Below are 53,097 nucleotides of genomic sequence, written 5' to 3'. Positions count from 1 at the left end.
GGAGCGGGCTCGATCCGTGTCCGGGGTCGGATCGGGCATTTCAAACCAAAGGGTCGAAAGCCGAAAACCGAGCCGAGGGCTCGGCGGGTCCGCGTCAGGCGGGCTTGGCGCCGGCCTCGACGAGCTGGTCACCGACGGCGCGCAGCGCCTCCAGATCGGCCACCTCGAAGGGCAGCGCGGTGACGGCCACGATGGGCACACTCGGGTGAGCGCCCGTGAACCGGTGCAGCAGATGCTGTTCCCGCTTGGCGGTGGCGGCCCGATGGGCGTGGATGCGCAGCACCGCGGCCGCGAGCGCCTCCGGCGTCTCCACCTCGGGTTCCGGCGTCGCGCCGTTCTCGGATTCCGGGACCAGGCGATCCGCCGCGACCTGCGCCTGCTCGGCGGACAGCGAGCTCAGGACCGGGTGGGTGCGGTTGAGCACCAGTCCGGCCATCGGCATCTTGTCGGTCGAGAGCCGGTCCACGAAGAAGCTGGCCTCGCGCAGCGCGTCCGGTTCGGCCGCCGCTACCACCAGGAAGTGGGTGCCCGGCCGGGACAGCATCGCGTAGGTGCGGTCGGCCCGATCCTGGAAGCCGCCGAACATGGATTCCAGTGACTGCAAGAAGACACTGGCGTCTTTGAGCAGCTGGCCGCCGACGATGGTCGAGACGCCGCGCAGGGCGAGGCTCATCGCGCCCGCGACGAACTTCCCGACACCGCGGCCCGGGGCCATGATGACCCGGATCATCTTGCCGTTCAGGAAGTTGCCCAGCCGCTTCGGCGCGTCCAGGAAGTCCAGGGCGTTCCGCGAGGGCGGGGTGTCGACCACGATCAGGTCCCACTCCCGCTTGGCGGCGAGCTGCCCGAGCTTCTCCATGGCCATGTACTCCTGCGTGCCACCGAAGGAGGACGCCACGGTCTGGTAGATCGGGTTGGCGAAGATCTGCTCGGCCTTGTCCGGAGTGGTGTGCTCGAGCACCATGTCGTCGAAGGTGCGGCGCATGTTCAGCATCATGGCGAACAGTTCGCCCTTGGCCTCCGGCCCCAGCTCGACCTTCTGCGGCACATTGCCCAGATCGCTGACGCCCAGTGACTGGGCCAGGCGACGGGCCGGGTCGATGGTCAGCACCACGACCTTGCGGCCGACCTCGGCCGCGCGCAGCGCGATGGCTGCGGCCGTGGTGGTCTTGCCGACGCCGCCGGAACCGCAGCACACCACGATCCGCGCCGACGGGTCGGCGATGATCTTCGAGATATCCAGGGGCACAGTGCCTGCCGGAACGACCATGACTAGCGAACCCCCTGCGCGCTCAAGACTTCGGCCAGCTCGTAGAGCCCGCCCAGATCCATGCCGTCGGTGAGCGACGGCAGGTACAGCCGCGAGATGTCGAGCTGGGCCAGCTCGGCGGCGCTCTCGTCCTGGGCGGCCAGGCGTGCGGAGTGCTCGACGGTCTCGGTGATCAGACCCTGGAAGTCGGCCTCGGACAAGGCGACTCCGGCTTCGGCGAGCCCAGCCTTCAGGGCGTCGACGTCGACCTCGCCGAGGGCGGCCCGTTCGCGCACGGTGCGCGGCAGGTAGCCCTCGCTGGCCCGGTTCACGATGACCGTGCCGATGTTCAGGTCGTTGGCGGTGAGTTCGGCGACCGCGTCGGCGGTCTCCTGCACCGGCAGCGCCTCCAGCAGCGTGACCAGGTGGATCATGGTCTGCTCGGAGTGCAGCAGCTTGGACACGCCTTCGGCCTGCGAGGCGATCGGCCCGCCGCCGGCGATGTCGGCCATGGCCTGGGTGACGTCCAGGAAGCCGGCGATCCGGCCGGTCGGGGGCGCGTCGATGACGATCTCGTCGTAGGCGGGCTTGCCGGACTTGTCGGCCCGCACCGCGCATTCCTTGATCTTGCCGGTGAGGATGACATCCCGCAGGCCCGGCGCGATGGTGGTGACGAACTCGATGGCCCCGACCCGGCGCATGGCCCGGCCGGCGAAGCCGAGGTTGTAGAACATGTCGAGGTATTCCAGGAAGGCGTGCTCGACGTCGAGGGCCAGCGCCATCACCTCGCCGCCGCCGTCCGCGGTGGCGATGCGAGTCTCGGTGGGCGGCAAGGGCGGCAGATCGAACAGCTGCGCGATGGACTGTCTGCCCTCGACCTCGACCAACAGCACCCGGCGCCCCCCGGCGGCCAGTGCCAGCGCGAGCGCCGCGGCGACCGTCGACTTCCCGGTGCCCCCCTTCCCGGATACGTAATGCAGGCGGGCCTTGTCCGCCCGCTCCGGCCAACCTGCTTCGACCCCCGGCTCAACCGAAACGGGCACTGCTATCGGTACTCCCACGCTCGCGAGCCTATAACTCGTTCCGTATTCCTGCCCACAGGCGCGACAAACTGTCTGATACACCACTTCTGGTTCGCGGCCCGCCTCGGCATGGACTGCGCTCCGCCGCCCCGCGCTCGGAGCGAAACGGGCGCGAAGCGGAGGAGCGGAGGAGGGAAGGCCGAGGTTACGAGGGCCGCGAACAGCCGTAGCGAAGCGGAGGCAGATGGGGTGCGGCACTGGGAGAACCCCGCCGGGGCTACTCTCAGCGCATGAGTGAAGTGACCGTGTGGGAGTACGCGACGGTGCCCCTGTTGACCCATGCCACCAAGGCCATCCTCGACCAGTGGGGTTCTGACGGCTGGGAACTCGTCACCGTGCTGCCCGGACCGACCGGTGAACAGCACGTCGCCTACCTGAAGCGGGCGAAGAGCTGATGACCTGGGCCGAGAACCTGAAGGAGCTCGGACTCGAACTGCCGGTCGCGCCGAAGCCGGTCGCGGTGTACGTGCCGGGCGTCCGGACCGGCAACTACGTCTACACCTCCGGCCAGCTGCCGTTCGTCAACGGCGAACTGCCGCTGACCGGCAAGCTCGGCGACGAGATCACCATCGAGCAGGGCGCGGAGATGGCCAAGCTGGCCGCGCTCAACGCGCTCGCGGTGGTGCACGACCTGGTCGGCCTCGACAATGTCGTGCGCATCGTCAAGGTGGTCGGCTTCGTGGCCTCGGCGGCGGGTTTCAACAGTCAGCCGCTGGTCATCAACGGCGCGTCCGAGCTGCTGGGCGCGGTCCTCGGCGAGGCCGGGGTACACGCCCGCTCCGCGGTCGGAGTCAACGAGCTGCCGCTCGACACCCCGGTCGAGGTGGAGCTCATCGCCGAGGTGCGATAACCCCGAAATGCTTGGGGCACAATCGAAAGCGTGATGCGTCCAACACTGGACGCATCACGCGCGGTGCATTAGGACGGAAAAGTATGACGCTCACCCACCCCGCGTACGAACAAATGCGGCAAGTGACTCCGTCCGCCGCCGTCGTCCTGGCCGACAACCCCAGCGGAATGACATTGCAGGGCACCAACACCTGGCTGCTCCGCGCCCCCGGCGCCACGGAATATGTTGTGGTGGACCCGGGTCCGAAGGATCGCAAGCACACCGAGGCGCTGGTCCGCGCGACCGGCGGCGAGATCGTGCTGACGCTGATCACCCATGAGCACGCGGATCACACGGGCGGCATCGACCACCTGGTGAAGGCCACCGGAACCCCGGTGCGCGCCAAGGGCTCCGACTTCCTGCGCGGCTCGGGCACGGTCCTGGCCGACGGCGAGGTCATCGAGGCGGCCGGTGTGCGCATCACCGTGCTCGCCACCCCCGGTCACACCGGGGATTCCCTGAGTTTTCTGGTCGACGGCCCGGACGGCGAGCGAGTCCTGCTCACCGGTGACACCGTCCTGGGGAGTGGGACAACGGTCCTCGAATCCTCCGACGGCGCGCTGGCCGCGTACCTGGATTCGCTGAATCGCCTGGTGTCGGTGGCTCCCGGCCGCACCCTGCTCCCGGCGCACGGCCCGGACCATCCGGATGCCGAACCGGTCATCCGCTACTACATCGCGCACCGCGAGGAGCGCCTGAACCAGGTGCGCGCGGCGCTGGAGAAGCTGGGCCACAACGCCAAATCCCTGCAGATCGTCGCCGAGGTCTACGCCGATGTCGACAAGCGGCTCTGGCCCGCCGCGCGCAGTTCGGTGAAAGCCCAGCTGGCCTACCTGCGTTCGCAGGGCTAGACGCACGGTTCGCACGGAAACGCGAAAGGATCGGGCACCGCTACGGAGGTGATGCCCGATCCTTCGACGTATTCGTCTGTCCGTCTCGCGTCAGCGAGCGCGGCGCGCCAGCCGCTCCGAGTCGGAGATCAGCACGCTCTTGCCCTCGAGCCGCAGCCAGCCGCGGTGCGCGAAGTCGGCCAGGGCCTTGTTCACGGTTTCGCGGGAGGCGCCGACCAGCTGGGCGATCTCTTCCTGGGTCAGGTCGTGGGTCACCCGCAGGGCGCCCGCTTCCTGGGTGCCGAAGCGCTGGGCGAGCTGCAGCAGCGCCTTGGCGACACGACCTGGCACGTCGGTGAAGATCAGGTCGGCCAGGTTGTTGTTGGTGCGCCGCAGGCGGCGGGCGAGCACCCGCAGCAGCTGCTCGGCGATCTCCGGACGCTGGTCGATCCATGCCTTGAGCGCGTCCCGGTCCATGGTGACGGCTCTGACCTCGGTGACGGTGGTGGCCGTCGAGGTCCGCGGGCCCGGGTCGAAGATCGAGAGCTCGCCGAACATGTCGGACGGGCCCATGATCGTCAGCAGGTTCTCCCGGCCGTCGGGGGAGCGGCGGCCGATCTTCACCTTGCCCGAGGTGATGATGTACAGCCGGTCGCCGGGCTCACCCTCGTTGAAGATGACATGGCCGCGCGGAAAATCAACGGGCTGTAGTTGTTTGGCGAGAGCGGCCACCGCGGTGGGCTCGACGCCTTGGAAGATGCCTGCTCTGGCGAGGGCCTCGTCCACGAATGTGCTCCTTATGGGAAATGGCTCTGTCCTGGACCGAAACGACTCGGCCGACAGTGCAGTCTACTTTGCATTACCGCCGGGTAGTGATAGACACCACGCGCCGAGCTGATACTCGGATACGCGGAGCCCCAGTACGCGACACACAACGCAACTTGCGACACGCTTCACACGAATCTACGACACGCCGTGAGACCGGCGTCATGAAGATCGTAAAAAGTGGTCCGGGGCTCGAAGCCACCGGACCACCCGACCGCCGACCCGCCCGGGTCAGCTGGCCTGCGCGACGTCCATTCCCTTGGCCGCGGGCCGGGCCCGCCGGGGCCGTGCGGCGGCGGCCGGCAATCCCAGCTTGGTCAGATCGCTGACCTCGGCATTCGTGGCTCGATCGAGGTACTGCTGGACCTCCGGGTCGGGCTCGAGCAACTTGCGCAGTCGATTCTCGACCCGTTCCATCACCAACGCGAACAGCATCAGCGCTATCGGAAACAGCACCACAGCGAGTCCTTGCATAGGCAGCAGTAAACACGCCGAAGGTCTCAGATGGAACACGGGAGGCCCGCTGGCCGGTTGTGACGGAGTGCGCGTTCCGTAAGGTGGACGCGTGCGTGTCACTGAATCCAACGCGGCCCTGAGCGGGGCAGACCCGGATAATTCGGGCCTCGCGACAGCGAAATCGGACGCTGCCACGGTTCCTGCCGAGGCCGCGGTCATTGTCGCGGATGCGCCATCGTTCCCGCGCCCGGCCAAAGCGCGCAAGCGCGACAAAGAGACTCGGACCGGCCTGGTCAGGCGCGCGCGGCGGATGTATCGGGAAATGACACGGGAGTTCCCGGACGCGCACTGTGAGCTTGATTTCACTACGCCGCTCGAATTGGCGGTCGCCACAATTCTTTCCGCGCAGTGCACCGATGTGCGGGTGAACCAGACCACACCGGCATTGTTCGTGAAGTACCGCAGCGCACGCGATTACGCCGAGGCCAATCGCGCCGAGTTGGAGGAGTACATCCGGCCGACCGGCTTCTATCGGAACAAGACCAATTCGCTGATCGGGCTCGGCCAGGAACTGGTCGAGCGATTCGACGGAGAACTGCCCAGTACCCTGGACGAGCTGGTCACCCTGCCCGGGATCGGGCGCAAGACCGCGAATGTCGTTCTCGGCAATGCCTTCGGGATCCCCGGCATCACCGTCGACACCCACTTCGGGCGGCTGGTGCGGCGCTGGGGCTGGACCGCCGAGGAGGATCCGGTCAAGGTCGAGCACGCCGTCGGCGCGCTGATCGAGCGCCGGGACTGGACCATGCTCTCGCACCGGGTGATCTTCCACGGCCGCCGCGTCTGCCATGCCCGCAAACCCGCGTGCGGCGCCTGCCTGCTGGCCCACGACTGCCCGTCCTTCGGGACCGGGCCGACCGATCCGGCCGAGGCCGCCAAACTCGTGAAGGGCCCGGAGGCCGAGCACCTTCTCGAACTGGTCGGCCTGTGAGCGCCGAGGCGACGCGGGGCAACACCTGGTGGCGCTGGGTCCTGGTGGCGGTGATCGTCGCCGTGGCGGCCGTCGTCGCGCTGTGGCCGCAGCTCACCCGCACCGATGACAAGAGCACCGCCACCGGGTCGACCACCGCCCCCGCCGAACCGGCGGTCGCCGAGGCCGATCGGGCCGCGGCCGCGCTGGCGTACTGCCCCTTACCCACCGGCGCGCCCGTCGGCGACACCCCGCTGCGCGGCATCACCCTGGACTGTCTGGCCGACGGCAAGCCCGTGGACCTGGTCGCGGCGCTGGCGGGCAAGCCCGCCCTGATCAACCTGTGGGCCTACTGGTGCGGCCCGTGCGCGGAGGAACTGCCCCTGCTGCAACAGTTCTCGCAGCAGGCGGGGACCGCGCTCACCGTGCTGACCGTGCACAGCGATCCCGGCACCGGCAAGGCGCTGTCGCGGCTGAGCGGGCTGGGTATCCACCTGCCGGGCGTCGTGGATCCGAACTCCAAGGTCCGCGCCGCCGTCGGAGCGCCTGCCGTGCTGCCGATCTCGGTGCTGTTGCGCGCGGACGGCACCGTTGCCACAGTCGTGGTGCGCCCGTTCCGCAGCGTCGAGGACATATCCGATACCGTCGCGGCCGAATTGGGAGTCCGGGCGTGAGCGCGGCCGGTCCGCGGTTTTCGGTGAGGGTGTGGTGATGAGACTCGAGGCGTCCAGCAATGGGATTCCGGCCTGGCTACGCGGGGTGGCCGAGCACGATCCGGCCGACCCCACCGGCGTGAACCCGGTCCTGCGCCGCAGTGCCATGCGGCGCTTCGCCGCCGCCGCGACCCGGCCCCGGGACGCGGCCGTGCTGGTGCTGTTCGGCGGTTCCCCGGAGGCGGATCCCGATACGCCGGGCGGTCTTCCGGCCGACGCCGACGTGCTGCTCACCCAGCGTGCCGCCACCCTGCGCCAGCACAGCGGCCAGGTGGCGTTCCCCGGGGGCGGGGTGGAGCCGCAGGACGACGGCCCGATCAGCACCGCCCTGCGCGAGGCCAACGAGGAGACCGGCCTGGATCCGGCGAGCGTGGAGCCGCTCGCGGTGCTGCCCAAGATCTTCGTGCCGCCGTCGCGGTTCGATGTGACGCCGGTGGTCGCCTATTGGCGCACGCCCGGCGCGGTAGGCGTGGTGAGCGAGACCGAGGCGGCCCGGGTGGCGCGGGTGCCGGTGCCGGAGCTCATCGATCCGGCCAATCGTTTCGTGGTGCGGCATCCGCTGGGTTATATGGGCCCGGCGTTCACCGTGGACGGAATGCTGGTGTGGGGGTTCACCGCCGGCGTGCTCGCCGGACTGCTGGCGGTATCCGGGTGGGAACACGAATGGGACCATCACGATGTACGTGATCTGCAGGCCTCGCTGGCCGCGGTAGGGATGACATTATGAGCGCCTCTGGCTGGCTCGACCTCGGCATCATCATTCTGGCGTTGCTCGCGGCCACCTCCGGGTGGCGGCAGGGCGCGGTCGCCTCGGCGCTCGCCTTCCTGGGCGTCATCCTGGGCGCGGTGGCCGGAATCCTGATCGCGCCGCACATTCTGAAGCACCTCAGCGAGGGCCGGACGCGGGTGCTGGTGGGCGTGCTGCTCATCGTGGCGCTGGTGATCATCGGCGAGGTCGCGGGCATGGTGCTCGGGCGGGCCGCGCGCGGCGGCATGCGGGATCCGTTCACCCGCAGCGTGGACAGTGTGGTGGGCGCGGGCCTGCAGGCGGTGGCGGTGCTGGCCACCGCGTGGCTGCTGGCGCTGCCGCTGACCAACTCCTCGCAGCCGGGCATCGCGGCCGCGGTCACCAACTCCCAGGTGCTGCGCAATGTCGACCATGTCGCGCCGGACTGGCTGCGGCGGGTGCCGACCGACTTCTCCAACCTGCTCAACACCTCCGGGCTGCCGGACGTCATCGGCCCGTTCGGGCACGTCCCGATCACCGCGGTGGAGCCGCCCGACGCCAGTGTGCTGCAGTTGCCCATCGCCCAGCAGCTGCAGGGCAGCGTGCTGCGCATCCGCGGCATCGCGCCCAGTTGCCAACGGCAGCTGGAGGGTTCGGGGTTCGTGGTGGCCCCGGAGCGGGTCATGACCAACGCGCACGTGGTGGCGGGAACCAACAGCGTCAGCGTGGACACCGCGCGCGGCCCGCTGCCGGCGACCGTGGTGCTCTTCGATTCGCAGAAGGACGTCGCGATCCTCGCGGTGCCGGGCCTCAATGCCCAGCCGCTGGCGCTGGCCCCGAAGGACGCCGGCACGGGCGAGAGCTCCATCGTGCTCGGCTACCCCGGCGGCGGGCGCTACACGGCCAGCGCGGCCCGGGTGCGCGAGACGCTGAACCTCAAGGGCCCCAACATCTACCGCGACGCCGACGTCAAGCGTGAGGTGTACACCATCCGCGGTCAGGTCCGGGCCGGTAACTCGGGCGGTCCGCTGGTGGACACCGACGGCCGGATCCTGGGCGTGGTGTTCGGCGCGGCCGTCACCGACGACGACACCGGGTACGTGCTGACCCTCGACGAGGTGAAGCCGGAACTGGATGCGGCGTCGAACCAGTCGACGGCCGTCGGCACCGGCAGCTGCGTGCTGAGCTGATCGAGACCGAAAGCGGCCCCCGGCGACCTGATTCGCCGGGGACCGCTGTCGGTGGTGGGCCGGTCAGGCCAGCAGTTTCGCGATCTCCGCGGTCACCGGTTCCGGATTCTCCTGGTGCGCATAGTGACCCGCGCCGGGAATCTCGACCAGCCGCCGCTCCGGCGACAGCTGCCGTCCCCGGTGGATGGTGCCGGGCAGGATGTAGGGGTCGCGGTCGCCGTACATCGCCAGGGTCGGCACCCGCACGGGCTCGCTCATGGCGGACATGAATCGCCGTCCGTCGGGCCGCCATTGGCTGCGGAAGGCCCAGCGCTGGTATTCCAGCGCGCAGTGCGCGGCGCCGGGGATCCGGATGGCGGTGCGCATGCGGCGGGCGGTGTCGGCGAATTCCTCGGTGGCGGAGAACCGTTCGCTGACCCGGTCGCGCAGCTGGAGTTCGATCTCGATGCCGTCGTCGCGGGTGAGCCGGTGCTCGGGCAGACGCGGCAGCTGGTAGCGCAGGAAGCCGGGCAGCCAGGCCGAGCGTTGCGCGTCGTCGCGCAGCACGGCTCTTTTCAGCGCCGCCGGGTGCGGGGAGCTGATCAGGGCGATGGACCGCACCACCCGGGGGTGCAGGACCGCGGTGGCCCAGCACACCAGCCCGCCCTCGGCGTGCCCGATCAGGGTGGCCTCGGTGTGCCCGAGGGCTCGGACCAGTCCGGCCACGTCACCGGCGAGGGTCCAGCCGTCGTAGCCGCGCGGCGGCTTGTCGGTGTCGCCATAGCCGCGCAGGTCCACCGCGACGGTGCGGTAGCCGCGTGCGGCCAGCCCGGTCAGCTGATGCCGCCACGACCACCAGAAATCGCCGAAACCGTGCAGCAGCAGCACCAGCGGCGTGCTGGTTCCGGGCTGGGCGGGTTCGGGCGCGGCCTCGACGACGTGGAAGCGAATGCCGTTGGCGCGCACGTCGCGATGGGTCCACGGCCCGTCATAGCGGACTGCGGACGGATCCGGCTGCGATTTCGACGACACGCCGAAGGAGCGTAATCGAAGGTCTAGGTCCGGGGCTCGCCGACTGCCGTGGCGTCCACCGCGTGCTCGTCGGAGTGGCTGAAGCTGCTCGACAGCAGCGTCTGGGTCTCCTTCAGCGAGCCGATGGTCTTCTCCGGCGCGCGCAGTTTGCGCACCTTGAGGTAGCCGAGCAGCGCGAAGGCCGCGACCGCCGCGATCATCAGCAGGAACACCACCAGGAACGCGGCCCAGCGGTACAGCCACACGTCGAGCAGTTCGGCGAGGAAGAAGAAAAAGAAGAAGGAGCTGAACAGCAGGATGGTCAGCGCCAGGATGAAGAAGACGCTGCCCTGCAGGCCCTTCTTGATCTCGCCGGTGACCTCGGTCTTGGCGAGCTCCACCTCGGCGCGCACCAGGGTCGACATCTGCTCGGTGGCGTCGCGGACCAGACTGCCGATGGTGGCCGACTGATGGGCGTCGATATCGGACAACGGAATCGAGGTGACGGTGCGGGTGCGGTTCCCGTCGTAGCCGTTACCGCCCTGTGTGAAGCTCAATTGCTCGACCCTTCTCCATGTCCCGGTAGTACGTTCCGGTGTCACTCTTGACTTTGCAGTGCGCGCTCGTCACGTCGTGCCTGGTGAGCACGGCCACGACGCAACAGTAGCGCCGAACCAGCCAGGGAAGCCGCCAAAGACGTGAGCAACACAGCCGCTTTCGCGAGTTCTGCCGCCGACCCGTCGCCGACGTCTTCCAAGGCCAGTTCTGCCACCAAGAGGCTAACGGTGAAGCCGATCGCGCCCAGTACCGACAGGGCGAACATGTCCCGATACCCGAGATCCCCCGGTCGTTCGGCGATCCTCAACCGCACGGCGAGCCAACTGAATCCGAAGATACCGACTGTCTTGCCGACCAGCAGACCCAGGATGATGGCCAGCGCCATCCGGTTGGTGAACAGCTGCGACAGCACGGCCGAATCCAGCGGGACGCCGGAGGCGAACAGCGCGAACAGCGGCACGCACAGCGCCGCGGAGATGGGCTGGAAGAAGTGCTCGAGCCGGGCGGCGGGCACGCAGTGCTCGTCCTCGCCGGGATCCGGGCGCACCCGGGTGAGCAGGCCGCACGCGACGCCCGCCAGGGTGGCGTGAATGCCGGCCTCGTGCAGGGCGTACCAGGAGAGCAGGCCCAGCGGCACATAGAGGAACGGGGTGCCGATCCGGAACCGCTGGCCCAGCGCCCAGCCCGCGAAGCACAGGACGGCGATCAGCAGCCACAGCATCTTCAGGGTGGTGGTGAACAGCACCGCGATCAGGATGATGGCGATCAGGTCGTCCACCACGGCGAGGCTGAGCAGGAACACCCGGGCGCCGGCCGGGATCCGCGACCCGGTCATGGCCAGCACGGCCAGCGCGAAGGCGATGTCGGTGGCGACCGGGATGGCCCAGCCGCGATCCATGCCCTCCACGCCGTGCCCGACCACCATGGCGATGATCGCGGGCAGGATCACGCCGCCGACGGCGGCCACGATGGGCAGGGTGGCGCGTTTGCGATCGGCCAGCTCGCCGACCACCAGCTCGCGTTTGAGCTCCAGACCGGCGACGAAGAAGAAGATGGCGAGCAGGCCGTCCTTGGTCCAGTCGGCCAGCGTGAGGTCCAGGTGGAGAGCCGGAATCGCGAGCTTGGTGTCGACCATGGTGGTGTAGCTCGCGCCCCACGGCGAGTTGACCCAGATGAGCGCGCTCGCGGCGGCGATGAGAAGGAGTGCGCCACCGAAGGTTTCGGTTCTCAGATAGCGCGTGAGCTCCGATCGGACCTGAGCGATCACCGGGTGCACCTTTCAGCCGTGCGTTCGACAGAACAGCGGCGTGCACACCACTGACGGGATCAACGGCACAACCGCATGCCGACCAGACTTCCCGGCACACCTTTTGCGCAATTCTAACGGTTTGCCCGGAACTTCTTGACCATCCCACAGCGGCGAGGCCCCCCCATCAGCGATCGGAGGGCCTCGCGCGGGGTGCTTCCGGTTACGCCTTGCCGGCCCGGATGGCCTCGAAGACGTTGGGGTCCACCAGGGTTGAGGTGTCGCCCAGCTCGCGGCCCTCGGCCACGTCGCGCAGCAGGCGGCGCATGATCTTGCCCGAGCGGGTCTTGGGCAGCTCCGGCACCACGTGGATCTCCCGCGGGCGCGCGATGGGGGAGATCTCGCGGGAGACCTCGGCCTTGAGCTCGGTGATCAGATCCGCGCCGGTGTCCTTGGCCTCGGCGGTCAGGATCACGAACGCCACGATGCCCTGGCCGGTGGTGTCGTCGGACGCGCCGACCACCGCCGCCTCGGCCACGCCCGAGTGCCCGACCAGCGCGGACTCCACCTCGGCGGTCGAGATGCGGTGGCCCGACACGTTCATCACGTCGTCGACGCGGCCGAGCACCCACAGGTCCCCGTCCGTGTCGAGCTTCGCGCCGTCGCCGGCGAAGTACCAGCCCTTCTCGGCGTAGCGGGACCAGTAGGTGTCCACGTAGCGCTCGTTGTCGCCCCAGATGCCGCGCAGCATGGACGGCCACGGCTCGTCGAGCACCAGGTACCCGTTGGCCTCGGTCTCGCCCAGCTGGACCGGATTGCCCTCCTCGTCAACGACTTTCGCGGAGATGCCGGGCAGCGGGGTCATGGCCGCGCCCGGCTTGGCCGCGGTGACGCCGGGCAGCGGGGAGATCATGATGGCGCCGGTCTCGGTCTGCCACCAGGTGTCCACGATGGGAGTCTTGTTGCCGCCCACCACATCCCGGTACCAGCGCCAGGCCTCGGGGTTGATCGGCTCGCCGACCGAGCCCAGCAGCCGCAGGCTCGACAGGTCGTGGGCGTCGGGGATCTCGCGACCCCACTTCATGAAGGTGCGGACCAGGGTCGGCGCCGTGTAATAGATGCTGACGCCGTACTTCTCGATGAGCTGCCAGTGCCGGTGCTCGTCCGGGAAGTTCGGGGTGCCCTCGTAGACGATCTCGGTGGCGCGGTTGGCCAGCGGGCCGTACACGATGTAGCTGTGCCCGGTCACCCAGCCGATGTCGGCGGTGCACCAGTACACGTCCTGGCCCGGCTTGTGGTCGAACACCTGGTGGTGGGTGTACGCCGCCTGGGTCAGGTAGCCGCCGGAGGTGTGCAGGATGCCCTTCGGCTTCCCGGTGGTGCCGGAGGTGTAGAGGATGAACAGCGGGTGCTCGGCGTCGAAGGCCTGCGCCTCGTGCTCGGGGGAGGACAGCGCGACCGTCTCGTCCCACCACAGGTCGCGGCCCTCGGTCATCTCGGTGTCGAGGCCGGTGCGGCGCACCACGAGCACGTGCTCGACGGTCGACTCGCCCTCGGCGAGCGCCTCGTCCACGGCCGCCTTGAGCGGGGCCGCGGCGCCGCGCCGCCACTGGCCGTCGGTGGTGATGACCAGCTTGGCCGCGGCGTCGTCGACGCGCTGGCGCAGGGCGCTGGGCGAGAAGCCCGCGAACACCACCGAATGGGTCAGGCCCAGGCGGGCGCACGCCAGCATCGACACGATGGCCTCGGGGACCATCGGCATGTAGATGGCGACCCGGTCGCCGGCGACCAGGCCCAGGCCGGTCAGGTAGTTGGCGGCCTTCGACACCTCGGCCAGCAGGTCGGCGTAGGTGAGGTCGCGCGAATCGCCCGGCTCGCCCTCCCAGCGGATGGCGACCTGATCGCCGTGCCCGTCGAGCACGTGCCGGTCCACACAGTTGTAGGCGACGTTCAGCTTGCCGTCGGCGAACCACTTGGCGAAGGGGGCGTCGGTCCAGTCCAGCACCTGGGTGAACGGCTGATGCCAGTGCAGGCGCCGCGCCTGCTCGGCCCAGAAGCCCTCCCGGCCGGACTGGGATCGAGCATAAAGAGAGGCGTCGCCATTGGCGGCGGCCGCGAACTCAGCGCTGGGCGGATAGGCATCCAGGTGGTCTGCGGATGTCTCGGTCATCTCGTCTCTTCTTCTCTCGCGTGCAAGCCGCGTGGGTGACGACGGCCACGTCCGACCCTAACCGACTGTGACCTGGGCCGGGCTGCGCTGTCTCGATCGGTGGGGCGGCCCCCGGGACACACGGTGGGGCGATCCCCTGACAAGGGCGGTGCCGGTCACTACTGTCCCTGTCACCGACAGCGGCTCGAGGCGGGAGAACGCGTTGAGAATCAGAGGGATCGCCGTGCTGGCCGCCGTACTCGCGCTGATCGCGGGCGCGAGCCTGACCGGATGCGCCGTCACCCCGGCCTACGGCGACATGATCGCCGTCAACGGCAGCGAACCGCAGAATCCGCTGATCCCGTCCAATACCAACGAGAACGGCGGCGGGCGCATCGTCGACCGGCTGTTCGCGGGACTGCGCTACATCGACCAGCGCGGCGCGCTGCACGACGAGGTGGCCGAATCCATCGACACCGCCGACCAGCAGCACTACCGGATCACCCTGAAGCCCGGGTGGACCTTCAGTGACGGGACACCGGTCACCGCACACTCTTTCGTGGACGCCTGGAACTACGGGGCGCTGGTCACCAACGCACAACTGCAGAGCTACACCTACGGGCCGATAGCGGGATTCGCGGACGTGCAGGCGGATCCGCCACGCGCGCAGACCATGTCGGGGCTGAAAGTGGTCGACGACCTGCACTTCACCGTCGACCTGGTCGCGCCCACCATCGACTTCCGGACCCGGCTGGCCTACGCGCCGTTCTATCCGCTGCCCACCGCCGCCTTCAAGGACATGAAGGCCTTCGGGGAGCACCCGATCGGCAACGGCCCCTACCGATTCGCCGACGGCAATGCCTGGCAGCACGATGTCCAGCTCACCGTGGTGCCCAACGAGAGCTACCGGGGCGGGCGGCCGTCGCGCAACAAGGGCCTCACCTTCGTGTTCTACTCCAACTTCGACGCCGCCTACTCGGATCTGCTGGCCGACAACCTCGACGTGCTCGACACCATCCCCGACAGCGCCATCGCCGTCTACGAACACGATCTCGGCGACCGCGCGATCGAGGCCCCGACCGCGCAGAACCAGTGGCTCGGATTCCAGCCCAACATGGCGCATTTCGGCGGCGAGGAGGGACGGCTGCGACAACAGGCGCTCTCGATGGCCATCGACCGCGCGCAGATCGGGCGGAAGATCTTCCACGGCACCCGCATTCCCGCCCGCGACTTCACGTCCGCGGTGCTGCCCGGCTACAACCCGGACCTGCCCGGCTCGAACGTCCTCGACTACAACCCGGCCGAGGCGGCCCGGCTGTGGAGCCAGGCCGACGCCATCGCGCCCTGGAGCGGGCGCTTCGAGATCGCCTACAACGCCGACGGCGGCCACCAGGCCTGGATCGACGCCCTGGCCAACAGCATTCGCAACACGCTGCACATCGACGCGGTCGGCGCGCCCTACCCGACCTTCAAGCAACTGCGCGACCAGATCGTGCACCGCACCATCGGCAAGGCCTTCCGTTACGGCTGGCAGGGCGACTACCCGACCATGCTGCAATTCCTCGAACCCGGCTTCGTGACCGGCTCGGAGACCAACGACGTCGACTACAGCAACCCGGAATTCGACCGGCTGCTCACCGCCGCCGAAGCCGCGCCCACCGAACAGGAATCGTGGAAGCTGGTGGGGCAGGCCCAATCCGTGCTGCTGCACGACCTGCCCACCATCCCGGTCTTCGATTACATCAACTCCGCCGGCTACTCCAAACGCGTCCGCAATGTGGTCATGACCTGGAACGGCCTGGCCGACTTCGAGAACATCGAGCTGAGGTGACCTGATGGCCTGGTACATAGCGCGGCGGCTGCTGCAGATGATCCCGGTGTTCTTCGGCGCGACGCTGCTCATCTACTTCCTGATCTGGAAGGTCACCGGCGGGTCGGTCACGGCGCTGGCCGGGCAGCGCACGCTGACACCGGCACTGGAAGCACAGCTGAAAGCGCAATACGGTCTGGACAAACCGTTCTGGTGGCAATACCTGCACTACCTGAAGGGCATCGTCACCCTCGACTTCGGCACCTCGTACTCGGGACGGCCGGTGCGTGAAGTGCTCGCCCGAGCCTTCCCGATCACCTTCCGGCTGGCGCTGCTCGCGGTGTTCTTCGAGGCCGTGTTCGGCATCGCGTTCGGCGTGATCGCCGGACTGCGCAAGGGCGGCTGGTTCGACTCCACCATGCTGGTGCTCAGCCTGCTCGTGATCGCCATGCCCATCTTCGTGATCGGATTCCTGGCCCAGTTCCTGTTCGGCGTCACCTGGCATCTCGCGCCCGTCACCGTCGGCTCCGACGTGAGCATCCCGCGGCTCGTCCTGCCCGCGCTGGTCCTCGCCTCGCTGTCCTTCGCCTACGTGCTGCGGCTGACCCGGAACTCGGTGGCGGAGAACAAGGACGCCGACTTCGTGCGCACCGCCACCGCCAAGGGCCTGCCGCGGCGGCGGGTGGTCGTGGTGCACATCCTGCGCAACTCGCTGATCCCGGTGGTCACCTTCGTCGGCGCCGACCTGGGCGCGCTCATGGGAGGGGCCATCGTCACCGAGGGCATCTTCAATATCCCCGGCGTCGGCGGCACCCTCTACCAGGCCGTGGTGCGCGGCGAGGCGCCGACCGTGGTGTCCTTCGTGACCGCGCTCATCGTCATCTTCCTGCTCTCCAATCTGATCGTGGACCTGCTCTACGCCGTGCTCGACCCGCGGATCCGCTATGCCTGACGGGAGCGCCGACATGCCCGAAACCGCACCGCCCCGTGATCCGCGACCCGGCCAGGAACGCTGGGTGGCGCCGCCCGACGCCGTCGAAGTGGTCGCCACCGACCGGGTCGACGTGCACGGCGCGCCCGCCGGATTCTGGGGCTCGGCCTGGCGGCAGTTGCGCCGCAAGCCGCTGTTCCTGGTCTCGATGGCCATCATCGTGCTGGTGCTGCTGGTCGCCGTCTTCCCGGGGCTGTTCACCGGACAGGATCCGCGGCACTGCGTGGTGGATTTCAGTCTCGCGCCGCCGAATCGGGACCACTGGTTCGGCTACGACCTGCAAGGCTGCGACATCTACGCCCGCACCATCTACGGCGCGCGGGCCTCCGTGCTCACCGGCGTCGGGGCCACCCTGCTGTTCCTGCTCGTCGGCGGCAGCCTCGGCGCGCTCGCGGGATTCTATGGGGGACCGCTGGATTCGATCATCTCCCGGATCGCCGAGATCGTGTACGCCATCCCGCTCATGCTGGCCGCCATCGTTCTCATGCAGCTGGCCGGGCACCGCACCATCTGGGTCGTGATCGCCATCCTCGCGGCGTTCACCTGGCCGCAGGTCGCGCGCATCGCCCGCGGCTCCGTGCTCGCCGCCAAGGGCAGCGACTACGTGCTCGCGGCCGAGGCACTCGGGGTGTCGCGATTCCGGATCCTGGTGCGGCACATCATCCCCAACGCGCTCGGACCGGTCATCGTGGTGACCACCATCTGGCTGGGCGTTTTCATCGTCACCGAGGCCACCCTGTCGTTCCTCGGCGTCGGACTGCCGCCCACCGAAGTGTCCTGGGGCGCGGACATCGCGGCCGGACAGCGGCAACTGCGTGCCGGATCGCTCATCCTGTTCTACCCGGCCACCGCGCTGGCCTTGACCGTGCTCGGCTTCATCATGCTCGGCGACGCCCTGCGCGACGCACTCGACCCCAAGGAGCGACGATGACCGAGCCCCTGCTCGACATCCGAGACCTGCGAGTGTGTTTCGGATCCGGCGAGAACCGGGTCGAGGCGGTGCGCGGGGCGAACCTCACCGTGTACCCCGGCCAGACCGTGGCCATCGTGGGGGAGTCCGGGTCCGGGAAATCCACCACCGCGCACGCGGTCATCGGACTGCTGCCCGGCGGCGGGCGCGTCGAATCCGGCAGCATCCTGTTCCAGGGGCGGGATCTCGCGGGAGCATCCGAATCGGAGCTGGTCGCGGTGCGTGGCAACGGGATCGGATTCGTGCCGCAGGACCCCATGTCCAACCTCGACCCGGTATGGAAGGTCGGATTCCAGATCTCGGAAACCCTGGCCGCCAACGGCATCGCGCGCGGACGGGCCGCCTGGCAGCGAGCGGTGGAACTGCTCGCCCAGGCGGGGATCAAGGAACCCGAACGGCGGGCCGGCCAGTACCCGCACGAATACTCCGGCGGGATGCGGCAGCGCGCGCTCATCGCCATCGGGCTCTCGGCGCGGCCCACGCTGCTCATCGCCGACGAACCGACCTCCGCGCTCGACGTCACCGTGCAACGCCAAATCCTCGACCACATCGACGAACTGACCCGCGAACTCGGCACCGCGCTGCTGCTCATCACCCACGACCTCGGGCTCGCCGCCGAACGCGCCGAACACCTGGTGGTCATGTACCGCGGGCGGGTGGTGGAATCCGGACCGGCCGCGGAGATCCTGCGCGATCCGCGCCACGAATACACGCGACGACTGGTGGCCGCGGCGCCCTCGCTGGCCGCGCGGCGCAGCGCCACCACCACCGAGCGCGCCGCCTACCGGGACCTCGCCGTCGACGTGGCCGACGCCGAAGCGGCCGACGTGCCCGACGACATCGTGGTCGCCGAGGGGCTCACCAAGCGGTACCGGGTGCGCGGATCGGTGCCGTGGAAGAACACGGAATTCACTGCGGCCCAGGATGTCTCGTTCCGGCTGCGGCGGGGTACCACCACCGCGCTGGTGGGGGAATCGGGCTCCGGCAAGACGACGGTGGCGTCCCTGGTACTCGGATTGGACACGCCCACAGCGGGTTCGGTGCACTTCGACGGCAAGGACGTCGCCGAACTCGCCCGCCGGACGCCGCTCGCATTCCGGCGTCGGATCCAGCCGATCTTCCAGAACCCTTACGGGTCACTGGATCCCACCTACTCGATCCATCGAGCCATCGCCGAACCGCTGCGCACCCACCGCATCGGCACCCGGGAGTCACGCGACGCCCGCGTCCGGGAACTCCTGGACCTGGTGGCCCTGCCGTCCGCCGTCGCCGCCCGTTACCCGCGCGAATTGTCCGGCGGCCAAAGGCAACGCGTCGCCATCGCCCGCGCGCTCGCGCTGGAACCCGAGCTCATCGTGTGCGACGAGGCCGTGTCCGCGCTCGACGTCCTGGTGCAGGACCAGATCCTCGAGCTGCTCAACACCCTGCAGGCCGAATTCGGGCTCTCCTACCTGTTCATCACCCACGACCTCGCGGTGGTGCGGCAGATCGCCGATTCGGTCCTGGTCATGCAGGACGGGAAGGTGGCCGAATCGGCGCCCACCACCGACCTGTTCGCGAACCCGCGGTCGCCGTATACCCAGCGACTGCTCGAAGCCATCCCAGGCCGTGATCTGCACGTGAGCTGACGGGCCCGGGGCACGAGGTGGTGGCCGGGGCGTTGGTGACCAGCCAGTAGCCTCGTATCTCGTGACCGACCCGCTGCAGCCCCTCGTCGACCTGCCCGGCGTGCGCGACGCCGCCGACAAGGCCCGTGACGCCCTCGCCGAGGTGCACCGCCACCGGGCGAACCGGCGCGGCTGGCCCACCACAGCCGCCGAGGCCGCCGTCCGCGCGGCCCGCTCCTCGGCCGCCATCGAGGGCGGCACCATCGACCTGCCCGCCGACGGCAAGGTCGAGGACCCGATCCTCGCCGGCTCGCTGCGGGTCGGGCAGGCCCTGGACGCGGAGGCCCTCACCAACCTGGTCGGCGTCTGGCAGCGCGCGCCCCTCCAGGCCCTGGCCCGCCTGCACCTGCTCGCCGCGGCCGACATGGTCGAGGACCAGCAGCAGCTGGGCCGCCCGCGCAATGTGCCCGGAGTCGCCGAGCGCCTGGACCTGCTCGCCCAGACCGTCACCACGACCAAAGCGCCCGCGCCGGTCATCGCGGCCGTCGTCCACGGGGAGCTGCTCTCGCTGCGCCCCTTCGGCACCGCCGACGGGATCGTCGCCCGGGCCGCCTCCCGGCTCGTGGCGGTGTCCAGCGGTCTTGACCCCCACAGCCTCGGCGTCCCCGAGGTTTTCTGGCTCCGCCGCCGTCAGGCGTACCTGGACGCGGCGGCCTCCTTCGGCATGGGCACCGCCGACGGGGTCGGCGGCTGGGTGATCTTCACCTGCGGTGCGCTCGAGGACGGCGCGCGCGAAGCCCGCTCGATCGCGGACGCCGCCTCGGGGTAAACGCCCCTGACATCAAAAATGCGTGTGCACCACCATGATTCGAGGTATCACACGCATTAAGAGCGGGCGGCGTTGTCGCGATTGCGACCTCACCGCCCGCTAGCACGGACTACCCGGTTACCAAGCGTGCTTTTCGGGTTGTGTTCTCTTCGGCCTCGGCGAGCTCTCCGGGATCCGGTGGTTCATCCCCGCATTGGATGCGAGGCCCTCGCCCTCGAAATCCTGGATAACGCAGGCCCACAACTATCCGTGCCCTTGTCGCGGCGTGCTCCGCGTGGGTGCCTGGTGTCCGTGCTGGGAAGGGTGGGATGGGAGGTCGAATCTTCTCTTCCGATCCGATCTTGGCCTTCCGTCCTTCCGTGCCTCCATTGTTACCCCGTGACCGCCGTCACATCAAGACCTGCGGAAACTTTCCAATCCCGGCGTGTCCGCCTCGTTTCACGCCCGGCATTTCGGACGAATGACCGGGTCAGCGGCGACGGCGCAGCAGCCGGTAACTCAGTGCTCCGGCCGCCACCGCACTCAAGCCGACCGCGACCGTCGCGGCCACCGTGGTGGTCGTCGGCGCCGGGATCCGGGCCCACAGCGACACCGGGTTCGAGAAGGCCAGCACGGGCCAGCCGCGGGCGGCGGCCTCGCGCCGCAGACCCCGGTCCGGGTTCACCACGGTCGGATGACCGACCACCTCCAGCATCGGCAGATCGGTCACCGAGTCGGAGTAGGCGTAGCAGCGGTCCAGGTTGTAATCGTATCGCGCGGCAAGCTTTTCGATCGCCTCGACCTTGCCGGGGCCATAGCAGTAGGACTCCACTTCGCCCGCGTACCGGCCGTTCTCGATCACCATGCGGGTGGCGGCGAAATGGTCCGCGCCCAGGGCGGCCGCGATCGGGGCCACCACCTCCTCGCCGGAGGCGGAGACGATCACCACGTCGTGTCCCCGAATCCGATGGTCCGCAATGAGATCCGCGGCCTCGGCGTAGATCAGCGGGTCCACGATGTCGTGCAGGGTCTCGGCGACGATCGAGCGCACCTGGTCGACGTCCCAGCCCGCGCACATCTTGGTGAGGTGCTCGCGCATGCGCTCCATCTGGTCGTGATCGGCGCCGGACAGCAGGAACAGGAAGTGCGCGTAGCTGCTCTCCAGCACCGCGCGCCGACTGAGCAGACCCTGGTCCAGGAACGGCTTGCTGAAGACGAAAGCGCTCGACCGGGCGATCACCGTCTTGTCGAGATCGAAGAAGGCGGCGACTCGTCCGCGTTCGGCTGTCACGGGTCCAGGATATGGTTCCGCGTCGCGCGGCGGGCCTCATGGGTCGTCCCGCGTGGGTCCTCGATGCGCCGGGGTCCTTCATGCGACGCGGTCAGCGGCCATGGTCGACGTCACGTTTGAACTGGGGTTCGTCGGGGTTAGCCAGCGGGAAGCCGGGCGGTCAGGACGGGAAAAAGACTCGCCGGGCGGACTTGCAATACGGCCGGGGCTTGGGTGTAGTATCGCAGTTACCTGGACATGGTCCAGGCGCGTTCAGCCCGACCCCCCGGGGCTGAACCCGACGGCCCCAGCCTCCTCCCCCCCCGGCTGGGGCCGTCCTCTATTTTCAGGCGGTTTCGGATCCGCCCACGCTTCCCGAATTGTGCACAGGCCGCGTGTTATCCACACTCGCCGTCGGGCCGCTGTCGTCGCTTCGCCAATTGAGCGACGCTGACCTGCATGAACTCCGATGCCGCCACCCCACCCGCGCTCGCACTGGTCGCCGATCCCCGTCTGCGCGAGGAGATCCGCCGCATCGCCGCGGCGGCCGACCGCCCGCTCGACGAACGCGTGCCGCCTCCGGGTCGACACCCCTGGACAGCCGCGTCCGTCATCGTCCTCGACACCGCCGCCGCGCATAGCTGCGTATCCGCCGGGCACCCCCGCCGCTCGGGGATCCTCCTGGTGACCGACGGCGAGCCGAGTTTGCTCGACTGGCAAGCCGCCACCGCGGCGGGCGCCGAACAAGTCCTTCCGCTGCCCGCCGCGGCCGACGCCTTGATCGCCGCTTTCGCCGCCCACGACGGCCGCCGTCCCGGCGACGGCGCGGTCCTCGCGGTCGCGGGTGCGGGCGCCGGCGCGGGCGCCTCGGTGCTTGCCGCCGCCGTAGCCCTCACCGCCGCAGGGCGTTTCCGCGACCGCACTCTGCTCGTCGACTGCGCGCCCTACGGCGGCGGCCTCGATCTGCTGCTCGGTCTGGAGAAGCACGCGGGCCTGCGGTGGCCCGACCTGACCATCGAACACGGCCGGGTCGCCGCATCGGCGCTGCACGAGGCGCTGCCCGTCACCTCGGGGCTGGCCGTCCTCTCCTGTGGAAGAGACGCTCCCGCAGGGGAACTCGATGCGGAGGGCTGTGAAATCGATCGAGGAGTGATGACCGGTTGCTCCGGAATCTCCGGAGTGCCAACCGAACTCGGCTCCGGATCGGAGACGTCGAGCGGCGGGTGGGTGGATGGCCGTGGGGCGAATACGCCGCTGGCGCCGGCGGCGGTGCGTGCCGTCCTGGAGGGTGGTCGCGCGGCCGGTGATCTGGTGGTCGCTGACCTGTCCAGTGACCATGGTCCGCACACGGACCAAGTTCTCGATCTGGCGGATCTGGTGGTGCTGGTGACGCAGGCGCGGCTGCGTTCGATCGCCGCGGCGGAATCCGCGGCGGCCTACCTGAAGGCTCGAAACCCGCATGTGCGCTTGATCATCCGCGGACCGGCCCCGGGCGGCCTCGCGCCCACGGATATCGCGGAGACCCTCGCGCTGCCGCTGCTGTCGGCCGTTCCCTCCCAGCCGGGGCTGACCGAGCGCCTGGAGCGGGGTGGCCTCACCGTGCGTCGTCGCGGTCCGCTCCGCTCCGCCGCCGAATCCGCGCTGACGGCCTTGTTCACCGGTGGTCCCGGCCACGGCCGCGTCGCGCGCCACCCGGGCCCGTTCTGGTGGAGTCTCGCCCGGGCACGTGGCACCCATGCGGGGTCGCGGGCGTCAGCACAGGTGGGCCGATGACGCCGGGGTGCGGGCGCTGCCGATTGCAGCGGGTGCTCGTGGGCATCTGGCCGGATGCGGGGACACCACGGGCATCGAGCGGCGGTCCGCTGGCGCACGCGCGGTCGACCGCCGGTCGATTGACGTACTGCCGTATCGGGTCCGGGCCCGGCTGCCGGTGGCTCGCGTTCGATGTGGAGGTGCGCGATGAGTGAGCTGGTGACGACCGAACTGTTGGAGCGGGTGCGGGAGCGGCTGGCCGACGGGGCCGCCGACCCGGATCCGGCGCGGGTGGCGGCGGCCATCCGGACCGAGGCGGGCGGGGTGCTGGCCGACACGGATCTGTTGCGCGCCTTGCGAATGCTGCAGACCGAGATGACCGGGGCCGGGGTGCTGGAACCGCTGCTGCACGATCCCGAGGTGGCCGATGTGCTGGTCACCGGACCGGAGTCGGTGTGGGTGGATCGCGGGCGGGGGTTGCGACGCACCTCGATCCGATTCCCGGACGAGGCGGCGGTGCGGCGGCTGGCCCAGCGGCTCGCGCTCGCGGCGGGGCGCAGGCTGGACGACGCGCAGCCGTGGGTGGACGGTCGACTGCCGGGAATCGGGGCGGCACAGGGGTATTCGTTCGGCGTCCGACTGCACGCGGTGCTCTCGCCGATCGCGCACGGCGGCACCTGCCTGTCCCTGCGCGTCCTGCGGCCCGCCACCCTGAGCTTGGATGCCCTCGTGGCGGCCGGGGCGGTGAACTCCGACGCGAAGTCGCTGCTGGAGCGCATCATTCGCGCCCGGCTCGCCTTCCTGGTGGTGGGCGGCACCGGGTCGGGCAAGACAACCCTGCTGTCGAGCCTGCTGGCCATGGTCGATCCGGTCGAGCGCATCGTCTGCGTCGAGGACGCGGCCGAGCTCGCGCCGCCGCATCCGCACGTGGTCCGGCTGGTGGCCCGGCCCGCCAATGTCGAAGGCGCGGGTCAGGTCACGATGCGCGACCTGGTCCGCCAGGCGCTCCGCATGCGGCCCGACCGCATCGTCGTCGGGGAGGTCCGTGGCGCGGAGGTGGTGGATCTCCTGACGGCACTGAACACCGGACACGACGGCGGGGCGGGCACGGTGCACGCGAACTCGCCCGGCGAGGTCCCGGCCCGCCTGGAGGCGCTGGCCGCCCTCGGCGGCCTGCCCGCGGCCGCCCTGCACAGCCAGCTGGCGGCCGCGATCCAGGTGATCCTGCACGTTCACCGCCACCCCGACGGTCGCCGCACGCTCCGCGAGATCGGCCTGGCCACGGCCGACCGCGGCCGGGTGCGGTTCGTCCCCGCATGGACCGCCGACGATCGTCCGGCCCCGGCGGCGTCCGCCCTGCTGACCCTGCTCGACGAAAGGACTCCTGATGATGATTCCCGCGAGTGACGAGTGCACGGGTTCGTGCGGGTGCCTGCGGCCCGCGGCGGCTCCACGTGTCCGTCTGGAGAAGACCTACCCGGTTCCGGTCGGTAATGCGCCGTGCTGCAATCCATCCGGGGTGCACGGGTCGCAGTTCCCAGGTCTCAGGCTGGCCTGGGCTGCCGGATGCAGTCGCTGTTCGAACGGTGATTCCTCTGGGGCACAAGAAGAGTCGACAACATCGATGAGCGAAGGCGACTGATGTCGACCACCACCGGCCAGCCCGCCTCCGTGCTGGCGTGTGTCGCGCTCGCGCTGTTCGTGTTGCCGGCGCCCATCGCCCGGCGACGGATGAACAGGTTGTTCGATCAACCTGCGGTCGCGCGAAAGGCGCAGTGCGCATGGACCGTTCGCGCCCTGCCGCTCGCAGTCGCGCCCCTGCTTCTGTTCACCGGTCCCGGACCGGTTCTGGCGGGTCTGCTGGTGTCCGCGACCCTTGTAGTCCGCTCTCGGCGTACCCGTCGGGAGCGGTCGCGGATTGCCGCCACCGCGCAGCTCCTGGAGGGATTGGAGGCGGTGATCGGTGAACTGCGCATCGGCGCGCACCCGAGCGCGGCGGCCGCGGTGGCGGCCGTCGAGACCGAGGGTGAGGTGGCCAGGGCCTTCGCGGTCAGCTCCGCGCGTAGCCGACTGGGAGGGTCCGGCGCTGAGGGCCTGCGCCGCCCCGATTCGGTGGTGGCACGAGAACTGTCCCGGGTGGCCGGTGCCTGGCGGGTGGCGGAGCGGTACGGCCTCGCATTGGCCGAGCTGCTGACGGCCGCCCGGCTGGATCTACTGGGTCGCAAGCGCTTCCGGGACCGCACCGCCGCGGCGCTGGCCGGAGCCCGGGCGACAGCGGTGGTGCTGGCCCTGCTGCCGGTGCTCGGTATCGGCCTCGGACAGCTGATGGGCGCGGCCCCACTGCGGGTGCTGTTCCTGTCCCCGGCGGGAACGGCCTTGCTGCCGTTGGGTTCCGCGCTCACCTGTGCCGGGCTCCTGTGGTCCGACGCCATCGCGGGCAAGGTGCTGCGATGAGTCCGGCTGTCGCTGTGCTGGCGGCCCTCGCCCTGCTGGTCCTGCCGGGTCGGGTCGACGCGGTGCGCAGACTGCGCTGGATGCGCGACTCGACATCGGCGGAACCGCCGGTGCTGTCGGCCTTTCCGGCTGATCCGGACGTGCTGGGCGTCGCCTCGGCGCTCGATCTGCTCGCGGCCTGCCTGCGAGCCGGACTGCCCACCGCACGGGCCGCCGCCGCGGTGGCCCCTGAATCGCCTGAGCCGTTGGCCTCGGCCCTGTCCCGGGTCTCGGATCTGCTGGTGCTGGGCGCGGATCCGATGAGCGCCTGGGCGCAGGCCACCGAGGGCATCGCCGACGACGCGGTGGCGGCGCTGGCCCGGATGGCCCGCCGGTCGGCGCGTTCGGGGACCGGATTGGCGACCGCCGTCACCGAATTGGCGGAGCGCCGCCGCGGGGAGCTCGAGGATGCCGCCGCCGCCCGCGCCGAGCGGGCCGGGGTGCTGATCGGCGGCCCGCTCGGTCTCTGCTTTCTGCCCGCCTTCGTATGCCTGGGCATCGTCCCCGTGGTGCTGGGTCTGGCGGGCCGGGTACTGGACGGCGGTCTGCTGTGACTGCCGACGACTGTGCCGGCGCGGAACGGCCGCGCCGCGACGAAGGAGGGAGAGACCGTGGGAACGACCGTCCGGCACCTGTGCTGGGAACTGCGGGCCAGACTGTTGCACGCCCTGACCGCCGACTCCGGCATGAGCACCGCCGAGTACGCGATCGGCACCATCGCGGCCGCGGCCTTCGGCGCGGTGCTCTACACCGTGGTCACCGGGAACAGCATCGTGAGCGCCCTGACCGCCATCATCGACCGAGCCCTGAAGACTCCCGTCAAGTGACGTATGCCACACCACCTGATCATGTCGAGGCGGGGATGGCGACCATTGAGGCGGCGATAGCGCTGGCCGCGCTGGTCGCGGTCGTGATTCTCGGGGTGGGCGCCCTGCTGGCGGTGTCGGCGCAGGTGCGCTGTGTCGACGCCGCCCGGGAGGCGGCCCGGCTCGCGGCCCGAGGCGAGACCGACGCGGGCGTGGCGACCGCCCGGCGGCTGGCACCGGCCGATGCCCGGATCGTCGTCCGGTCCGAGGGGGAGCTCGTGGTGGCCGACGTGAGCGCCCACGCCGCGCTGGTCCCGGTCACGCTGCACGCGGCGGCGGTCGCGGCTCGGGAACCGGGGGAGTCGCCATGATCCGCCCGCGGTGGGATCGCGCGACGCGGGATTCGGGCGGGGTGACGGTGACCGCGTGCCTGGCGCTGATCGGCCTGTTCGCGGTGACGATCCTGGTCGCGCAGGTCGGGGTGGCGGTCACGGCCCGGCATCGGGTGCAGGCCGCCGCGGATCTGGGCGCGCTCGCGGCGGCGGGTGCCCTGGACGGCGGTGTGGGTGCCGCGTGCCGCCGGGCCGCCGAGATCGCGGACCGCATGGGTGTCCGGTCTGTCGGGTGCGAGGCGCGGGGGTGGGACGTGACGGTGACGGTCGTCGGGCGGGTGTCGCTCGGTCCACTCGGGGAGCGGGATGTCCGGGCCGCCGCTCGGGCCGGCTTGGGGGATGACCTGGGGTTGCGAGGGGATATCTCGTACCGAGCGGTTGGTTAGAATTGTGATGGCGCGGGCCACATCGGTGGTCGATCAATGCGGAAATTCGATGAAAGCTTTAGCCGAATTGAAGAGGTGTCGATTGCATTGCAATTCGTTGCCCGAGACTCATTCGAATGAATGCACAGGTAAATCCGCGGGTGACATATTCGAGTGGAGCAACCCCTCAGTTAACAGGATAACATCCCTTTTTAATCGACTTGACGGCTCGGCGTGTCACCGCCACCCTCCAGCATTCGGATTCAGCCCGATATCTGCCAGTTGACGACGCCGACCGGTTGGTCGGATGGCGCTCCGGTCTCACCGCGGCGACGGTGGCGTCACGGTTCGGGAGTGCCCTCGTCACCTTCGCTCAGATCGGCCAGAACCGCCCGGAGGAGCCGGGCCGCCCCGGCCTTGTCCAGGGGATTGTTGCCGTTGCCGCACTTGGGTGACTGCACGCAGGACGGGCACCCGGCCGCGCAGCCGCAGGAGTCGATCACGCCCAGCGTGGCGGTCAGCCAGTGGCGTAATCGCAGGAACCCGCGTTCGGCGAAGCCCGCCCCGCCGGGATGTCCGTCGTAGACGAATACTGTCGGCAGACCGGTGTCGGCATGTTCGGCCGTCGACACTCCGCCGATGTCCCACCGATCGCAGGTCGCGACCAGCGGCAGCATGCCGATGGCGGCGTGTTCGGCCGCGTGCAGCGCGCCCGCGGCGTGTCGCGCGTCGATCCCGGCCCGGGCCAGCAGATCCGGCGTGACGGTGTAGTACACCGCCCGGGTCGGCAGGGTCTGGGCGGGCATGTCCAGCGAGATCAGGTCCAGCACCTCGCCGCTGGGCAGTCTGCGCAGGTAGGCGACGACCTGCCGGGTGACCAGCACCCGGGCCAAACCCGTGGTGACCGAGCCGTACCGCCGTTCCTCGGTGACCGCCTCGATCTCCAGCGTGGTGACCGCCCGCGCGCTGGTGCTCCACCCCGGTGTGTCGGCGCGGACCAGGGCGACACCCTCGTCCAGGTCCAGCTCGTCGACCACATAGCTCTCGCCCTGATGCAGGTGCACCGCGCCCGGGTGCAGGGTGGCGGGGGCGCGCCCGGCGTCGGTGGTGCCCAGCATGCGCCCCGATTCGACGTCCACCACGGCGATCGCGGTGCCGATGCCGCCGCGCACGTCCACCGCGTCGTGCGGGTGCGCGTCGGCCGTCACGAACCAGCGCGCCGAACCGTCCCGCGCCACGCCCGCGCGCCGCCGGATCAGACCCTGTTCGGCCAGGTCGGACAGCAGTTCCCAGGCTTCGAAGGCGTGCACTTCGGCGTCGCTGAGCGGCTGTTCCAGCGCCGCGCAGAGCAGGTGCGGCCCGAGCACGTACGGATTGTGCGGGTCGGTGATCGTCGCTTCCAGCGGCCGCCCGAGCAGCGCTTCCGGGTGGTGCACGAGGTAGGTGTCCAGCGGGTCGTCACGGGCGATGAGCAGCACCAACGACCCCTGCGTGCGGCGCCCGGCGCGCCCGGCCTGCTGCCAGAACGAGGCGACCGTCCCCGGGTATCCCGCCACCACGACGGCGTCCAGTCCGGCGATGTCCACGCCCAGTTCCAGGGCATTCGTGGTGGCCGCCCCCAGTAGCGTGCCCTCCGACAGGGCGGCTTCCAGGGCGCGCCGGTCCTCGGCCAGATACCCGGCCCGATAGGCCGCGACACGCCCGGGCAATCCCGCGTCCACATCGGCGAGCAGCCGCCGAGTGTCCATGGCGATGAGTTCCGCGCCGCGCCGGGACCGCACGAAGGTCAGGGTGCGGGCGCCCTCGGCGACCAGATCGGCCATCACGGTGGCCGCTTCCGCCCCGGCCGAACGCCGCAGGGCCGCACCGTTTTCCCCGGTCACGCCGCTGCCGACGAGCGGCGGCTCCCACAGCGCCACGGTCCGCGCGCCCTGCGGCGATCCGTCTTCGGTGACCGCGACACACGGTGCGCCGATGAGCTTCTCGGCGGTGGCGGCGGGGTCGGCGGCTGTCGCCGAGCACAGCACGAAGACCGGATCGGCCCCGTACCGCTCGGCGAGTCGCCGGAGTCGGCGCAGCACCAGCGCCACGTGCGACCCGAAAACTCCCCGGTAGATATGGCATTCGTCGACCACGATGTACTTCAGCTGCCGAAATAGCCGCGCCCACCGCTGATGCGACCGCAACATGCCGACGTGCAGCATGTCCGGATTGGTGAAGACCCAGCGCGCGTTCGCCCGCACCCACTGCCGGATCTCCGCCGGCGTGTCGCCGTCGTAGGGCGCGGGATGGATGCTCCGCAGCGGATCTTCGCTGGTCAGCTCGTTGACCATGCGCAGCTGGTCGGCTCCCAGCGCTTTGGTCGGCGCGAGATACAGCGCGGTGGCCCGCGGATCCTCCTGTAGCGCGGTCAGCACCGGCAGCTGGTACGCCAGCGACTTTCCAGACGCCGTTCCGGTCGACACCACCACGTGCCGGCCCGCCGCGGCGAGGTCCGCGGCCCGGCTCTGATGGCTCCACGGCTCCGCGACGCCGGCCGCCTGAATTGCGGCGATGACGTCGGGAGATGTCCATTCGGGCCATTTCGTGACCTGCGCCGCGCGCGGTGGTAGCTCACGAACATGAGTGAGTCGGGAGTCACCTGAAACAGGGCGGTTTAGGACACGATTCAGCAACGATCTCCCGTAGCTGATGTCGCTCGCATCTCCGGATCGCGGCGTCGGATCTCGATCAATCATCGAAGCGCCATCGCGACACGCCGAAGGGGTGCGAAACGTGTGTGCGTCCGCCGCTCTACCTGCCATTTCACTACAGGGTAGCGACCTGCCTCACACCCTGTTTGCCAGATGCTCGCTCTGTTATCCGGAAGCAAACCAACTTCAAGTACGGATTTGGGCATTATGCCCCTCACCTGCGCATTCGCAAGATCAACTTTTTTGCAAATTGTGGGTAACTCCGCTGTTGAATTGCCCGAAGACATGGTTCACTGGTCCCTGGTCGCAAGCTTCTGTGTTCGAGGGAACGGATCTAAAGTCCAAACCATCAGCAGGATCGATGTTGCGAACGGTGTACTAGGTGCTTTCCTGCAGGGGGAACAGAGTACAGCGGTCTCAACGGACCCGGTGGATGAACCCAGTTGTCCGCCGTTCCGGTATGGAAAGAGAAGGAACAGAATGGCACAGGGAACTGTGAAGTGGTTCAACGCGGAGAAGGGGTTCGGCTTCATCGCGCCCGAGGACGGCTCCGCTGACGTCTTCGTCCACTACTCCGAGATCCAGGGGTCGGGCTTCCGCACCCTCGAGGAGAACCAGAAGGTCGAGTTCGAGGTTGGTCAGGGCACCAAGGGCCCGCAGGCCACCGGTGTTCGCGCGCTCTGAGCGAGCCAACCCCTAAGGTTCCGTCCCCCATCGCCCCCGGCGGTGGGGGACGACCCATATCTTGACCCATTACACTCGATCACGATCAGGGGCTACATCGTCGCCGCGCACCAGCCGCGGCCTTTGAACACGGTATAAACGTTGCTGGCAGCGATATCGGACATCGCAGCCGCTTTGCCCCAGCCGCGTAGAGCGCGTACACCAAGCTCCGGCGCGGATCGAGACGAAAGGTGTGTTCGCCGGTGGCAACACGAGACCGCGGTGCAGCGCCGAACCCCGAGGCAGCGCCCGACCAGGGCCGTTCCCTGCGTCGTCTCGTGATCGTCGAGTCGCCGACGAAGGCCAAGAAGATCGCCCCGTATCTGGGCCGCGGTTATGTGGTCGAGGCGTCGGTCGGCCACATTCGGGACCTGCCGCGTGGTGCGGCGGATGTGCCCGCCAAATACAAAGGACAACAGTGGGCCCGGCTCGGCGTCGACGTCGACCATGATTTCGAGCCCATCTATGTTGTCAGCCCCGAAAAGAAGGGGAAGGTCAGCGAGCTGAAGAGCCTGCTGGCCGACGCCGACGAGCTCTACCTCGCCACCGACCCCGACCGCGAGGGCGAGGCCATCGCCTGGCATCTGCTCGAAACCCTCAAGCCCAAGGTGCCGGTCCGGCGCATGGTGTTCCACGAGATCACCGAGCCCGCGATCCGCGCGGCCGCCGCCGACACCCGGGAACTGGACCAGGATCTGGTCGACGCGCAGGAGACGCGGCGCATCCTGGACCGGCTCTACGGCTACGAAGTGTCGCCTGTGCTGTGGAAGAAGGTCATGCCGCGGCTGTCGGCGGGCCGCGTGCAGTCCGTGGCGACCCGCGTCATCGTGCAGCGCGAGCGGGAGCGCATGGCGTTCCGGTCCGCGGAGTACTGGGACATCGCGGCCAAACTGGATGCCGGCGGCAAGGAGGACGGCGGGAATCCGCGGGTCTTCGGCGCGCGCCTGGTCAGTGTCGACGGTCTGCGGGTCGCGACCGGTCGTGATTTCGGCGCCGACGGGCAGCTGAAGGCGCAGTCCACCGAGTCCGCCGCGCCGACCGTTCGCGTCCTGCGCGCCGCCGACGCCCAGCATCTGGCCGAGTCGCTGCACGGCGTGAATCTCTCCGTCACCTCGGTGGAGTCGAAGCCGTACACGCGAAAGCCGTACGCGCCGTTCATGACCTCGACCCTGCAGCAGGAGGCGGGACGCAAGCTGCGTTTCACCTCCGAGCGCACCATGCGGGTGGCACAGCGGTTGTACGAGAACGGCTACATCACCTATATGCGTACCGACTCGACGACCCTGTCGGAGTCGGCGATTCAGGCGGCGCGCTCACAGGCCACCCAGCTGTACGGCGCGGAGTACGTGAGCCCCACGCCGCGGCAGTACACGCGCAAGGTCAAGAACGCGCAGGAAGCACACGAGGCGATCCGTCCCGCCGGTGACACCTTCGCCACCCCGGGCCAGCTGCACAACAAGCTCGACGGCGACGAATTCCGTTTGTACGAGCTGATCTGGCAGCGCACCGTGGCCTCGCAGATGCAGGACGCGCGCGGCACCACGCTGACCGTCCGCATCACCGGTGTCGCGAATTCCGGTGAGGAGTGCGTGTTCTCGGCGTCGGGCCGGACCATCACCTTCGCGGGTTTCCTCAAGGCGTACGTGGAAAGTGTCGACGAGGAGGCGGGCGGCCAGTCCGACGACGCCGAATCGCGGCTGCCCGCGCTGACCGAGGGCCAGGGCGTCACCGCCATCGAGCTGCTGCCGGACGGGCACACCACCAATCCGCCCGCACGATTCACCGAAGCCTCGCTGATCAAGGCGCTGGAAGACCTCGGCATCGGCCGTCCGTCCACCTACTCCTCGATCATCAAGACCATTCTCGACCGCGGTTACGTGTACAAGCGCGGTAGCGCGCTGGTGCCGTCGTGGGTGGCGTTCGCGGTGATCGGGCTGCTGGAGGAACACTTCGGGCGGCTGGTGGACTTCGACTTCACCGCGGCCATGGAAGATGACCTCGACGCCATCGCCGGCGGTCGCGAACAGCGCGGAAACTGGTTGTCCTCCTTCTATTTCGGTGGCGATCACGGCGCGCAGGGTTCGGTCGCGCGCGAGGGCGGCCTGAAAAAGATGGTGGGCGAACGACTCGACGGCATCGACGCGCGAGAAGTCAACTCCATCAAGCTCTTCGCCGACGAGGAGGGCCGCGATGTGGTGGTCCGGGTCGGCAAGTTCGGGCCGTACCTGGAGCGCATGGTCGTCAATCCCGATGACCCGGACGGGGATCCGGTCTCGCAGCGCGCCAACCTGCCCGACGATCTGCCGCCGGACGAGCTGACCCCGGAGGTCGCGGAGAAGCTTTTCGCGACGCCGCAGGAGGGTCGCTCGCTGGGTGTGGATCCGGCGTCGGGACACGAAATCGTCGCCAAGGAAGGACGTTTCGGCCCCTACGTCACCGAGGTCCTGCCCGAGCCGGTCGAGGAGGCCGACACCGGCGCGAAGAAGACCAAGAAGGCGGCCGACAAGCCGAAGCCGCGCACCGGCTCGCTGTTCAAGTCCATGACCGTGGAGACGGTGACGCTGGACGAGGCGCTGCGGCTGCTGTCGTTGCCGCGCGTGGTCGGCGTCGACCCGACCTCCGGGGACGAGATCACCTCGCAGAACGGCCGCTACGGGCCGTACCTGAAGAAGGGCACCGACTCTCGGTCGCTCACCAGTGAGGACCAGATCTTCACGGTGACCCTCGAGGAGGCGCTCAAGATCTACGCCGAGCCCAAGCGGCGCGGCGGGCAGGCGGCGAGCGCGCCGCCGCTGCGGGAACTGGGCGTCGACCCGGTGTCGGAGAAGCCGATGGTGATCAAGGACGGCCGTTTCGGTCCGTATGTCACCGATGGCGACACCAATGCCAGCCTGCGCAAGGGCGACGAGGTCGAATCCATCACCGACGCCCGGGCTTCGGAGCTGCTGGCGGACCGGCGGGCACGCGGCCCGGTGAAGAAGGCCGCGAAGAAGACGGCCAAGAAGGCAGCGGCGAAGAAGTCCCCGGCCAAGAAGACGGCGGTGGCCAAGACCGTGGTCAAGAAGGCGGCGGCGAAGAAGGCGGCGGCCAAGACGGCCGACGGCGTCACCACGAAGAAGGCCGCGGCGGCGAAGAAGGCCCCGGTCAAGAAGGCCGCGACGAAGAGCGCCGCGTCGGCGCAATCCTGACGATTGTCGGTGCCCTGCCGTAGCGTGCTGTTCGGAACATGCGCCAGCGGAAGGGCATTCGATGACGGTCGACCACGAGCGGGAAGAGCTGATCAAGGTTCTCGCGAGCCAGCGGGACCTGTTCCGGATCACGGTCCGGGGCATCGACGACGAACAGGCGCGCCAGCGCACCACGGTCAGTGAACTCACCCTCGGCGGGCTGCTCAGTCATTGCGTGAATGTCGAGCGGCACTGGACCACCATCCTGGTCGAGCGGGACCCGAACTCCGAATTCGACGTCTCCCGAATGGATTCCGAGTACCGGATGGACGCCGACCAGACGGTCGCGGGGCTGCTCACCGAGTGGGAGGCGGTGGCCGAGCACACCGCGAAGCTGATCCGCGAGCTGCCGAACCTCGAGGATTCAGTGCCGACGCCGACCGCCCCGTGGGCGCCGGAGCGGGAGTGGCTGACCGTGCGCTACATCCTGCTGCACATCCTGCGGGAGATCGCGCACCATTCCGGCCACGCGGACATCCTGCGTGAGGCGCTGGACGGCGCGAACACGACATATCAGCGCGCGAACTGACACTCGGCGGCGCTGTCGGGGGTGGCCGCTAAGGTGGTCGGCGTGGCGGGTGTCTTCGATCGGCTGGTCGGCCAGGGTGCGGTCGAGTCCGAGTTGACGGCTGCGGCGGTGGCGGCGCGGGGTGGGGCCGGATCGTCGTCGGCCATGACGCATTCCTGGTTGTTCACCGGTCCGCCCGGTTCGGGGCGATCGGTGGCGGCGCTGTGTTTCGCGGCCGCCCTGCAGTGCACGGATGAGAGGACGCCCGGCTGCGGCCGTTGCCACGCCTGCACCACCACCATGGCCGGTACCCACGGTGATGTGCGCCGGGTGGTGCCGGAGGGTTTGAGCATCGGCACCAAGGAGATGCGCGAGATCGTGCAGGTGGCGTCGCGGCGGCCGAGCACCGGCCGCTGGCAGATCGTCGTGGTCGAGGACGCCGACCGGTTGACCGAGGCCGCCGGCAATGTGCTGCTCAAGGTGGTCGAGGAGCCGCCGGCGCGCACCGTGTTCCTGCTCTGCGCGCCTTCGGTGGATCCGGAGGACATCTCGGTGACCCTGCGATCCCGCTGCCGTCACGTGCATTTGGCGTCGCCGTCGGTGGAATCGATCGCCCAGGTGCTGCGTGACCGGGACGGCCTGGACGCCAAGGTCGCCGGTTGGGCGGCCTCGGTGAGCGGCGGCCACGTCGGCCGTGCCCGCCGGCTGGCCACCGATGACGACGCCCGTGCTCGTCGCCGCCGGGCGCTGGCCCTGGTCGCGGCGACCGCCCGCCCCGCGCAGGCCTACGCCGCCGCCGACGAACTGGTGAAGTCCGCCGACGACGAGGCCAAACTGGTCAGCGCCGAACGCGACGAGAAGGAACGCGACGCCCTGGCCACCGCCCTCGGCGCCGGCGGCACCGGCAAGGGCACCGCCTCGGCTACCCGAGGTTCGGCCGGCGCTCTCAAGGATCTGGAGAAACGCCAGAAGTCCCGCGCCACCCGCACCGGCCGCGATGCCCTGGACCGTTCCCTCATCGATGTCGCGGGCCTCTACCGCGACGCCCTCGCCGTCCGTTTCGGTGCGGCCGCCGCCGATTCCTCCTCCGGCGTCACCCTCACCCACCCGGATATGGCCGACCAGATCCGCGAACTGGCCACCGACGTCCGCCCCGAGGGCCTGCTCCTCTCCATCCAGGCGGTCCTCGGCTGCCGCGAGGCCCTCGAGACCAACGTGAAGCCCCGCTTCGCCCTCGCCGCCATGGTCGCCGCCCTGATGGCGGCCCGTTCCGCTTGACCGAGAGTGTTCCCGGTCACCCGACCACCCGTTTTCGCGATCCGGCCCCGAGACGATAGACTCGCACCGCCGGAAGGCACGCCGCCTTAGCTCAGTCGGTAGAGCGCTTCACTCGTAATGAAAAGGTCGGGGGTTCGATTCCCCCAGGCGGCTCCAAACAAGCAGGTGGAGAGCGATTGTCGCTCTCCACCTGTTGTCGTTTCGGGGTCCGAATCCCAATTGTTCCAGATCAGCCACCGCTACGTCCCGGTCGCTGGGGACGTGCCCGTCGCGTCGTGGATTCCGCGGGCTTCGGCGACCTCTGGTCCACCTCCGGTCCCGCCGTGTTCGCCGTCGGTGCAGCCGTCCCCGGTCTCGCTGGGATCGGTGCAGGTCTTCTCGCCCCCACCGTTCTCCCCGCAGTTTTCGTTGTCGCAGCCATGGGGCGGGACTGGCGGAGGTGGTGGAACCGGCTCGGCGACCTGCACGACGCCGGACGCCGCACTCGCCGCGGCCACGGCCGGACCTGCCGCCGTCGCGGGAACCGCCATCACCACCCCTGCCAGCACGAACGTGGTGAACAGCTGACGCATGACATTTCGGTAGGTCTCGTTGGTCATCATCACTGCCTTTCCGGCGGAGATACCCCCATCTGCGATCGCCCTGAGCAGAATTTTACTCAGGTGATCAACAGTGCTGGACTATGTGGCGCAGTCGTGACCTGCCGTTATGGAACGGTCGGGGATTCGATTCCCCAGGGCGGCTCAAAAGAAAAGGTGAGGACCGTTGTGGTCCTCACCTTTGTCGTTGGTGGGGTCAGGAGACGAGGCCGCGGCCGGTGGTCAGGGGGAGGTCCATCGCGGTCAGCAGGCCGGGGCGGGCTTGGACTACGGCGGGAATGGTGCTGACCAGGCGGGCGGCGGTGCCGACCACTCCGGCTTCGGCGTGGTCGCCGTTGCTGTAGAGCTGCAGGTCGAGGAGGTAGTCGGGTTCTCCCTTGATTTCCACTCGGTAGCAACCGGATCCGGCCGGCTGGGGCCAGTCGGGGGCCAGGTCGGGGTGGAGGCGGGTCACGTGTTCGAGGGTGAGGATTTCGCGGCCGTCGCGGATGCCGTGGATCTGGAAGCGGAGGGCGGCGGCGGTGCCTTCCTCGACGGTGTGGGCGCCGATGCGGATCGGTTCGGTCGCGGGGAGGCGTTCGAAATGCTGTGTGACCGAGTCGAGTTCGATGTCGAGGGCGGCGGCGAGCTGGCGGATGACGCTGCCCCAGGCGAGGGTGAGGATGCCGGGCTGCAAGAGCAGGGGGAGATCGTCGAGCTTGCTGCCGAAGCCCATGATGTCGAAGACGACCTTCGGGTTGTCGTAGGTCGAATAGTCCATGATCTCCGAGCAGATGACCCGGTCGATGCGTTCGGAGCCGCTGGACAGGAGCAGCGGCAGCCAGTCGTTGGCCCAGCCGGGGTCGATGCCGTTGACCCAGAGGGACGCGCCGCCTTCCTCGGCGGCCTCGATGATGGGGGCGATGGCCTCATCGGGCAGAGTGCCGTAAGGGAATTGGAGGAAGACCGGGCTGCTGGAGACGACATTGATGCCGGCGCGGAGGAAGGTCTTCAGATCCTCGACGGCCTCCATCAGGCGGTCGTCGGCCATGGCGGTGTGGACGATGCAGTCCGGCTTCAGGGCCAGCAGGGCCTCGGCGTCCCGGGTGGCCAGGACACCGGTCTCGCGGTCGAGACCGGCCAGTTCACCGGCGTCCTTGCCGGCCTTCTCGGCGCTGGACACCCAGACGCCGACCAGTTCGAGTTCGGGGCGGTTGATGATGGAGCGCAGGGCGCGGCGGCCGACATTGCCTGTGCTCCACTGGACTACGCGGTAGGTCATGGAAAACTCCTGGGGCGCGGCGGATTACAGGTCGGGGATGGGGAGGGTCAGGTTGGGGGCGTCGATGCCGCCGTCCACCTCGAGCACCTTGCCGGTGATGTAGCCGCCCGCGCGGGAGCTCAGGTAGACGATGGCGGCGGCGATCTCCCACGGCTCGCCGAGGCGGTGCAGCGGGGTGGCGTCCTCCATCTGCTGCTTGATCTCCGGCTGCTGCGCAACGACTTCCAGCGCCGAGGTGAGCACCGAGCCGACCGCGATGGCGTTCACCCGGATACGCGGGGACAGGTCGGCGGCGGCCAGCTTGGTCCAGTGCGCGAGCGCGGCCTTGGCGGTGCCGTAGGCCAGGAAGCCGCGGCCCGCGCTGATGCCCATGCGTGAGGAGATATTCACGACCGAGCCGCCGCCGCTCTTCAGCATGTACGGCACCGCGGCCTGGGTGAGGGCGTGCGCGGTCGACACGTTGAACCGGAACGCCTCCTCCAGGAACTCGGGGGTGCTGGTGAGGAAGGTGTTGGGCATGGTGCCGCCGACATTGTTGACCACGATGTCGATGCCGCCCAGTTCGGCGGCGGCGGTCTCGGCCAGCGCGGTGACGGCCGAGAGGTCCGACAGGTCCGCGGGGACGGTGACGCACCGGCGCCCCAGCGCGCGGATCTTGCCGGCGACCTCGTCGAGCTGGGCGGCGGTGCGGGCCGAGATGGCCACGTCCGCACCGGCTTCGGCGAGCGCTAGGGCGGTGGCGGCGCCGATGCCGCGGCCCGCGCCGGTCACGACGGCGACGCGGCCGTCCAGTCGGAAGGTGTCCAGGATCATCGCTATTTCAGTCCTTCGAGGGTGACGACAGTCACTCGACACTTTTAAGCATTGGTTCTTAACCGTCAAGGATGAATTCTTTATCCCCAGGTGAACGGCTACAGTGCAGACTGTGGACAAGGAGGGTGGCGGTACTCGTATGGCAGTCACGGGGGCGCGGGAGCGCATCATCCTGGCAGCGGAACAGCTGATCGCCGAGCGCGGACCGGCGGTGCCGCTGCGCGATATCGCCGCGGCCGCCGCACAGCGCAACAACTCCGCGGTCCAGTACCACTTCGGCTCCCGCGACGGGCTCATCGAGGCGGTGGTCGAACACCGGCTCGCCACCCTGGAGATCCGGCGCCTCGAATTGCTGGCCGAACAGGCCGGGACCGGCGTGACCAGCGTCCACGACCTGCTCGAAGCACTGGTCATCCCCATGCTCGAACTGGGGGACCGGCACGGGATCCACCATTACGCGCGCTTCCTCGAACAGATCCACACCCATCGCGCCGTCACCGACGCCGCGAATCTGGCCTCCGCCCAGCGCACCTCGGTCCGCGTGATCATGCAGCAGCTCGACCGGGAACTCGCCGATCTGCCGAAACGCTTGCGGCTGCGGCGGTTGCGCGCGCTGCCGACCGTGCTGTTCGCGCTGCTCGCCGATCAGGAACGGGCGGTTGAGGCGGGCAAGGTCGCCGCGGGGGATGTGGATGCCTGGGGAGAAATCGTGGACATGCTCGCGGGCGTGCTCACCGCCCCGGTCGTGGAACGCGCCCCGATCCGCTGAGGCCGCAACGCAATCGGATGTGAACGAGCGTGACCGGGGTGCGAAGTTCGGCGCGACCTGGCAGGTGGGCGGCGGCCCGGCTACCGTTGATTCTCGTGGACACCACGGCAGCAGTACCGACGGCGGGAGCCGAATCAGGGCCCACGCGCCCGCGACGGCTAGGCGTCGGACTCCCGCTGCTGAGCGGCGCGGCTGTCGCCGGTGGCCTGGCACTGTTGCACTTCCGGGACCCGCACGTGCAGGGGGCCTACGGGTTCTGCCCGTTCTACGAACTGACCGGGTATTGGTGTCCCGGCTGCGGCGGCCTGCGCGGCCTGCACAATCTGACCGACGGCCGGTTCCTCGACGCCATCCACAGCAATGTGCTGCTGCTGCCGTTGACGCTCGGCTTCCTCGCCTGGTGGGGCACCTGGCTGGTGCGCGCCTGGCGGGGCCGGGCGACGCCGCCGCGACTACCGCGGATCCTGCCCAGGTCGGCGATGTGGATCGCGGTGGCCTTCCTCGTCGTGTTCACGGTCGTCCGGAACACGCCATGGGGTACGTGGATCGCACCCGTCTAGGCGGAGGATGCTCTTGATATGAGCGAATCGCTGAAGGAGCGGGTGCGGAACAAGCTGATCCGCCAGCTCGACGAGGACGGACCGCCCGATCCGGAGCGGCAGGACACCCGGCAGGTATCGGTCCAGAACGACCTGGACCGGCTCGAAGCCGTCAGCGAGGACGATCCGTTCGTCGAGGAGCTCGCGGCTCGCTACATGGTGCCCTGACCCGCTTCGCGCGATTCAGAATCCGCAGGGCGCTCCGCCGTCCGCCGAACCGCCGAAGGGCCGGGTCTCGGGAACCGGGTTCCAGTGGCCGTCGGTGCGGGCGTAATCCCAGCTCGGACCGTGCTCGATCAGGGTGGCGATGGCGTCGATGAGGCGGTCGACATCGGCGGCGGTGGTGCCGAGTCCGATGCTGGCGCGCAGCGCCGCGTCCACCCCGAGCCGCGACAGCAGCGGGTGCGCGCAGAACCGTCCGTCGCGCACGCCGATCCCGTGTTCGGCCGAGAGGTAGGCGGCCACCTGGCCGGGCTCGAAACCGTCGACCGTGAACGCGACGATGCCGACGGCGTCGGTGCTGTCGCGCCACACACGCAGGAAGTTCACGCCCGGAACGGTTTTCAGCCCGTAGCGCAGGCGGTGGGTGAGGTACTGCTCGTGCTCGACGACGGTGGTCTCGTCCAGGTCGGCGAGCGCGTCGCAGGCGGCGGCCAGGGCGGCCACCCCGAGCACGTTCGGGGAACCGGCCTCGTGACGCTGCGGCGCGGGCGCCCACTCCACGCTGTCGGCGGCGACCGAGCGCACCGCGCCGCCGCCCGCCAGGTACGGCTCCGCGGCGTCGAGCCAGTCCCGGCGGCCGACCAGGACGCCCGCGCCGAACGGCGCGTACGCCTTGTGCCCGGAGAAGGCCAGGTAGTCGATGCCGGCGGTGCGCAGGTCGATCCGTCGGTGCGGGGCCAGCTGGGCGGCGTCGACCAGGATGCGGGTGCCGCACTGGTGCGCGATCCAGGCCAGCCGTTCCAGCGGCAGCAGTTCGCCGGTCACATTGGAGGCGCCGGTAACCGCCAGCAGCGCAGCGGGTTTCGAGCACAGTTCGGCGACCAGCCGCTGGATGGTCTCCTCGATGGTGTCGGCGACCGGCACCACGCGGCGGCCGTGCCGGGTCCAGGGCAGGAAGTTGGCGTGGTGTTCGACATCCAGCACCACGGTGTCGCCGGGCACGCACGCGGCCAGCAGGTTCAGCGAGTCGGTGGTGTTGCGGGTGAACACCACCACCTGGTCGTCGGTGGTGTTGAGGAAGCGGGCGACCGAGCCGCGGGCCGACTCGTAGCAGTCGGTGGAGACGCGGGAGGCGTATCCGGCGCCGCGGTGCACGCTGGCGTAGAACGGCAGCAGGTCGGCGACCCGGTCGGTGACCTGCCGCAACGCGGGGGCGCTGGCGGCGTAGTCGAAGTTGGCGTAGCCGGTGGTCCCGCCCTGGACCAGCGGAACCCGGAGGTCACAGCCGGACACGGTGGCGAGGGGAGCACAGGTCTGGTCGGCGAAAGCGGTCATCACAAATCCCATCGGATTCAGGGGACGCGCGATCGGAAGACAGGAATCGATCGTGAGTCCGCGCTTGCCGTCCCCGGTCGGGCGACGGCCCGGTCGTCACCCGGAGCACCCCGCCGCGGTGGAGGGTTGCCGACCAGCTAGCCGGGGCTTAGCGCTGGTACTCATGACCTGAGTGCGAGATTGGCAGACGCGTCGCGGGCTTGTCAACCCTGCCCTGCCCGGCCCGTCGGGTCAGATCTTCACGGTGGAGACGCAGCGTTCGAGGTCGGGGACCCGTTCTCCGCCGCGCCCGAGGGGCTGGGTGCTCTTCGGCTACTTCGCCCGGCCGCGGTGGCGCTGCGGCGGACCGCACACGACCTCCAGGCCCGCTGAGAACCTGTGACCAACGGCACCGGCGCATCGGAAAAATCATCCGAAAGTTGGAGTGGGTGGGCCGCAAAGTTCGAATCGCGCGATCGTTGCTGGAGCGTAGGGTCGATGAGGAAGTTAGGGTAGCCAAAGTGGGGTGCCCCCGGAGTTGACCACGAGGAGCCCGACCATGTTGGACACGGACACCGCCGCCGCCCCGTTCTCGACGCTCATTCGCACCGCGACCGCGCAGCAGCACAATGAGGCCGAGCACTCCACGTTCATGCGTGACCTGCTCACCGGCCAGCTCGGCGTCGAGGCCTTCCTCCGCTACACCGGCCAGCTCTGGTTCGTCTACGAGGCCCTCGAAAAGCATTCCGCCACACTGGCGTCCGACTCCGTCGCGGGCCCGTTCGTGAAGCCGGAACTGGCGCGCCTGGCCGCGCTCGAGACCGACCTGGCCCACCTGGGCGGCGCGAACTGGCGCGACGAGCTGCAGCCGCTGCCCGCCACCGCCGCCTACGCCGCCCGCATCGAGGAGTGCGCGCAGGAGTGGCCGGCCGGGTACGTCGTCCACCACTACACCCGCTACCTGGGTGATCTCTCCGGCGGCCAGGTCATCCGCGGCACCGCCGAGAAGCTGTGGGACCTGCCCAAGAAGGGTGACGGCGTGCGCTTCTACGTCTTCGACGAGATCACCAATCCGGCCGCGTTCAAGCGCGAGTACCGCGAGGCCCTGGACCAGCTTCCCCTCGAAGGCCCCGAAGTCGATCGCGTGCTCGACGAGGCGCGACTGGCGTTCACGATGAACACCGATCTGTTCCGTGAACTCGGTGCGGAGTACTCCTCCGCCTCCCCGCGTAGTTAGCGGGCGGCTGAGAGCCGTCGGAGTTGGCAACCCGTGCCGGCGGTTCGGTCCCGAAGCAATTTCGGACGTACCCGGTGAGTTGCCCGCACCTCACGAGATCAGCCGGTGCGCTGGGTTACCCGGGCGCGTCCGGATGGGCCGCTGACGTGCTCGTCGGGGGCAAGTCAGCGGTGGCGGAGTTCATGGCGATCGGGCTTGCTTCGCGTCGACGCGATGAGTTGCCATGGAGGGCATGAGTCTTCCGCTGCTGTTGAGTTTCGCGGGGTTGTGCGTGCTGCTGGCGCTCACACCGGGTCCCGATACCTTTCTGGTGCTGCGATTCTCGATGGCCGGACCGCGACCCGGGATCGCGGCGGCGGTGGGCTCGGCGTTCGGCGGGATCGTCTGGGCGACGGTGGTGGCGGCCGGAGTGGCGGCGCTGCTGGAACAGTCGGCGACCGCGTATCGCACGCTGAAGGTGATCGGCGGAATCTACCTGCTGTACCTGGGGATTCGGGCGCTGGTTGAGCATCGGCGCGCACGGAACGCGGAGGCCGAGCCGGAGGTGACGGTCGCGCAGGGCACGCCCGCGTCGATGCGCTCGGCGTTCGCTGCCGGATTGCTGTCCTGTGTTTTCAACCCGAAGGTCGGGTTGTTCTACCTCGCGGTGCTGCCGCAGTTCCTGACCGAGGTGACCTTCCTGAACACGCTCACCCTCGGCGCCATCGAATCCAGCATCGCGGCGATCGAGATGATCCTGCTCGCGGTAGCCGCCGCCCGTGCGGTCACGCTGTTGAAGCGGCCGCGGATCCGGGCCCGGCTGGAACAGGCGAGCGCGGCGATCCTGGCGGCGCTGGGCCTCGGTACCGCGGCCTCGGCGGCCTGAGGTCAGTCGGCGATCTCGGCGCGGTGATAGGCGCCGTTGTAGTACACCAGCGGGCCGGCCGCGGGCGAGCTCTCGGTGTTGTCGTGCACCTGCGTGACCAGTCCGATCACCAGCGTGTGATCGCCGATCGGGATCAGCTGGTGCACGGTCGTGCGCACCCAGATCGGGGTGCCGTGCAGGACCGGTTCGCCGGAGTCGAGCGTGGCCCACAAGGACTTGTCGGTGAAGCGCTCCTCGGCGGACCGGCTGAACCGCTGCGCCAGATGCTTCTGATGCTCGCCGAGGAAGTGCACCACCACCGATTCGGCCCCGAGCATGGCCTCGATGCTGGAGGAGGTCTCGGCGATATTGAACGAGATGAGCGGCGGCTGCGCCGACAACGAGGCGAACGAGGTCGCGGTGAAACCGACCGGACCCTGCGCGGAGTTCAGCGTGACGATGGTGACGCCCGCCGGATAGTGCCGCATGGCGGCACGGAACTGCTGCGCGGTGATGCCGCTCAGGTCGTCGGGCACGTGTAGCTCGGCGCCGGGCGTCGGAGAATCGGTCACGTCAAGAACCTACGTGGTCGCGGGCCCAGGTATTCCACGCCGGCGGAAAACCCCGTCGACGGCGGTCAGTCCACGTCGATGGCCAGGCCCGCGGTGATTCGGACCAGCTCGCCGAAGGTCGTGCGGAACAGGGTGTTCGGATGCCCGCCCGCCGCCCACAGCTCCCGGTACTGGGCCAGCGCGTTGTCGACGAAGGTGGGCAGGTTGGTGGGGTGCCCGAGCGGCGCGATGCCGCCGATGGGCTGCCCGGTCACCTCCTGGACCATGGACGCGGGCGCCCGGCTGAGCGTGCCCTCCAGGCGTTGCCCGGTGCGCGCCAGATGCACCTGGTGCGCACCGGAGACGAGCAGCAGCACGGGGTCGTCGTCGAGCAGGAACACCAGGGATTTGGTGATGGCCCCGACGGTGACGCCGACCGCGTCGGCCGCATCGAGCGCGGTGGGGGTGGGTGTGGGCTGGGTGATGATCACGCCGTGATGGCCGCGCGCGATCAAGGTGTCGGAAACCTTCGACGCGACCGGTGGCAGGGACCTGCGCATGGCAACCAGGGTAGAGCGATTGCGGTGGATGTGCGGGAGGATCAGTAGTCGGGGTAGCCCTCCTCGGGGCCCAGCATCGTGGTCAGGCGGTCGGACACGATCGGGGCCAGCTCGTCGACGGTGCGTGCCGAAACCGGCTGGTGCGCACAGGAATCGAAGACCCGTTCCAGATCGACGGCGGACATGGCGCGCAGTTCCGCCGCCGCCGCGGTCTGCAACGCGGTGTGGCCGGGGTAGGGGCGGCCGTCGGCGATCTTCTGCGCCCAGGTGACATTGCAGCAGCATTCGTACAGGGCATGAATCGCGCGACGGCGGGGGAGCGCGTTGAAGCGGTCGAGGCCGATTCCGTGATGCATCATCGTGACCTCACACACAGGAGGAGCAGTTTGTGCGGACGCGCTAATCGTCCGCCTCCCGGTGTGGTGAAAACGGTGGGACGCAGCAGATTTAGCACAGGGTTTACACCGGCCTACCTACTCGCGGGTAACCCCTATACGCTGGACCGATGACCGAATGGAAGGCTTTCGAGGTCGAAAGCAAGGACCACATCGCCCAGGTGACACTCACCGGTCCCGGCAAGGGCAATGCCATGGGCCCAGACTTCTGGCGTGAGCTGCCGATCATCTTCGGCGAGCTCGACGCGAACCCCGACATCCGGGCCATCGTGCTCACCGGCTCCGGGAAGCACTTCTCCTACGGACTGGACCTCCCGGCCATGAGCCCGCTGTTCGGGCCGCTGCTGGCCGACAAGGCGCTCGCCGGGCCCCGCACCGACTTCCTCAAGCACGTGCGCAGCATGCAGGACTCGGTGACCGCGGTCGCCGACTGCGCGAAGCCGGTCATCGCGGCCATCTCCGGCTGGTGCATCGGCGGCGGACTGGACCTCATCGCCGCCGCCGACGTCCGGCTGGCCAGCGCCGACGCCAAGTTCAGCCTGCGCGAGGCCAAGGTGGCCATCGTGGCCGACATCGGCTCGCTGCACCGGCTGCCGGGCATCATCGGTGAGGGACACGTGCGCGAACTCGCCTACACCGGCAAGGACATCGACGCCGCCCGCGCCGAGAAGATCGGGCTGGTCAACGACGTGTACGCCGACCAGGAAGCCGTGCTCGACGCCGCCTACGCCATGGCGCGCGAGATCGCGGCCAACCCGCCGCTGGTCGTGCAGGGCATCAAGGACGTCCTGGACCAGCCCAAGCGCGGCAAGATCGCCGACGGGCTGCGCTACGTCTCCGCCTGGAACTCGGCGTTCCTGCCCTCGGAGGACCTGACCGAGGCCATCCAGGCCGTCTTCGAGAAGCGGGACCCGCAGTTCAAGGGCAAATAGCAACTCTCGTGGCTCTCAGGGGCTTTCCCCCTGAAAACCCCAACCCTTCGGGCCCGGTCCCGAAAGGGACCCCATGCCTCCGGTTCCCGGCCTATCGTTTTGGTCGGGGCTGGAGGTTTGGCATGGCGACATCCGAAGTGGGCGAAGCGACCGGCGAGGGCGGTTTCACGCATCGGCAGATATTGGTGATCCTCTCCGGGCTGCTGCTGGGCATTCTGCTCGCGGCGCTCGATCAGACGATCGTGTCCACCGCGATCCGCACCATCGCCGAAGATCTGAACGGTTATTCGCTTCAGGCCTGGGCGACCACCGCGTACCTGATCACCGCGACGCTGGCCACGCCGCTGTACGGCAAGCTGTCGGACACAGGCCGATCGGGGTGATGATTCCCATGGTGCTGGGCATGATGATCGGGTCGGTGCTGTCGGGCCAATTGATCTCGCGCACCGGGCATTACCGGATCTACACGCTGCTCGGCGCGGCCATGATCACCCTCGGGCTTTTCCTGCTGCACTATCTGAAAGCCGACACCGCATTCTGGATCGTGGTGCTGTTCATGCTGTGCGTGGGATTCGGGCTCGGCAATCTCATGCAGCCGCTCATCGTGGCTCTGCAGAATGCGTTGCCGCCCAAGGACATGGGTGTGTCCACCGCGTCGGCGACATTCTTCCGGCAGATCGGCGGCACCCTCGGCGCGGCCGTATTCCTGTCCATCCTCTTCGATCGGCTGGGCCCCAATATTCGCGCTCAGCTGGAGGCGTCCAGTACCGATCCGGCTTTCCAGAAAGCCGTGGTCAACGCCGCGCACGACGGAAATCCGGCGGATATGCGGCTGGCGCAGGGATTCCTGAATCACGACACCTCGGCGGCGCAGGGCGTGCTGAAGGACAGTTCGATCATTCAGAAGCTGAATCCCGTTCTGGCGCATCCGTTCAAGGTTGGATTCGCGGATTCGCTGTCCACGGTTTTCCTGACGACCTCCGCGGTCGCTCTGGTCGCGTTCGTGCTGGTGTTGTTCTGGAAGGAAGTCCCACTCCGCACCACCGTGGGAGTGGATTCCGTTCCCGAATAAAGCGAAGGGCGGCACGGAGATCCGTGCCGCCCCGCACTCGACGTGACCTAGTGGCCGCCCTGCTCCTTCAGACGGGCGTAGGCCTCGTCGACGAGCTTCTCGGCCTTCTCGCGGCCCTCCCAGCCCTCGACCTTGACCCACTTGCCGGGCTCCAGGTCCTTGTAGCGCTCGAAGAAGTGCGCGATCTCCTTGCGCTGGAACTCCGGGATGTCCTCGACGTCCTGGATGTGGTCCCAGCGCTTGTCCTTGTTGGGGACCGCGACCAGCTTCTCGTCGGTGCCGGCCTCGTCGCTCATGATGAGCACGCCGACCGGGCGGGCCTCGACCAGCACACCCGGGAACACGGGCTCGGGCAGCAGGACCATGCAGTCCAGCGGGTCGCCGTCGCCGCCCAGGGTGTTCTCGATGTAGCCGTAGTCGGCCGGGTACATCATCGGGGTGTACAGGTAGCGGTCCAGCCGCACGCGTCCGGTCTCGTGATCAACCTCGTACTTGTTGCGCTGACCCCGGGGGATCTCGATGGTGACGTCGAACTCCACGTCATCTCCTTCTTCGGTGGGCGGTAAGGCTGCCGACTCGCCAGCACGTTCGGGGGAACGACTGCGCAACGAGGATAGTGTGGACCGCGGTAGAGCCATCAGCCCCACCACAGGTATCAGGGAGACAGCGGCAGGTGTTTGGTCGGAACAAGCAGAACATCGGTGGTCTGGAGGCCAAGCGCCGACGCAGAACCTGGATCGTGGTGTCATCGGTGCTGGTCGTCATGCTGGTGGCCGCCACGGCCGTGGTGCTGATCCTGAAGCCCTGGACCGAGGAGTTCCAGCACGGGGGGTTGACGATCGCCGACCCGCCCGCGCCGGTGAAACCGATCCCGCAGGTCGCGCCCGCCCCCGAGACCGCGCCCGCGGCGAGCACCGCCGGTCTGGCGGCCGCGCTCGCACCGGTCGTCGGCAACCCGGATCTGGGCGCGTTCGCCGCCTCGGTGTCCGACGGGGACACCGGCAAGGTGCTGTGGACGCTGGACCCGGACAAGGCGATGATCCCGTCCTCCACCGCCAAGATCCTCACCGTCGCGGCCGCCCTGCTGGCGCTGCCCGCCGACCACCGGGTCACCACCAAGGTGATGACCGGCGCGGCTCCCGGCGAGATCGTGCTGGTCGGCGGCGGCGACCCCACCATCACCGCGCAGCCGGACGGCAAGGGTTACTACCCGGGCGCGCCGCGCCTGCAGGACCTGGTCGCGCAGATCAAGGCCACCGGACAGCGGGTGGACTCGATCACCGTCGACACCTCCGCCTACCCGGGACCGAACTTCGCGCCCGGCTGGGATGCCGCCGACATCGGGGGCGGCTCCATCGCGCCCATGGACGCGGTGATGATCGACGGCGGTCGCCTGGACCCGCTGGTCGAATACTCGCCCCGCACCGCCACTCCCGCCCTCGACGCGGGCCGCAGGTTGGCCGCCGAACTGGGCGTGGACGGTGCGAAGGTGAAGGCGGGCGGCGCGCCCGCGACCGCCACCCAGCTGGCCGCGGTGCAGTCCGCGCCGCTGCGGGACCGCCTGCTGCAGGCCATGGTGCACTCCGACAACGTGCTGGCCGAGGCCATCGGTCGCGAGGTCGCGGTGGCCGGCGGGCAGGAGGCCTCCTTCACCGGCGCGGTCACCGCCATGAACACCGTGCTGCAGGCCTCCGGATTCGACCTCGCCGGCCTGAAAATGGCCGACAACAGTGGACTCTCGACCGACGACCGGATCCCGCCGCGCCTGCTCAACCGGGTTCTGACGGTGGCCGCGCTGCCCAACGGCGCTGCTCCGCAAGACAATTCGACCGTCGATCCGGCCGCGGTCACGACCCCCGGCTCGCCGCTCGCGCCGCTGCTGGACTATCTGCCGGTCGCGGGCGGCACCGGCTCGCTGGCGAGCCGTTATGTGGACCGCGATCGCGAGGGCGCGGGTTGGATCCGGGCCAAAACAGGAACTCTGTCCGTATCGAGTGCGTTGGTCGGTTATGTGCTGGACCGCGACGGACGCGTCCTGACGTTCGCGCTCATGTCGAACGATCGGCCGCCGGAAGTGAGCCGACCCGCGCTGGACGCCGTCGCCAACGCACTGCGCAACTGTGGCTGCTCCTGACGGGTGGATGAACATGACCGGATCCGACAACCCCGCCGCCCCCGCCCGTACCCGGACCATGCTGACCGGGTCGGTCGACTGGAACGTGGCCGCCCGCACCGGCGCGGCCCTGGTTCCGGCCGGGCCGCGCACCTCCCGGTACTCGGCCGAGCACACGGTCGCCGAACTCGCCGCCGCCTCGGTTCGCGCCGAGGCGCCGGTGCGTGAGGTCAGCGGGCTCGACGACGGCTCGGTGGTGCCCGACGCGCTGATCGTGGACCGGCCGGGCTGGATCCGGGCCGCCGCCGACTCCATGGCCCAGCTCACCGGCAGCGGTATCGAACCCGGCGAGAAGGGCAAGCTGGTCGGGAAACCGGCCGGACTGCAGGCCGGGGCCATGCTGGCCTTCCTGTCCACCGCCATCCTCGGCCAGTACGACCCGTTCACCGGGCCGGACGGCACGCTGCTGCTGGTGGCGCCCAACATCATGGCGGTGGAACGCGCACTCGGCGTGCCGCCCAGCGACTTCCGGCTCTGGGTGTGCCTGCACGAGGTCACCCACCGGGTCCAATTCTCGTCCGCCCCTTGGATCGCCGATTACATGCGCCGCAATGTCGAGACCCTGGGCGCGGCGGGCGACGAACCGCTCGCCGACATCCTGGCCCGGCTCGCCGACGCCGTGAAGGAACGCCGCCGCGGCGTCGAGGACCCCGCGGGCGGCGTCATCGGGCTGCTGCGCGCCACCCAGGCCGAACCCCAGCGCTTGGCCCTGGACCGACTACTCATGCTCGGCACCCTGCTCGAAGGCCACGCCGACCACGTCATGGACGCCGTCGGCCCGGCCGTGGTCCCCTCCGTCACCCGTATTCGCGCCGCCTTCGATCAGCGCCGCAAGCGGCCCGCCAACCCGATCCAGCGCCTGCTGCGCGCCCTGCTCGGCATGGACGCCAAGGTCGCCCAGTACGTGCGCGGCAAGGCCTTCGTCGACGAGGTGGTCGACACCGTCGGCATGGCCCGCTTCAACACCGTCTGGACCGAACCGGAAACCCTGCCCCGCACCGACGAGATCGGCGAACCGCAACGGTGGGTCACCCGGGTCCTGGGCTGATCCCGGCCCCCGTCCCTCCGGAGCGCTTGCGGCACGCCGGAATTCGGGACGTACCCGGCAGGAATCCTCGCCGCACGGCACCGCGCCCCGGTCGCGTGCGACGATCGGGGCGTGAACGAACGGCCCCGACTACCCGAGACGCGCGCGGCGCTGGAGCTGCGCCGCGCCCTCCGGGAGTGGCTGGGCCGCTACGCGCCCGAGGGCGTGGTCCGCGTGGCTCTCTCCGGCGGCGCGGACTCCCTGGCCCTGACCGCCGCCGCCTGCGCCGAAGCCGACGTGGTCGACGCGCTGATCGTGGACCACGGCCTGCAGGACGGCTCGGCCGACGTGGCGGATCGCGCCGCGGCCACCGCGCTGGGCCTGGGCTGTCGGTCCGCGCGGGTGCTGCGCGTTCAGGTCGAGCGCAGCGCACCGAACGGGTCGACGCCGGAGGGCGGGCCCGTTCCGGAGGCAGAGTGGGCGTCCGGGGAGGAACCGGAGGGCCGCGGTCCAGCGGGCAACAGGTTCCCGGGCGGGCCCGAGGCGGCTGCGCGGCGAGCCCGATACGACGCGTTGCGGGCGGCCCGCGAAGGCAAGCCGGTGCTGCTCGGGCACACCCTCGACGACCAGGCCGAGACCGTGTTGCTGGGCCTCGGGCGCGGGTCGGGTGCGCGATCGATCAGGGGGATGGGGGAGTACGACGAGCCGTGGGGGCGGCCGCTGCTGGGGGTGCGGCGGAGCACGACCCGGGAATTGTGCGCGGACCTGAGGCTCGAGGCCTGGGAGGATCCGCACAACAGTGCGCCGGAGTTCACCCGGGTCCGGCTGCGCGCCGAGGTGCTGCCGTTGCTCGAGGAGGTGCTCGGGGGCGGGGTGGCCGAGGCGCTGGCCCGGACGGCGGTGCAGCTGCGCGAGGACTCGGCGGTGCTGGATGCGCTCGCGGGTCGGTTGCTGGCGGCCGCGCGGGCGGGCGACGGGCTGGGGATCGAGACGCTCGCCACTGCCGAACCCGCGATCCGGCGCCGCGCCATTCGCGCTTGGCTGCTCGAACGTGGCGCAAAATCATTGACGGACAGCAATTTACGCGCGGTGGAAGCGCTGGTCACGCGGTGGCGTGGGCAGGGCGGGGTCGCGGTGGGTGGTTCACCCAGCGGGACCAGGTTGGTTGCCGCGCGTGAACATGGCAGGCTCATGCTCGGGTCCGAGTGAACCCGTTCATTGCAAGAGTCACAGTCGGGTCGACTGAAGGGAAACCAGCGGACGTGTACGGGGACGACATCGCGTCGGTGCTGATCAGCGAGGAAGAGATCGCCGCCAAGGTCGAGGAACTGGCCGAACTGGTCGCCAAGCGGTATCCCGCCGATGCCCCCGAGGGCGACCTGCTGCTGGTGGGCGTGCTCAAGGGCGCGATCTTCTTCATGACCGACCTGGCCAAGAAGCTCACCGTGCCGACGCAGATGGAATTCATGGCCGTCTCGTCGTACGGCTCCTCCACCTCGTCCTCGGGCGTGGTGCGCATCATGAAGGACCTGGACAAGGACATCGCCGGGCGCAATGTGCTGATCGTCGAGGACATCATCGACTCCGGCCTGACGCTGTCGTGGCTGCTGCGCAACCTGTCCAGCCGCAATCCGGCCTCGCTCGAGGTGGTGACGCTGCTGCGCAAGCCCGACGCGTTGCGCACCCAGGTGGACGTGATGGCCGTCGGCTTCGACATCCCGAACGAGTTCGTGGTCGGCTACGGCCTCGACTACGCCGAGCGGTACCGCGATCTTCCTTACATCGGCACCTTGGATCCGAAGGTCTACGGCGGGGAGTAACCGCCGCCTCACCGGCTCGAAAAACAGGCCGCCTTCCACTGTGGGAGGCGGCCTTTTTGCCGTTATGTGACCAAACTCACTCGATCGGCTGGTTTGGGGTGTGGGCCGGGGCGGAGCGTTGTTGCTGAAGGTCAGCGCTCGGATCGCTTTTGGATCGCGGACCGACCAAGATCGCGAATCGATGCTGGTCAAGTGTCCGTTCCGGGGCGCGTGGGGGAGTGCTGATAAATGGCCAGGAATTCGCGAGTCCGGTTAACGGAATGTTGAACCGGCGTCATATGCTGTCCGTAACAAACCTGACGGCTGTTTTCTGATCCTGTTGCAAACTTTTGGGTCGGATACGGCTGGAAAATCAAGACCGATTCTGATAGCAAGGGGCTATGGACCCGCATTTGCGCGACCTGCGGTATTTCGTCGCCGTCGCTGAGGAACTGCATTTCACCAACGCGGCGCAACGGCTGCACATCGCTCAACCCACCCTGTCACGGCAGATCCGGCAGTTGGAACGCCAGCTGGACGTCGTGCTGTTCGACCGCAACCAGCGCAGCGTGGCCCTGACCGTCGCCGGCAAGGAACTGCTCGAAGGCGCACGGAAGATCCTCGAACTCTGGGAAGTCACCAACGTCGCCCTGCAGGAGGCCGGTGAGGTGCTGCGCGTCGGCATCCAGTCCTCCATCGGCCGCGGCCTGATCACCGACCTGGAGAGCGCCAGCGGCCACCGGCTCGCCCTGCACTCCGCGTCCTGGACCGACCCGTCCAGCGGCCTCGCCGGCCGCCAGGCGGACCTGGCGCTCATGTGGCTGCCCGTGCCCGACACCAGCCGCTACCGCTGGCAGGTGCTGCGTACCGAGCCGCGCTGGGTGCTGCTGCCCGAGAACCACGCCCTCGCCGGCCAGGAGAGCATCGACTTCGCCGACCTGATCGACGAGCCCTTCGTCGCCATGCCCGCCGAAGCCGGTGCGGCCCGCGACTTCTGGCTCGGCGCCGACTCCCGCGGCGGCCGCCAAGCCAAGATCGGCGCGGAAGCCGCCACCGCCGAGGAACGCCTCGAGGCGGTCAGCCTCGGCCTGGGCGTCTGCCTGCTGGCCGAGAACAACGTCCCCATGTACCGCTGGCCGGGCCTGACCGCCCGCCCGGTGACCGGCCTGGCCCCGTGTGAACTCGCGGTCGCCTGGCGCGCCGACGACGACCGCCCGACCATCCTCGAGTTCGCGGCCCGCGTGCTCGACGGCGGCTTCGCCGAACAGGAACCGCTCGCGGCCGTCTAGGCCCGAGGGAAGGACCGTCCGGGACGGGCGGCGGCAGTGGGTCGGAGGTTGCCGCGGTCCGAACGGGCAGTGTGGGACCGGCACAACGGGGTGCAGGATCGACACGACGACAGCGCCGCGTCACTTCGGTGACG

General features: G+C 69.2%; 52 protein-coding genes, 1 tRNA gene, 1 pseudogene and 1 riboswitch. Of the genes and pseudogenes, 36 read left to right on the top strand and 18 right to left on the bottom strand.

Going from position 1 to position 53,097, the window contains the following annotated elements:
• Positions 1-94 precede the first annotated feature (94 nt).
• A complete protein-coding gene (locus ACFV4K_RS10055; protein WP_379273636.1) occupies positions 95-1,270 on the bottom strand; it encodes an ArsA family ATPase in 1,176 nt (391 codons plus the stop codon).
• Between the two features lie 2 nt (positions 1,271-1,272).
• Positions 1,273-2,292 carry an ArsA-related P-loop ATPase gene (locus ACFV4K_RS10050; RefSeq protein WP_379273634.1) on the bottom strand — a complete coding sequence of 340 codons (1,020 nt, stop codon included), beginning with the start codon at positions 2,290-2,292 and terminating at the stop codon, positions 1,273-1,275.
• Between the two features lie 269 nt (positions 2,293-2,561).
• Here ACFV4K_RS10050 and ACFV4K_RS10045 point away from each other — a divergent pair, with 269 nt between their 5' ends.
• The 3 genes from ACFV4K_RS10045 (at position 2,562) to ACFV4K_RS10035 (ending at position 4,071) form a co-directional block, all read left to right on the top strand.
• Positions 2,562-2,726 (top strand): DUF4177 domain-containing protein, encoded by a 165-nt coding sequence (locus tag ACFV4K_RS10045; protein ID WP_213558954.1) that lies wholly within the window; start codon positions 2,562-2,564, stop codon positions 2,724-2,726.
• On the top strand, positions 2,726-3,181 hold the full coding sequence (locus tag ACFV4K_RS10040) for a RidA family protein (protein WP_379273632.1): 456 nt from the start codon (positions 2,726-2,728) through the stop codon (positions 3,179-3,181). Before ACFV4K_RS10045 ends, ACFV4K_RS10040 begins: the two co-directional genes overlap by 1 nt.
• An 83-nt stretch (positions 3,182-3,264) precedes the next feature.
• Positions 3,265-4,071 carry an MBL fold metallo-hydrolase gene (locus ACFV4K_RS10035; protein WP_379273630.1) on the top strand — a complete coding sequence of 269 codons (807 nt, stop codon included), beginning with the start codon at positions 3,265-3,267 and terminating at the stop codon, positions 4,069-4,071.
• A 90-nt stretch (positions 4,072-4,161) separates the two neighbouring features.
• Here the strand turns inward: ACFV4K_RS10035 and ACFV4K_RS10030 are convergent, their stop codons facing one another.
• Positions 4,162-4,836 (bottom strand): Crp/Fnr family transcriptional regulator, encoded by a 675-nt coding sequence (locus ACFV4K_RS10030; RefSeq protein WP_019044571.1) that lies wholly within the window; start codon positions 4,834-4,836, stop codon positions 4,162-4,164.
• A gap of 270 nt (positions 4,837-5,106) precedes the next feature.
• Positions 5,107-5,349, bottom strand: coding sequence for a hypothetical protein (locus tag ACFV4K_RS10025; protein ID WP_033089361.1), 243 nt, complete (start codon positions 5,347-5,349; stop codon positions 5,107-5,109).
• Between the two features lie 292 nt (positions 5,350-5,641).
• On the opposite strand from ACFV4K_RS10025, the gene nth reads away from it, so the two are divergent.
• The 4 genes from nth to ACFV4K_RS10005 are packed head-to-tail and all read left to right on the top strand — an operon-like array spanning position 5,642 to position 8,931.
• On the top strand, positions 5,642-6,322 hold the full coding sequence (gene nth / locus ACFV4K_RS10020; protein WP_379273642.1) for an endonuclease III: 681 nt from the start codon (positions 5,642-5,644) through the stop codon (positions 6,320-6,322).
• Positions 6,319-6,975 (top strand): TlpA family protein disulfide reductase, encoded by a 657-nt coding sequence (locus ACFV4K_RS10015; protein ID WP_379273628.1) that lies wholly within the window; start codon positions 6,319-6,321, stop codon positions 6,973-6,975. Before nth ends, ACFV4K_RS10015 begins: the two co-directional genes overlap by 4 nt.
• A gap of 37 nt (positions 6,976-7,012) precedes the next feature.
• Complete coding sequence (locus ACFV4K_RS10010; RefSeq protein WP_379273626.1) at positions 7,013-7,741, top strand: NUDIX hydrolase; 729 nt, start codon at positions 7,013-7,015, stop codon at positions 7,739-7,741.
• A complete protein-coding gene (locus ACFV4K_RS10005) occupies positions 7,738-8,931 on the top strand; it encodes a MarP family serine protease (RefSeq protein WP_379273624.1) in 1,194 nt (397 codons plus the stop codon). Before ACFV4K_RS10010 ends, ACFV4K_RS10005 begins: the two co-directional genes overlap by 4 nt.
• 63 nt (positions 8,932-8,994) lie before the next feature.
• On the opposite strand, the gene ACFV4K_RS10000 is transcribed toward ACFV4K_RS10005, so the two are convergent.
• The 4 genes from ACFV4K_RS10000 to acs all read right to left on the bottom strand — a co-directional run bounded on the left by ACFV4K_RS10000 (position 8,995) and on the right by acs (position 13,895).
• Positions 8,995-9,942: an alpha/beta fold hydrolase gene (locus ACFV4K_RS10000; RefSeq protein ID WP_379273622.1), complete on the bottom strand. Its 948-nt coding sequence runs from the start codon at positions 9,940-9,942 to the stop codon at positions 8,995-8,997.
• Positions 9,943-9,965: 23 nt separating this feature from the next.
• Positions 9,966-10,478, bottom strand: a complete 513-nt coding sequence (locus ACFV4K_RS09995) for a phage holin family protein (RefSeq protein WP_379273621.1) — start codon at positions 10,476-10,478, stop codon at positions 9,966-9,968.
• A gap of 41 nt (positions 10,479-10,519) precedes the next feature.
• Positions 10,520-11,746, bottom strand: a complete 1,227-nt coding sequence (gene nhaA, locus ACFV4K_RS09990; RefSeq protein WP_379273619.1) for a Na+/H+ antiporter NhaA — start codon at positions 11,744-11,746, stop codon at positions 10,520-10,522.
• Between the two features lie 202 nt (positions 11,747-11,948).
• Positions 11,949-13,895, bottom strand: a complete 1,947-nt coding sequence (gene acs, locus ACFV4K_RS09985) for an acetate--CoA ligase (RefSeq protein ID WP_379273618.1) — start codon at positions 13,893-13,895, stop codon at positions 11,949-11,951.
• Between the two features lie 298 nt (positions 13,896-14,193).
• Between acs and ACFV4K_RS09980 the strand changes: the two genes are divergently transcribed.
• The 5 genes from ACFV4K_RS09980 (at position 14,194) to ACFV4K_RS09960 (ending at position 20,081) form a co-directional block, all read left to right on the top strand.
• Complete coding sequence (locus ACFV4K_RS09980) at positions 14,194-15,705, top strand: ABC transporter substrate-binding protein (RefSeq protein ID WP_379273640.1); 1,512 nt, start codon at positions 14,194-14,196, stop codon at positions 15,703-15,705.
• A 4-nt stretch (positions 15,706-15,709) separates the two neighbouring features.
• Positions 15,710-16,636 carry an ABC transporter permease gene (locus ACFV4K_RS09975; RefSeq protein WP_357087656.1) on the top strand — a complete coding sequence of 309 codons (927 nt, stop codon included), beginning with the start codon at positions 15,710-15,712 and terminating at the stop codon, positions 16,634-16,636.
• 13 nt (positions 16,637-16,649) lie between these two features.
• Positions 16,650-17,606: an ABC transporter permease gene (locus tag ACFV4K_RS09970; RefSeq protein ID WP_379273616.1), complete on the top strand. Its 957-nt coding sequence runs from the start codon at positions 16,650-16,652 to the stop codon at positions 17,604-17,606.
• Positions 17,603-19,273 (top strand): dipeptide ABC transporter ATP-binding protein, encoded by a 1,671-nt coding sequence (locus ACFV4K_RS09965; protein ID WP_379273614.1) that lies wholly within the window; start codon positions 17,603-17,605, stop codon positions 19,271-19,273. Before ACFV4K_RS09970 ends, ACFV4K_RS09965 begins: the two co-directional genes overlap by 4 nt.
• Positions 19,274-19,334: 61 nt before the next feature.
• Entirely contained in the window at positions 19,335-20,081 is a 747-nt protein-coding gene (locus tag ACFV4K_RS09960) for an oxidoreductase (RefSeq protein WP_379273613.1), read from the top strand.
• 469 nt (positions 20,082-20,550) lie between these two features.
• Here the strand turns inward: ACFV4K_RS09960 and ACFV4K_RS09955 are convergent, their stop codons facing one another.
• Positions 20,551-21,351 (bottom strand): HAD family hydrolase, encoded by an 801-nt coding sequence (locus ACFV4K_RS09955; RefSeq protein ID WP_379273611.1) that lies wholly within the window; start codon positions 21,349-21,351, stop codon positions 20,551-20,553.
• A gap of 438 nt (positions 21,352-21,789) precedes the next feature.
• Between ACFV4K_RS09955 and ssd the strand changes: the two genes are divergently transcribed.
• The 7 genes from ssd to ACFV4K_RS09920 all read left to right on the top strand — a co-directional run bounded on the left by ssd (position 21,790) and on the right by ACFV4K_RS09920 (position 27,159).
• On the top strand, positions 21,790-23,103 hold the full coding sequence (ssd, locus tag ACFV4K_RS09950) for a septum site-determining protein Ssd (RefSeq protein ID WP_379273610.1): 1,314 nt from the start codon (positions 21,790-21,792) through the stop codon (positions 23,101-23,103).
• Positions 23,104-23,289: 186 nt separating this feature from the next.
• On the top strand, positions 23,290-24,489 hold the full coding sequence (locus tag ACFV4K_RS09945; RefSeq protein WP_379273608.1) for a TadA family conjugal transfer-associated ATPase: 1,200 nt from the start codon (positions 23,290-23,292) through the stop codon (positions 24,487-24,489).
• Between the two features lie 234 nt (positions 24,490-24,723).
• The gene (locus ACFV4K_RS09940) at positions 24,724-25,536 is read left to right on the top strand and encodes a type II secretion system F family protein (RefSeq protein ID WP_379273606.1); all 813 of its coding nucleotides are present in this window, start codon (positions 24,724-24,726) and stop codon (positions 25,534-25,536) included.
• Positions 25,533-26,129, top strand: coding sequence for a type II secretion system F family protein (locus ACFV4K_RS09935; protein WP_379273604.1), 597 nt, complete (start codon positions 25,533-25,535; stop codon positions 26,127-26,129). The genes ACFV4K_RS09940 and ACFV4K_RS09935 overlap by 4 nt, the downstream gene beginning before the upstream one ends.
• Positions 26,130-26,207: 78 nt before the next feature.
• Positions 26,208-26,402 (top strand): DUF4244 domain-containing protein, encoded by a 195-nt coding sequence (locus ACFV4K_RS09930; protein WP_357088720.1) that lies wholly within the window; start codon positions 26,208-26,210, stop codon positions 26,400-26,402.
• 35 nt (positions 26,403-26,437) lie between these two features.
• Positions 26,438-26,752 carry a TadE family type IV pilus minor pilin gene (locus ACFV4K_RS09925; protein ID WP_379273602.1) on the top strand — a complete coding sequence of 105 codons (315 nt, stop codon included), beginning with the start codon at positions 26,438-26,440 and terminating at the stop codon, positions 26,750-26,752.
• On the top strand, positions 26,749-27,159 hold the full coding sequence (locus ACFV4K_RS09920; protein ID WP_379273601.1) for an Rv3654c family TadE-like protein: 411 nt from the start codon (positions 26,749-26,751) through the stop codon (positions 27,157-27,159). The genes ACFV4K_RS09925 and ACFV4K_RS09920 overlap by 4 nt, the downstream gene beginning before the upstream one ends.
• Positions 27,160-27,479: 320 nt before the next feature.
• Here the strand turns inward: ACFV4K_RS09920 and ACFV4K_RS09915 are convergent, their stop codons facing one another.
• Positions 27,480-29,876: a DEAD/DEAH box helicase gene (locus ACFV4K_RS09915; RefSeq protein ID WP_379273599.1), complete on the bottom strand. Its 2,397-nt coding sequence runs from the start codon at positions 29,874-29,876 to the stop codon at positions 27,480-27,482.
• Positions 29,877-30,311: 435 nt separating this feature from the next.
• Between ACFV4K_RS09915 and ACFV4K_RS09910 the strand changes: the two genes are divergently transcribed.
• The 5 genes from ACFV4K_RS09910 (at position 30,312) to ACFV4K_RS09890 (ending at position 35,723) form a co-directional block, all read left to right on the top strand.
• Positions 30,312-30,515, top strand: a complete 204-nt coding sequence (locus ACFV4K_RS09910) for a cold-shock protein (RefSeq protein WP_029925108.1) — start codon at positions 30,312-30,314, stop codon at positions 30,513-30,515.
• A 242-nt stretch (positions 30,516-30,757) separates the two neighbouring features.
• Positions 30,758-33,742 carry a type I DNA topoisomerase gene (topA, locus tag ACFV4K_RS09905; protein ID WP_379273597.1) on the top strand — a complete coding sequence of 995 codons (2,985 nt, stop codon included), beginning with the start codon at positions 30,758-30,760 and terminating at the stop codon, positions 33,740-33,742.
• A 61-nt stretch (positions 33,743-33,803) separates the two neighbouring features.
• Complete coding sequence (locus ACFV4K_RS09900; RefSeq protein WP_379273595.1) at positions 33,804-34,310, top strand: DinB family protein; 507 nt, start codon at positions 33,804-33,806, stop codon at positions 34,308-34,310.
• A gap of 42 nt (positions 34,311-34,352) precedes the next feature.
• Positions 34,353-35,567 (top strand): DNA polymerase III subunit delta', encoded by a 1,215-nt coding sequence (locus tag ACFV4K_RS09895; protein ID WP_379273594.1) that lies wholly within the window; start codon positions 34,353-34,355, stop codon positions 35,565-35,567.
• Between the two features lie 80 nt (positions 35,568-35,647).
• Positions 35,648-35,723: transfer RNA gene (locus ACFV4K_RS09890), tRNA-Thr, on the top strand.
• 83 nt (positions 35,724-35,806) lie between these two features.
• Here the strand turns inward: ACFV4K_RS09890 and ACFV4K_RS09885 are convergent.
• From ACFV4K_RS09885 to ACFV4K_RS09875, 3 genes are all read right to left on the bottom strand, one after another.
• Positions 35,807-36,166 carry a hypothetical protein gene (locus ACFV4K_RS09885; RefSeq protein WP_379273592.1) on the bottom strand — a complete coding sequence of 120 codons (360 nt, stop codon included), beginning with the start codon at positions 36,164-36,166 and terminating at the stop codon, positions 35,807-35,809.
• 196 nt (positions 36,167-36,362) lie between these two features.
• Positions 36,363-37,427 carry a diacylglycerol kinase gene (locus ACFV4K_RS09880; protein WP_379273591.1) on the bottom strand — a complete coding sequence of 355 codons (1,065 nt, stop codon included), beginning with the start codon at positions 37,425-37,427 and terminating at the stop codon, positions 36,363-36,365.
• 24 nt (positions 37,428-37,451) lie between these two features.
• Positions 37,452-38,240 (bottom strand): SDR family oxidoreductase, encoded by a 789-nt coding sequence (locus ACFV4K_RS09875; RefSeq protein ID WP_357275629.1) that lies wholly within the window; start codon positions 38,238-38,240, stop codon positions 37,452-37,454.
• Positions 38,241-38,379: 139 nt separating this feature from the next.
• Here ACFV4K_RS09875 and ACFV4K_RS09870 point away from each other — a divergent pair, with 139 nt between their 5' ends.
• The 3 genes from ACFV4K_RS09870 to ACFV4K_RS09860 all read left to right on the top strand — a co-directional run bounded on the left by ACFV4K_RS09870 (position 38,380) and on the right by ACFV4K_RS09860 (position 39,776).
• The gene (locus tag ACFV4K_RS09870) at positions 38,380-39,009 is read left to right on the top strand and encodes a TetR family transcriptional regulator (RefSeq protein WP_379273589.1); all 630 of its coding nucleotides are present in this window, start codon (positions 38,380-38,382) and stop codon (positions 39,007-39,009) included.
• A 95-nt stretch (positions 39,010-39,104) separates the two neighbouring features.
• On the top strand, positions 39,105-39,569 hold the full coding sequence (locus ACFV4K_RS09865) for a DUF2752 domain-containing protein (protein ID WP_379273587.1): 465 nt from the start codon (positions 39,105-39,107) through the stop codon (positions 39,567-39,569).
• Positions 39,570-39,587: 18 nt separating this feature from the next.
• Positions 39,588-39,776 (top strand): hypothetical protein, encoded by a 189-nt coding sequence (locus tag ACFV4K_RS09860; protein WP_379106227.1) that lies wholly within the window; start codon positions 39,588-39,590, stop codon positions 39,774-39,776.
• A gap of 15 nt (positions 39,777-39,791) precedes the next feature.
• On the opposite strand, the gene ACFV4K_RS09855 is transcribed toward ACFV4K_RS09860, so the two are convergent.
• Positions 39,792-41,105 carry an aminotransferase class V-fold PLP-dependent enzyme gene (locus ACFV4K_RS09855; protein WP_379273585.1) on the bottom strand — a complete coding sequence of 438 codons (1,314 nt, stop codon included), beginning with the start codon at positions 41,103-41,105 and terminating at the stop codon, positions 39,792-39,794.
• 55 nt (positions 41,106-41,160) lie between these two features.
• Positions 41,161-41,274: riboswitch (SAM riboswitch) on the bottom strand.
• A gap of 369 nt (positions 41,275-41,643) precedes the next feature.
• On the opposite strand from ACFV4K_RS09855, the gene ACFV4K_RS09850 reads away from it, so the two are divergent.
• Both ACFV4K_RS09850 and ACFV4K_RS09845 read left to right on the top strand, forming a co-directional pair.
• Positions 41,644-42,321 (top strand): heme oxygenase (biliverdin-producing), encoded by a 678-nt coding sequence (locus tag ACFV4K_RS09850; RefSeq protein ID WP_379273583.1) that lies wholly within the window; start codon positions 41,644-41,646, stop codon positions 42,319-42,321.
• 232 nt (positions 42,322-42,553) lie between these two features.
• Complete coding sequence (locus tag ACFV4K_RS09845; RefSeq protein ID WP_379273581.1) at positions 42,554-43,186, top strand: LysE family translocator; 633 nt, start codon at positions 42,554-42,556, stop codon at positions 43,184-43,186.
• Between the two features lie 2 nt (positions 43,187-43,188).
• On the opposite strand, the gene ACFV4K_RS09840 is transcribed toward ACFV4K_RS09845, so the two are convergent.
• From ACFV4K_RS09840 to ACFV4K_RS09830, 3 genes are all read right to left on the bottom strand, one after another.
• On the bottom strand, positions 43,189-43,653 hold the full coding sequence (locus ACFV4K_RS09840; RefSeq protein WP_379273638.1) for a flavin reductase family protein: 465 nt from the start codon (positions 43,651-43,653) through the stop codon (positions 43,189-43,191).
• Between the two features lie 149 nt (positions 43,654-43,802).
• Entirely contained in the window at positions 43,803-44,276 is a 474-nt protein-coding gene (locus tag ACFV4K_RS09835; protein ID WP_379273579.1) for a YbaK/EbsC family protein, read from the bottom strand.
• A 41-nt stretch (positions 44,277-44,317) separates the two neighbouring features.
• A complete protein-coding gene (locus ACFV4K_RS09830; RefSeq protein ID WP_379273577.1) occupies positions 44,318-44,635 on the bottom strand; it encodes a 2-oxo-4-hydroxy-4-carboxy-5-ureidoimidazoline decarboxylase in 318 nt (105 codons plus the stop codon).
• Between the two features lie 146 nt (positions 44,636-44,781).
• Here ACFV4K_RS09830 and ACFV4K_RS09825 point away from each other — a divergent pair, with 146 nt between their 5' ends.
• Positions 44,782-45,603, top strand: coding sequence for a crotonase/enoyl-CoA hydratase family protein (locus tag ACFV4K_RS09825; RefSeq protein ID WP_379273575.1), 822 nt, complete (start codon positions 44,782-44,784; stop codon positions 45,601-45,603).
• A gap of 122 nt (positions 45,604-45,725) precedes the next feature.
• Positions 45,726-46,675, top strand: a pseudogene (locus tag ACFV4K_RS09820) (MFS transporter).
• Between the two features lie 47 nt (positions 46,676-46,722).
• Here the strand turns inward: ACFV4K_RS09820 and ppa are convergent.
• Positions 46,723-47,214, bottom strand: coding sequence for an inorganic diphosphatase (ppa, locus tag ACFV4K_RS09815; protein ID WP_040802838.1), 492 nt, complete (start codon positions 47,212-47,214; stop codon positions 46,723-46,725).
• 134 nt (positions 47,215-47,348) lie between these two features.
• Between ppa and dacB the strand changes: the two genes are divergently transcribed.
• The 5 genes from dacB to ACFV4K_RS09790 all read left to right on the top strand — a co-directional run bounded on the left by dacB (position 47,349) and on the right by ACFV4K_RS09790 (position 52,963).
• Entirely contained in the window at positions 47,349-48,809 is a 1,461-nt protein-coding gene (gene dacB / locus ACFV4K_RS09810) for a D-alanyl-D-alanine carboxypeptidase/D-alanyl-D-alanine-endopeptidase (protein WP_379273572.1), read from the top strand.
• A 13-nt stretch (positions 48,810-48,822) separates the two neighbouring features.
• Positions 48,823-49,896, top strand: a complete 1,074-nt coding sequence (locus tag ACFV4K_RS09805) for a zinc-dependent metalloprotease (protein WP_379273571.1) — start codon at positions 48,823-48,825, stop codon at positions 49,894-49,896.
• A gap of 111 nt (positions 49,897-50,007) precedes the next feature.
• On the top strand, positions 50,008-51,084 hold the full coding sequence (locus ACFV4K_RS09800) for an ATP-binding protein (RefSeq protein ID WP_379273570.1): 1,077 nt from the start codon (positions 50,008-50,010) through the stop codon (positions 51,082-51,084).
• A 53-nt stretch (positions 51,085-51,137) separates the two neighbouring features.
• Positions 51,138-51,695, top strand: a complete 558-nt coding sequence (hpt, locus tag ACFV4K_RS09795; RefSeq protein WP_357087534.1) for a hypoxanthine phosphoribosyltransferase — start codon at positions 51,138-51,140, stop codon at positions 51,693-51,695.
• 380 nt (positions 51,696-52,075) lie between these two features.
• Positions 52,076-52,963: a LysR substrate-binding domain-containing protein gene (locus tag ACFV4K_RS09790; RefSeq protein WP_357275660.1), complete on the top strand. Its 888-nt coding sequence runs from the start codon at positions 52,076-52,078 to the stop codon at positions 52,961-52,963.
• Positions 52,964-53,097 lie beyond the last annotated feature (134 nt).

This window comes from Nocardia sp. NPDC059764, assembly GCF_042732555.1.
Taxonomy (GTDB): Bacteria; Actinomycetota; Actinomycetes; order Mycobacteriales; family Mycobacteriaceae; genus Nocardia.
Note: the sequence above shows the minus strand (reverse complement) of the source record. Positions and strands in the feature narration are given on the sequence as shown.

Coding starts and splice junctions, on each gene's coding strand:
- ACFV4K_RS09790 (WP_357275660.1), top strand. CDS start 52,076: ATGGACCCGCATTTGCGCGACCTGCGGTATTTCGTCGCCGTCGCTGAG.
- ACFV4K_RS09970 (WP_379273616.1), top strand. CDS start 16,650: ATGCCCGAAACCGCACCGCCCCGTGATCCGCGACCCGGCCAGGAACGC.
- ACFV4K_RS09935 (WP_379273604.1), top strand. CDS start 25,533: ATGAGTCCGGCTGTCGCTGTGCTGGCGGCCCTCGCCCTGCTGGTCCTG.
- ACFV4K_RS09840 (WP_379273638.1), bottom strand. CDS start 43,653: ATGCGGCACTATCCGGCGGGCGTCACCATCGTCACGCTGAACTCCGCG.
- ACFV4K_RS09980 (WP_379273640.1), top strand. CDS start 14,194: ATGATCGCCGTCAACGGCAGCGAACCGCAGAATCCGCTGATCCCGTCC.
- ACFV4K_RS10010 (WP_379273626.1), top strand. CDS start 7,013: ATGAGACTCGAGGCGTCCAGCAATGGGATTCCGGCCTGGCTACGCGGG.
- ACFV4K_RS09845 (WP_379273581.1), top strand. CDS start 42,554: ATGAGTCTTCCGCTGCTGTTGAGTTTCGCGGGGTTGTGCGTGCTGCTG.
- ACFV4K_RS09860 (WP_379106227.1), top strand. CDS start 39,588: ATGAGCGAATCGCTGAAGGAGCGGGTGCGGAACAAGCTGATCCGCCAG.
- ACFV4K_RS09900 (WP_379273595.1), top strand. CDS start 33,804: ATGACGGTCGACCACGAGCGGGAAGAGCTGATCAAGGTTCTCGCGAGC.
- ACFV4K_RS09805 (WP_379273571.1), top strand. CDS start 48,823: ATGACCGGATCCGACAACCCCGCCGCCCCCGCCCGTACCCGGACCATG.
- ACFV4K_RS09940 (WP_379273606.1), top strand. CDS start 24,724: ATGTCGACCACCACCGGCCAGCCCGCCTCCGTGCTGGCGTGTGTCGCG.
- ACFV4K_RS09975 (WP_357087656.1), top strand. CDS start 15,710: ATGGCCTGGTACATAGCGCGGCGGCTGCTGCAGATGATCCCGGTGTTC.
- ACFV4K_RS09945 (WP_379273608.1), top strand. CDS start 23,290: ATGAGTGAGCTGGTGACGACCGAACTGTTGGAGCGGGTGCGGGAGCGG.
- ACFV4K_RS10035 (WP_379273630.1), top strand. CDS start 3,265: ATGACGCTCACCCACCCCGCGTACGAACAAATGCGGCAAGTGACTCCG.
- ACFV4K_RS10040 (WP_379273632.1), top strand. CDS start 2,726: ATGACCTGGGCCGAGAACCTGAAGGAGCTCGGACTCGAACTGCCGGTC.
- ssd (WP_379273610.1), top strand. CDS start 21,790: ATGAACTCCGATGCCGCCACCCCACCCGCGCTCGCACTGGTCGCCGAT.
- ACFV4K_RS09830 (WP_379273577.1), bottom strand. CDS start 44,635: ATGATGCATCACGGAATCGGCCTCGACCGCTTCAACGCGCTCCCCCGC.
- acs (WP_379273618.1), bottom strand. CDS start 13,895: ATGACCGAGACATCCGCAGACCACCTGGATGCCTATCCGCCCAGCGCT.
- ACFV4K_RS10045 (WP_213558954.1), top strand. CDS start 2,562: ATGAGTGAAGTGACCGTGTGGGAGTACGCGACGGTGCCCCTGTTGACC.
- ACFV4K_RS10005 (WP_379273624.1), top strand. CDS start 7,738: ATGAGCGCCTCTGGCTGGCTCGACCTCGGCATCATCATTCTGGCGTTG.
- ACFV4K_RS09825 (WP_379273575.1), top strand. CDS start 44,782: ATGACCGAATGGAAGGCTTTCGAGGTCGAAAGCAAGGACCACATCGCC.
- ACFV4K_RS09850 (WP_379273583.1), top strand. CDS start 41,644: ATGTTGGACACGGACACCGCCGCCGCCCCGTTCTCGACGCTCATTCGC.
- ACFV4K_RS09925 (WP_379273602.1), top strand. CDS start 26,438: ATGGCGACCATTGAGGCGGCGATAGCGCTGGCCGCGCTGGTCGCGGTC.
- ACFV4K_RS09920 (WP_379273601.1), top strand. CDS start 26,749: ATGATCCGCCCGCGGTGGGATCGCGCGACGCGGGATTCGGGCGGGGTG.
- ACFV4K_RS09875 (WP_357275629.1), bottom strand. CDS start 38,240: ATGATCCTGGACACCTTCCGACTGGACGGCCGCGTCGCCGTCGTGACC.
- ACFV4K_RS09835 (WP_379273579.1), bottom strand. CDS start 44,276: ATGCGCAGGTCCCTGCCACCGGTCGCGTCGAAGGTTTCCGACACCTTG.
- ACFV4K_RS09885 (WP_379273592.1), bottom strand. CDS start 36,166: ATGACCAACGAGACCTACCGAAATGTCATGCGTCAGCTGTTCACCACG.
- ACFV4K_RS09965 (WP_379273614.1), top strand. CDS start 17,603: ATGACCGAGCCCCTGCTCGACATCCGAGACCTGCGAGTGTGTTTCGGA.
- ACFV4K_RS09870 (WP_379273589.1), top strand. CDS start 38,380: ATGGCAGTCACGGGGGCGCGGGAGCGCATCATCCTGGCAGCGGAACAG.
- nth (WP_379273642.1), top strand. CDS start 5,642: ATGTATCGGGAAATGACACGGGAGTTCCCGGACGCGCACTGTGAGCTT.
- ACFV4K_RS09880 (WP_379273591.1), bottom strand. CDS start 37,427: ATGACCTACCGCGTAGTCCAGTGGAGCACAGGCAATGTCGGCCGCCGC.
- ACFV4K_RS09915 (WP_379273599.1), bottom strand. CDS start 29,876: ATGATTGATCGAGATCCGACGCCGCGATCCGGAGATGCGAGCGACATC.
- ACFV4K_RS09910 (WP_029925108.1), top strand. CDS start 30,312: ATGGCACAGGGAACTGTGAAGTGGTTCAACGCGGAGAAGGGGTTCGGC.
- ACFV4K_RS09855 (WP_379273585.1), bottom strand. CDS start 41,105: ATGACCGCTTTCGCCGACCAGACCTGTGCTCCCCTCGCCACCGTGTCC.
- ACFV4K_RS10055 (WP_379273636.1), bottom strand. CDS start 1,270: ATGGTCGTTCCGGCAGGCACTGTGCCCCTGGATATCTCGAAGATCATC.
- ACFV4K_RS10025 (WP_033089361.1), bottom strand. CDS start 5,349: ATGCAAGGACTCGCTGTGGTGCTGTTTCCGATAGCGCTGATGCTGTTC.